Source organism: uncultured Azonexus sp. (genome assembly GCF_937982035.1).
Taxonomy (GTDB): Bacteria; Pseudomonadota; Gammaproteobacteria; order Burkholderiales; family Rhodocyclaceae; genus Azonexus.
The window spans coordinates 1-55,844 of record NZ_CALJNI010000016.1; the positions used below are offsets into that span (position 1 = coordinate 1).

Consider the following 55,844-nt stretch of genomic DNA (forward strand, 5'->3'; position numbering starts at 1 on the left):
CACGCCGCTTACAGTCACCGTCTTGTTGCCGATGCCGGCATTTTTGTCGGTGTAGGCGAAGGTGCCACCGTTGAGGCTGTCGCCGGTCATGACGCTGGTGCCTGCTGTCGCCACTGCAGTACCGGCGGCGCTGGTGGTGCCGTCGTAGGTCTTGGTGACATCGCTGGTGCTGATGATCAGGTCTGCCTTGGTCACGGTATATGTCCCCGTGGCAAATGTGATGTCGTAGCCGCGTTGGTCTGAGTACATCCCTGTGACAGACGTGTGCTGGCTCCCAGTGTTCCGACTCATCAGCGATGTGGTCGGCGTTCCCAGGATATGGCTCATGTCCGGCGCAGACGAATAGCTGTAGCCGACGCTGGTGGTCGTGGTTCCGTCATAGGTCTTGCTGCCGCTGTCGGCGGTTACAGTCAGCGGGGTCAGGAAAGTGCGCAGGAGTGGCGTAGTGCTGCCTTCGTAAATGCGCCAGACAGCGCTGGATCCGCCGGAAGTGCTGATGTCGAAGCCGGCATCGGCAAAGACGTCGGCGTGGCGATATTTGTCCCATAGCGCCGTGGCCTCCGGCGTTCCTCCGATGACTAAGGTCCCTGCCGCAGGTTGTGCTTCCAGAAAATGCTCATTGGTGCTCACGGTGTAGTCATAGTAGTAGCCCTTCCTGACACCGACGCAGCCGGTACAGGTGCCGCCATGTGAAGGGTCTTCAGCCGTTATGAACGCATAAGATCCCCCTTGTGAATATGCGGCGTTCATGCGGTCCCAGACGCCCGCGTAATAAACATGGCTGACTGTTCCCTCGTTGATGGCGGCGATGCCGCCGAAATAGTTGTTCGACCCATAGCTTTTATAGGGGATGATCGTCGCCGTGCTGTAGCTGTCGCTGATCGTGCCGGAGGGAAAGTTGTGCGCCACCAGGCCACTGACCTCATGCCCCCCCGCGACCAAGCCGGAAGCGTAGCTGGTGGAGATGCTGCCGGTGTTCTGGGAAACCAGGCCGGCGTTGGAAAGCGCATTGATATTCCCGATATCCTGGATGCCCCCCCAGGCGCTGACCGTGCCGAGCGCGTAGGAATTGGTGATGGTGCCTTGATTCCAACCCGCCAGCCCTGCGCCCTGACTGACGGCTTGGATCACGATGTCGGTGCCGCTGCGGTCGATGAGGCCGAAGTTTTTCCAGACCAACCCACCGACGGTGTTGTAGCCGGTGAGTGTGCCGCTGGCGAAAACATTACTGACGGTGCCGTAGTTGTTGCGCACGAGCGTGGCGGCGGAACCGCCGAAGTCGGCGGCGGCATCGGCATTCGTGATGCTCAGGTCGCGCACCGTGCCCCCGCTGCCGATGTCGCGGAACAAGCCGCCCGCCAATGTGCGGATATAGAGCGCGTCAATCGCGCGGTTCTGCCCGTCGAAGCTGCCGGTGAAGCGGGTAGCGCTGGTGCCAACCGGCACGAAGCTGCTCGAAAGCCAGACGTCGTTGGCACCCGCATTGGTGGCGGCGGCGTCGAGGTTGTTGGCGAGCGTGTAGCTGCCGCCGAGGTTCATGGCCATCAACTGCAACTGGTGAGTGTTTTTGATGACTGGCGACCATTCGGAAGCGAGCATCGGTAACACTGCGCCGTTGCTGCCGTTGAGGGTGCCGTCGCTGCCCACAAGCACCCAGCCGCTGCCGCCCGGCGTGCCGGTGAAGCCGAAGCCGGTGAAGTTGGCGGCGTCGCGCATCTGCGCGGTGGTCAGGCCGGTAAGGTTGGTGGGGGTTCCGCTGCCGGCATCTCCAATCCCGGTGGCACCGGCGGTGTCGGTGTTCCAGTAGGCATTGGTGACAGCGCCAAGACTTGGATTTAACCAGTAGCTCAGGATGCCGGCAACCGAATAGGACGTTCCCGCATAGGTGCCCACGGTGCCGGAAAAATAGGCGTTATTGATTGTGACCTGACCATAGCCGATCAGGCCACCGACATGGTTGCCGCCGCGCACGTTGCCGGTGGCGTAGCTGTCGTAAATCTTGCCGCCAAAGCCGCTCAGGCCACCGACGACGCCCCCGCCAAAGCCAGGACTTCCGGTTCCCGGGAGGGTGGCGGTGACATCGGCGGACGACCAGACATTCCTGAGCGTGACCGAACTGACGGGAAGAATGTCTCGCCCGAGGATGCCGCCCACGTTGTCGGAGCCGGTGACCGTGCCGGTGACGTAGCTCCTTTCTATCGTAGCGGTTAGCCCCAGTCCGAGCAGCCCTCCGACATTGGTATTGCCAACGATGGAAACGTCGCGGAGGCCGACATGGGCAATGCGCGCACCGCCCGTCGCCTTCCCGAACAGGCCAATATAGTGTTGCGAAGGACGGTTAATGGAGAGGCCGCTGATGACATGGCCGAGACCGTCGAATTGCCCGTTGTAGTAGTTCGAATTCGAATAAGTATCTTCCGCGCCTCCAATCGACTGGAACCCTGCGCCGCTGTTCCAGCCGCTGGTGGCGCTGGCGTCGATGTCCGCGCCCAGCACATAGTTGCCGGCGAGGTCGCCCTGCATGCCCTGCAAGTCGGTGCCGGTGCTGGAGCCTTCCGCGCCGAGGCTGGTGATGATGGTGTAGTTCTTCACCGTGCCGTCGGAGCCGAGTTTGGTGCTGAAGCTGCCGGTGCTGGCGAGGTTAACCGGGGCGTTGATGTTGTAGGTGCTGGCGTTGCCTGCCGCCACGTTGGCCTGGCCGTATTCGAGGGTGAGGCCGGCGGTGCCGGAGCCGTTCATTTGGGCGTTGATGTTGATGTTGTTCTGGGCGTTGAGCGTCAGCGTGTTGGCCGACCAGGAGACGGTGTCGTTCACATTGACGTCGCCAGCCGTACCTGAACCTCCCGAAACACTCTGGATGGTGACGTTGCTACTAGCCAGCGCGGAGGAAAGGGCCGTGCCAGTCATGTCGCCACCACTCGCGGCGATGGTGAAGTCCACGGGGTCGATCAGCCATAGACCGTTTTTCCCGGAGGCGGATTTTGTGGTGATTATGCTCTCGTCGGCGATCCCAACGTGGGCGGCGCTGGTTTCGATGAAACCGCCATCGCCCGAGTCGGGCGCGCTGGCATCCAGTGCGCCGCCGACGTTGACCGTGCCGCTGTCCATGTCGCCCAGCAGCAGGATCTTGCCGTTGCGATTCCCGATGCTGCGGGCGCGGACGACGCCGGTATTGTTGATGGCTGTGTCGAGCAGGGCGTCCTTCGCTTTCGCTGTCATCACGACGAGGCCGCCGTCGGCCTGGACGAGGTTGTTGTTTTCCACCAGCGCATGCAGCGCGCCTTCGTCGACTTGCACGCCGAGAATATTGTCGCCATCGAAGTCGAGGGTGACCTTGTTGCCCGCCGCCAATGCGACCGTGCCGAGGGTGGCGATGATGACGCCTTCGTTCCTCACCTGCTCGCCGAGCAGGGCAGCGTAGTTCGCGGTGATGTTGCCCTGGTTGATTACGCTACCTCCTCTGCCAGTGAAGCCGCGCTTGCCGGTGAGGAAGTCGTCATCTGACATGCCGAGGGACGAGGCGACGAGGCCGCCGACATTGACCTGCGCAGTCTTGCCGAAGAGCACGCCGTTGGGATTCAGTATCCATACCTGGCCGTTGGCATTGAGGTTGCCGAGAATTTGCGTGCCATCGGTGCCGAGCACGCGGTTGAGCGCAATGGCATTGCTGTTGGGCTGGTTGAAATTGACCGAGGCATCCTTGCCGATATTGAAGCTGTTCCAGTTGATGGCGAGGTTTTGACTCCCCTGGGCGATGGTCATGCTATTGCCGGACTGGCTGATGCTGCCGGCACCGGCACTGATCTGTCCTCCCGTGGGCAGGGCGCCGATTTCCAGGGCGTGGACCGGGGTAGCGAGAAGGGTGGCTGCCAGGAGCGCACTACCGCCACTGCGCTTGCCTCGTCCGCGCACGATTTCAGCAACGGCAACCCAGCTCTGGGTCAGTTCGTTCCAGATCAGGCGGTAGGCATGGTTCAGGGATGCGCGGCGCATAATTGGCCTCCTGGCATGAGATTTTCCCTAGTTTGCAAAATCGAAAAATTCTAAGAAATGCGGGCCACAGAACCTATGCTTAATTCCTGTCAAATGCTGTCAAAATCTGGCATTGGTCTTTGATATCGCTACACTCGGCAACCTTTGATCTAGTTCTCTTCGTCATGCAGAAGCGCGCAACTTGCCATGTCGGTGTTGTTGAAGATGATTCCGGACTCTGTTCTGATCTTGTCGAGTTCTTGCAACTCCGCGGTTTTCAGGCATCGGGTTTTGGGAGTGGAGAGGCATTTCTTGCTGGCCTGGCGGTGAGCCGCTTTGATTTGCTGATTCTGGATGTCGCGCTACCCGGCATGAGTGGGTTCGATATTGCGCAGCGAATCCGGCGTAGCGACGCTACCGGGATAGTCATGCTGACCGCGCTGGACTCGGATGAGTATCAGGTGCATGGTTTAGCGATCGGCGCCGATGCCTATCTGTCGAAGCGCAGTTCCCTGGAGCTTATCGAAGCGACTTGCGTCAGTGTGTTGCGACGACTCAACAAACTTGATCTACCGGTGTCACGACCGGTCAGTGCTCAAGCCTGGTATCTCGATTTCCGCCATTGGCGTCTGACCTGTCCGGGTGGTGTCGTACTCGAGCTGACGCAAACTGAAGTCACGCTTCTGGCAGCGCTGTTTCAACAACCCGGCGAATCGATAGCACGGGAAAATCTGCTGGCTTTGCTGGAAAAGCCGGAAAGCCTTTCCAACCTGCGGAACCTGGACAATGCGGCGAGCCGCCTGCGACGCAAGGCAAAGCAGGCCTCCGGGCTGGAGTTTCCCTTGCGCCCTTCCTATGGCAAGGGGTATACCTTTGCTGGCGAGTGCGGAATATGGAAATAGGCCACCAAAAACTTCCGGGCAGGATATTCGCCGTCCTGCTGTTGTGCTTCGCCACGTTCGCAAGCGTAAGGCTTGCGCTGGCTACTGAAATCAGTTTGGGGGGTAACACCACTCAGATTTCTCTTGAGGGACACCTCTCGCATTTCTCGGACGAGTCTGCGGCACTGTCTTTCGACGAAGCCAGCCAAAGGGCGTTTGCGCCCTTGGCTGATTTCAGAAGCCAGGGCTATGATCGGGCGGCACACTGGTATCGCTTTTCGTTGGCTCGGGAAAGCGATGCCCCTGAACGCTGGGTTCTGTCGCTGGGAAAGCCTTACCTGGAGGATGTGCAGGTATGGGTCGTACAGGAAGGGCGGTCACTCCAGCACTTTGCGCTTGATCTCCGGCGACAGGATGGCGCGCAACGCAGTTATCTGGACCCGCTTGCCATACCGATAGAGGTGTCGGCAAAAGCAGAAGTTTACGTCCGGGTGCGGACTACCGGAGCCGTCAATTTCAGTGCGCGGGTCTGGCAGGAAGAGGCTTTTCTGGCGCACAAGCTCATTGATCGTCATTACGAAGGAATGCATGCCGGCTTCCTGTTGATTGCTGTCATGCTCTACTTCATCCTGGGGGGGTGGTTGCGCGATGCGGCGCTGGCTTTTTATGCCTTGCTGATTGCATCCCAGATATTGATGATTCATCCGGAACTGTTTCCGCCGTTTTCAGCACCAGATTCGTGGTTCGGGGAAGTGGGGCCTCGCCTCGGCTGGTTGGGCAAAACCATATTCCTGGCGCTGATGTGGGACCGGTTGTTGAATCTGCGCCAGTATTTTCCGCGGATCCGGTGGTTGTTTCTGCTTGCGATTGGCTACAACCTGATCCTGCTGCCAGTCGCGCTGTTCCCCGCCTTGGTCAATCCGGCGTATCTGATTTTTGTGCCAATCGGCAACACGATCCGGATAGCGATCTCGCTGATCAGTTTGCTTTTGGTTCTGGTGCTTTGGCGACGAAACCGGAGCCCGGAGTTGCTGGTCTATTTTGTGGCCTTCGTCATTCCTGCGGTGGAAACCGTCATCGGCGTTGCGGCTAACCGGGGATGGTTGGCGGAAACCTGGGCCGTTTCCAGTCTGTATCTGACCGCGCCGCTGGTGCATGTGGCGCTAATGAGTTGTGGCCTGGCGCTTCGTCTGCGGAAAATGCAGCACGACAAGACCGTTGCCGAGCAGGAAGTCGTGATGAGCGCCGAGCGCGCACAGGAACAAAGGCGATTTGTTGCCATGTTGTCTCACGAGTTCCGTAATCCCTTGGCTGCGATTGATCGTTCGGCGCAGATGCTCCGTATCAAGCTGGGAGCGCTGCCGGAGGATGCTGATCAGCGGCTGTCGAAAATCCGTGACAACGTGACCGTGCTGTCTGGTTTTGTCGATAATTTTCTGATGACAGAGGCACTGGAGCATGGTGGGCTTGCCTTGTCGCGGGAAGCGTGTGAACTTCGTCCGATGGTGGAGGAGACGCTATTCACGCTCGGAGGCGATGCAGGCAAACGGACCGTCGTCCGGATACAACCGGAGTCGGCCTCTTTCAATCTTGATCCAACCCTGTTCAGGGTGGCCTTGGGCAACTTGTTGGGGAATGCCTTGCGTTATTCACCCAAAGGGGCAGAGGTTGAAATATCTGTGACGCAAGGCGAGCAGGGATTAAGGGTCGTGGTTGCCGATCAGGGGCCGGGGTTGAGTGAGGACGATCTGAATCATCTTGGTACTCCTTATTTTCGGGCAACCTCTTCGCTCGGCAAGAAAGGGAGCGGCCTTGGCTATTACTTCACGCGGCGGATCGTGGAGGCACACGGCGGGACTCTGACGGCTCGACCCCGAAGCCCGATGGGGTTGGAAGTTTCGATTTCCTTGCCCTTGCAACCCGAGTCGGCTGGGTAGTCGGGTCGGGCCGCTCTTTTGATCCTCTGGTTGTCAGAAATCCTGGCGAAACTGCAGGCCGAAATAACGCTGGTCATCGCGCGGAACGAATCGCGCGATACCGTCGAACTGTGCAAGCTGATGTGCGGCATAGGAGCGATTGCCGAGATTTTTCCCGAGTAACACCAAACGCCAGTTGTGCAGGCTGTCATCCAAAGTGATTGAGGCATCGAGGATGCCGTAAGCGCCCTGAACGGCGTCCGGATTCTGCGGTAGTTGGAATTGAATCCTGCTTTGCCAACGATAGTTGCCGCTGAGAATGATTGACTTGCCGTCTTTCAATGGAAGTGCATAACTGCTGCCAAGCGATAGCCGCCATTTGGGCGAAAATGGCATCTGCGTGCCCGAGGCAACACAGTCAACCTGATTTGAGGCGCAGTTGAATTGACGAACTTGTGCATGGATATTGGCCAAGGCCCCGGTGATTTCCCAGCGTGTGGCTGGTTTGAAAGCAAAATCCAGTTCCAGCCCGGAGGTGCCTACTTTGCCGGCATTGACCAGTTGCATGACGGTCATGCCGTCGATCACGCCGGGCAATGCGGTCTGGTAGTTGTCGTATCTGGCGGAGAATAAGGCCAGGTTGAAGCGTAAGCGCTTGCCGAAAGCCTCGCTCTTGAGTCCAATTTCGTAGGAATTCGAGGTTTCCGGGGCAACGACCCGTGTATCCGCTGCCCACATGTTGGCATAGACGTTGTAGGCCAGTCCCTTGTAGCCGCGAGAATAAGTGGTGTAAGCCATCAAACCCTGCGCCAGATCGAATTGCAGTCCGAGGCGTCCGGATGTTCCTTGTGCCCGGGTTTTCCCCTTGCTGGTGAAAGGGCTGTGCATCATGACGCCAAGATCAACGGGCAAGGTGGTCGTGCGGCGAAAGTGGTAGTCCACGGTATTGTGAGTCCAGCGCAAGCCGGCAATCAGGTGGCTGGAAGGCGTGAGCTTGATGCGGCTTTCCCCGAAAGTTGCGATGTTTGTTCTGCGGACGCCGAATTCCGCCTGTCCCGTGCCATCGGCAATATTTCTCAGTGTGCGGTGGTAGCTCTCGTCGCCATCTGTCGCGTGGTAGAAAACGCCCAGTACATATTCCAGCAATCCTTTACGGGGTGAAGTCAGGCGTATTTCCTGCGAAAACTGGCGCAAGGATACGCTGCCTGCGTCGCTGATCAGTGTTTGCGGGGAAAGATCGATGTCCTGCTGCTGGCGATTTTCCCAGTCGCGGTAAGCGGTAATGCTGGTCAGTGTGTGGCCTTTGGCGTCCCAATCCACCTGAGTTGATATGCCCCGGTGGCGATTATGGTTGAACATGCCGAAATTCAGGTTCGCTTGACGATTTTTCGGCGAGGCGATGACCGGGGCGATAGGTACAAGAGTGGTGTTGGGGGGCGCGATGTAAACCGGAGTGTTGCTGTGCTTGTCATCGAAATAGTCGGCGCCGAATGTGAGTTTCAGATTGCTTTCTGGTTTCAGTACCAATTTGCCACGCAGCCCGACTCTGTCGTAACCATTCAACTGTCGACCATCGAAGACGTTGGTGACATTGCCTTGGTATGTACCATAAATGCCAGTCAATGAACCCCAGGCAGCACCATCGGAAATTTCTGTGGCGATGCCGACTCGCAGACGACGTTCGTTTCCCTGGTAGTAAGCGGCGTCGATGTATCGGTACTGTTCCTGGCTGGGGTCGCGAGTGAGAACATTGAAAACGCCACCGGATGCGTTCATGCCAAAGAGTGTGCCTTGCGGGCCGCGCAATACCTCGACACGCTCCAGATCGAGCAATTCCATTGATGTCTGCCCAGGATGGGCCAGTACGACACCATCGACAACCGTGGCGACAGTCGGTTCTATGCCTCCGGAAGTGGTGATGGTGCCAACACCGCGGATGAACATCGATACGTTCTTGGTTGATGTGCCGGTTCGAAAATCGGCAGAGGGGGCCTGGCGGACGATGTCCTGGATATTGTTGAGGTTGGCCTGTTCGAGATCGCGGCCGTCAAGCACTGAAACCGCAACAGGGATGGACTGTAGTGTTTCTTCACGACGTGTTGCGGTAACGACAATGGGGCTAAGGGCCCCGATTTCGAGGCTTTTGTCAGTATTCTCCGAAGCCATCTCCTTGCATGGCGCGAGCTGGGGGGCTATGACCAAGCTGATAACAAACAGGTATTTTGCTCCGCGCATCACATTGATTCTGGGTATTAGTGGCGCCAATTGTAACCACCCGCTGCTTCATGTGTTGGGTATGCCTTTGGGATTGGCGTCGGGGGCTGTCTTGTCGGTCGCCTCAATGTATACTTGCCGCGATTATTCTTGCTCGCAGCAACCTCGTTGTTTCGTAAGCCGGCGAGTAATGGTGTGCCCACGGAAGCGTTCTTAAACGCTTATTGGGTACTCGGGTTTTATCATTGATTCAATTGCGGCGCTCTGACGCCAATTTTTTGTGTGCTTATTTTGTGCACACTTGGGAGACAGGAACATGGCTTCGGTCAACAAGGTGATTCTCGTCGGTAATCTCGGTGCCGATCCCGAAACCCGCTACACGGCCAGTGGCGATGCCGTCTGCAATATCCGCCTGGCGACGACGGAGAGCTGGAAGGACAAGAACAGCGGCGAGAAGCGCGAAATCACCGAATGGCATCGCGTGGTCTTCTACCGCAAGCTCGCCGAAATCGCCGGTCAGTACCTGCGCAAGGGCTCCCAGGTGTATCTGGAAGGCCGTATCAAGACGCGCAAGTGGCAGGACAAGGACGGCCAGGACCGTTACACCACCGAAATCGAATGTACCGAAATGCAGATGCTGGGCTCGCGCCAGGGCATGGGCGCGCCGGCTTCGCAGGGCGGTGGCGGCGGTTACGACGAGCCGACAGATTACTCTCCGGCACCGCCGAAGAACAAGCCGAAACCCTCCTTCGACGATCTGGGTGACGACATCCCGTTCTGAGTCCCGGTAACGAGGCCTTTCCATGAGCAAAGCCATCACCTTCAAGGTTCTCGAAGACATCGCCAAGGATCTGTCGGGCGACGAGATCACCTTCCCGACCTTCCTCGACATCACCTTCCAGGTGCGTACCGCACTGAAGGATCCGAACCTGAACGTCGACCAGCTGGCCAAGCTGGTCGGTGCCGAGCCGCTGATGAGTACCAAGATCATCCGCATGGCCAATTCGGTGGCGCTCAATCCGTCCGGACGGGAGATCGCCGACGTCAAGAACGGCATCATCCGGGTCGGCATGGAGGCGGTGCGTACGGTGTCGTTTGCCGTGGCCATGGAGCAGTTGCTCAAGTCCAAGCAGATGCAGCCGTTCGAGGAAATTTCGAAGCGCCTGTGGGAACACACCGCGCATGTGGCCGCGCTGTCACGGGTCCTGGCGCGCAAGATGGCCAAGATCAACGGTGACGAGGCGATGTTCACCGGCCTGGTACACGACATCGGCGTCTTTTACCTGATGTCGCGCGCCGCCGGCTTCCCGGAACTGATCGCCGACAAGGCCGAACTGCACGCCCTGCTGGTCGGCTGGCACGACAACATCGGCCATGCCCTGCTGTCGGCGCTGGGCTCGCCGGAGTCGGTGCTGCTGGCTGTGCAGGAGCACGAAAACGATCGCGAGATCAAGGACATCCGGACCTTGTCCGACGTCCTCTACGTGGCCAACAAGATCGCCAACCGGACCTCCTGCTGGCGCGATCCGGCCTACGATGCGCCGGTCGACACGTCGATGCTTGATACCCTGTTCGACGCCGAGACGCTGGCTTCCATCGTCGAGGAATCCGAAGAGGAAGTCGCTTCGCTGAAGAAGGCGCTGGGCGCCTGACGCCCTAAAGGCGGCGGATCTTTTCGAGCAGCGCCGTCGTCGATTTCTGGTGGATGAACGGGATGGAATGCACCGTCCCGCCCCAGCCACGCACTTCGTTGCCGCCGACGATCTTGTCCACCGGCCAGTCGCCGCCCTTGACCAGGATGTCGGGGCGACAGTCGAGGATGCGCTGCAAGGGCGTGTCCTCGTCGAACCAGGTGACCAGGCTGACACATTCGAGCGCCGCCATGACCGCCAGCCGGTCGGCCAGCGCATTGACCGGGCGGTCGTCGCCTTTACCCAGCCGTTTGACCGAGGCGTCGGTATTGAGCGCCACCACCATGCTTGTTCCCAGGGCTGCGGCCTGTGCCAGGTAGGTGACGTGGCCGCGGTGCAGGATGTCGAAGCAGCCGTTGGTGAATACCAGCGGCCGGGCCAGTCCGGCGCAACGCTGCGCCAGTTCGTCGGGCGGGCAGATCTTGTTTTCGAAGGCGGGGGACGAGTAGTTCATGGCGGACAATGTTCGGCTGAGGCCGGCATTGTACCCCCGCTCAGCCCCCTGGCAGCGCAACCAGGCGGGCCGGCTCCTGTTCCGGGCAGTGGCAGCCGATGCGCCGGCAGAGACGGTCGACGCCGATGATCGACAGCATGCCGTGACGGTCGCCGGCCCGGCGCATGCCTTCGACCACGCCGATGGTCAGCGCATCGCCGGCGGCGGCGACGTGGCTGACCGGCTGAATCTCCTCGCGGGCGACTTCGGGGATTTCGCCCAGTTCGTCGACCAGCAGCCCGAGGCAGCTCTTGCCGTGGGTACGGACCACGATGATCTGGCGTGCCCGCTCGGGGATGTCGGCGCCGGGCGTCAGCAGGCGTTCGAGGTGGAGGATGGAGATCAGGTTGCCGCGGTACATGCGGACGCCGGCGACGAGGTCGCTCTTGCCGCCGAAGACCGGCGTCAGTTCTTCGGTGTCGATGGCCTCGACCACATCGTTGGCCGGGATGCCGAGCCATTGCTTGCCGATGTAGAAGGTGGCGATTTCGAGCAGGTCGTTGCCGTTGCCGACGCGCCGCGTGCGGCCCTGGGTGCTGTTGCGGCTGCTCCGGGCGGCCTCGCCGACGGCCACGCTGCCGAGCGGGAAGGCCGAAATGGCCAGGATGTCGTCCACCTGTCCGTCACTGGTTTTGTACTCGCGGTAGCCGGCCGATTGGGCGGTGCCGACGGCGTAATACTGCGCGTCGATATTGACGATGTCGGCGCAGCGGCCGCCTCGGCCGAGCTTGCGCTGCATTGGGGAGAGCGGGAACAGACTGTTCGGCGGGTAGCGCGGATCGGTGCAGGAAATCACGCGTCCATCCTCGCGGACGAAGGCCGAGAACGCACCGTCGACGGTCTGGCCGCTGGCGTCGCGCGGCAGGGCGTCGTGGAGCATCGCGGAAAACTGCGGGGCGCCGTCGAAAACGATACCGATGCCGCCGACCACCTTGCTGTTGCCGGGATCGCGGATGGCGGCGGCGTAGATGTAGGTCGGCCGGTTGGCGTAAAGCGCGCTCGGCGCGAAATGCGAGAAGACGTAGGCGCGCGAATTGTCGATGGCCAGGCAACGGCCGACCCATTCCTCGTGCAGTCGGCTGCCGACCAGGGACTCGCTGTCGTCAGCCGATGTGGCGACCACCTGGCCCTGCGTGTTGAACAGGATGAGGTTGGTGTACACGGTGTACAAGCCATTGATGTAACGCAGTATCTCCGCGCATTGCGCACTCTGCGCCGGGCTCAGTGCGGGTTCTGACAGCATCTGGCGGAAGCTGGCGTTGAGCGCCCACCAGCGACAGTCGTTGGCGCGCTCGTAGAGATTGCGGTCCATCACGTCGATGGCGAAAGCCGCGCGCGACACGCCATTCTGCAGCAGCGCGGCAACCACTGTCTGGTGCAGGTTGCCGATCGATTGCTCGAAGATGGACTGGGTCTTGCGCCCGGTATTGGAGATTTCCCAGAGCAGGGTCTTGGCGAAAGCGGCATTGCCCTGGCCGGCGTCGACCTGGCGGACCGAACCGTTCCAGACCGAGCGGTTGAGGTCTTCCTGGATGCGTTCGGCGCGTGCCGGGATGGTCTGCAGGGCTTCGGAAAACAGGCTGGGGTGACGGGTGACGTTGGCCAGCGTCTGGCTGTCGATGTGCTGCAGCAATTTGGTTTCATTGCGCTCGAAGGCGAACTCCAGCGGAATCAGCGCCAGGCCCAGCCAGCCCGGGCCGGGGTAGCCCTGGTAGGCGTGCGCCGGGCGGGCGAAGGCCAGGTATTCGCGGCCGGCCAGACGGATGATTTCGCCACCGGCGTCGAGCAGGCGGTGCTCAAGGCGGGTGCCCGGCGGCAACTGGATCGGCGACGAGCTGGCGACCACTTCGCCGCCGGTGTCTACCGTCGCCAGCAAGCTCAGGTCGCCGTCGTCGAGCAGGTTGGCAAAAATGCCCTGCATTTCGTCGGCGAGGCGGAAGGCGAGGGCCAGCACGCCGAGGCAGGTGCCGCCGGCGTCCTCGACCCGGTAGGCGTAGATCAGTTGCTTGCCGGCCGGCAGGAAATCGGTCTCGCCGAAATATTCGACGTAACTGGCCGGCGTCGACCGTGCTTCGTCGATCAGCGGATGGCTGGACGACTCGCCCGGGTGCTCGTTGAGCCGGGCGCGGATACGGCCGTCGGGGGCGAACAGGACAATGTCGGCATAGACCGAGTATTTCTCGACATATTCGCGAAAGCGCGCCTGCAGCAGGGTGGGGCTGGCGTCTTCGCCGAGCAGGAAATTGCGGATGTCGTCGTCGGCCGACAGGAAGCCGATGTCGGCGGTGCGTTCGAACAGGTTGCGGACCAGGATGTCGATGCTGGTCTGAGCCTTGGCCCGTAGTTCGGCCACCGATTTGCGCAGGGTTTCGCGGCCGAGGTGGTTGAGCAGGTCGCCGGTCAGTTGCTGGAAGGCTTCGCGGGTCCCGGCCATTTCGGTGGCGGCGCCGGTCAGCTGGCCGAGCAGGCCGAGCGTGTCCCAGGTCGCCTGCAGCCCACCGAGTACCTCGCGATAGTCTTCGACCCCCTGCATGTGACGCACGCAGCCGCTCAGCGACGGGTCGATCTCGATTCCCTTGTAAAGCGTCATCCGGATTGCCTCCTCGTTTTTTGCGCCCGGGGTGGGCGCATGTTTTTACGGAAGCATGAACAAGCAAAGAATGTACCGATAATTCAATGCCTTGCCGGGTGCGGGATTCGGCGACCGAGGCAGTCTATTTGTCGGATTTTCTCCGTGGATGATGCGACAGGATGTCGGGTTTCAAACGCCCATTTGCTGCCTGCCGTGCAGGGCCTGCAGTGCGTCTTCCAGCGTGAGCAGCAGACTGACACCGGGAATGGCGGCGCTTCGCTGGACCCCGGCGCCGCCGGCCCACAGGCTGACTTCGGCGGGCAGCATGGCGCGCAGTTGTTGCAGCAACGGAGCGACCTGGCGGGCGGGAAAGGCGCTGGAGAAGGACAGGGCAACGATGTCGGCGGCGTGCGCCTCGCTGGCGCGGACGATTTCCATCAGCGGCATCTGCGTGCCCAGCGGGATGCATTCCGCGCCTTCGAGGCAGAACAGGGCCTCGGCCATCAGCAGGCCGAGCACATGCTGTTCCTCGGGCACCGTGGTCAGCAGGATGCGCGGATGGCCGCGGCCGGCCGGCAGCGCGGCGATGTTCTGGCGCAGCAGGCGTTTGCTCAGTTCGGTGAACAGGTGTTCCTCGAAGACTTCGATGCGACCGCTTTCCCAGGCCTGGCCGATCTGCCAGGACAGCGGGGCAATGGTGTCCTGGACAAAGCGCTGCAAGCCCTGGCGGGCAACGCGCTGTTGCATGGCCTGGGTGAAGCCGGTCGCGTCGTGGCGGCGGATCAGTTCGATCAGCGCGGCCAGGTCGTCGGTGTCGGCGCTGGCCGCCGGTTCGCCGGCCGGAGTCGCATGGCGCGGGGCGAGCACGGCGAGTTCCTCGGTCGGCAGCGCAATCAGCTTGCCGGGCCGGTGGCCGCGGTCCATCAGGCGTTTTATCTGGCACAGGCGGTCAACCTGCTCGGCGCTGTACTGGCGTTCGCCGGTGCTGTCGCGTTCCGGTGACGGAAAGCCATAACGGCGTTCCCAGACGCGCAGGACATCCTTGGATAGTCCGGTTTCGCGTTCGACGGCGGCAATATTGAAATTTGGGGAGTTCATTGTTTTGTCCTGAACAAATGTTAGACAAACAGTTGACATTGGTCGATTTGCTGACTATCTTACGAACAAAGATCATCTTTGTCCAGGACAAAATAGCGGCTAGCCCCAGTTTTTGTTCACCTTTGCGACCCACTTGGAGAAAACGCATGAACGCCCCGGAAAAAATCTTCCTGCCCGATGTCCAGTCCAGCCCGGACACCCGTTTGCTGGCGATCCAGAACGTCGGCGTCAAGGGGCTGCGCTACCCGATCCAGTTCCAGTCGGCCGATGGTTCGGCGCTGGCCACCGTGGCGACCATCGACATGACCGTCGGCCTGGCTGCCGACGTCAAGGGAACCCACATGTCGCGCTTCGTCGAGCTGCTCGAGGCCGGCCGTGGCGTGGTCAGCCAGGACGGCCTGTTCCGCATGCTCGAAGAAATGCTGGTGCGCCTGGAGGCCAGTAGCGGCCGGATCGAAATGCGGTTCCCCTGGTTCATCAGCAAGGCGGCACCGGTTTCCGGCGCCGAGAGCTTGCTCGACTACGACGCGGCTTTCATCGTCGACAAGCAGGAAGGGCGTTACCCGACCCTGAGCATGGAAATCACAGCGCCGGTGACCAGCCTCTGTCCTTGCTCGAAGAAAATTTCCGATTACGGTGCGCACAACCAGCGCTCGCACATCACCCTGTCGGTCAAGTTGCGCGCCCTGATGTCGCTGGAAGAGCTGGTGCGCATCGCCGAGGAAGAGGCGTCCTGCGAGGTGTTCGGCCTGCTCAAGCGGCCGGACGAGAAGTGGGTGACCGAACGCGCCTACGACAATCCGAAGTTCGTCGAGGATCTGGTGCGCGATATCGCCCTGCGCCTGATGAAGGAGCCGCGGGTCGCGGCCTGGCGGGTGATTTCCGAGAACTTCGAGTCGATCCACAACCATTCCGCTTACGCGGAACTGCACGGCAGCAATGCCTGAGGAGCGATCATGGACAGGATGAACCGTCAGCGCATCGCCGTCGTCGGCGCCGGCATTTCCGGACTGGCCAGTGCCTGGCTGCTGTCGCGCCGCTACGACGTGACCCTGTTCGAGGCCGGCAACTACCTCGGCGGTCACACCAACACCGTCGACGTCACCGTGGATGGTTTCACGCATCCGGTCGATACCGGTTTCCTAGTCTTCAACGAGCGTACCTATCCCAACCTGATCGCCATGTTTGCCCTGCTCGGGGTTGATTCGGTGGCGACCGAGATGTCGTTCGCGGTCAGCTTGCGCAAGCCGGAACTCGAATGGGCGGGCAGCAATCTGGCCACGGTCTTTGGCCAGAAGCGCAATCTGCTGCGCCCGGCCTTCTGGCGCATGCTCGGCGACATCCTGCGCTTCAACCGCGAAAGCACCGCCTGGCTGCTCACTCATCCCGGCGATTCGCGCAGCCTCGGCGAGTTTCTCGACGCCGGCGGCTATTCGCGCGAATTCGCCGACTGGTACCTGCTGCCAATGGCGGCCGCCATCTGGTCCTGCCCGACCGGGCAGATGCGCGCCATGCCGCTCGGGCCCTTCGTCCGTTTCTGCAACAACCACGGCCTGCTGCAGATTTTCGACCGGCCGGCCTGGCGCACCGTCAGCGGCGGCGCCCGGACCTATGTGCGCAAGCTTGCCGAGCAGCTCGACGACGTCCGTGTCGCCTGCCCGGTCAGCGCCGTCACCCGCGAAGCCGGTGGCCTGCGGGTGACGCATGCGCGCGGTAGCGACCATTACGACCAGGTAGTGATGGCCTGCCACAGCGACCAGTCGCTGGCGATTCTCGGCTACACCGCCAGCGACGCCCAGCGCGAGGTGCTGTCGGCGATCCGCTACCAGCCGAACCGGGCGATCCTGCATACCGACCCGGCGCTGCTGCCGCGCCAGCGTTCGCTGTGGTCGGCGTGGAACTATTTTGCCGGCGAAGGCGCGCCGGGCGAGCAGCCAGTCGGCGTTTCCTACCTGATCAACAAGCTGCAGCCGCTGCCGTTCTCGACGCCGGTGGTGGTGACCCTCAACCCGGTCAGCGAGCCGGCGCCGGACAAGATACTGGCTGAGTTCGACTATGCCCACCCGGTGTTCGACGCCGCCGCCATCGCCGCCCAGGAAAGGCTGCCCGAGGTCCAGGGCGAGAACGGCATCTGGCTGGCCGGTGCCTGGGGCAGCTACGGCTTCCACGAGGACGGCCTCAAGTCGGCCTTGCGCGTGGCCAATGCGCTCGGCGTCCAGGCGCCCTGGCAGGGCAGCGTCGCCGAACTGCTGGCCGAAACGGAGACGGCCTGAGGTCATCATGCGCGGCACGCCCGAACTCTTCCTTGGCCACGTCATGCACCGGCGCCTGCGACCGGCGGTGAACGCCTTCGTCTATCCGGTGTTCTACCTCCAGCTGCCGGTGCGCCGACTGGGCGAGTGCGACTGCGGCATCTTCTCGGTCGACCGCCGCAACATCCTTTCGCTGCGCAGCGCAGACCACGGTCCCCGCGACGGTTCGCCGCTGCTGCCGTGGATCACCGGTGTGCTACGCGAGCACGGCCTGCCCGACGACGGCGAGATCGTGCTGCAGACCTTCCCGCGCGTTTTCGGTTATGTCTTCAATCCGGTCAGTTTCTGGTTCTGCCGCGACCGCGCCGGCGCGCTGATCGCCGTGCTCGCCGAAGTGAACAACACCTTCGGCGGTCATCACAGCTACCTGCTGCACGACCACGGCCGGCCGCTGGCCGACGGTGCCGAACTGCAGGCAGCCAAGATCTTCCACGTCTCGCCCTTCTGCGAGGTGGAAGGTGCCTACCGCTTCCGTTTCCGCCTGGAGCGGGATACCCAGGTGGCCCGCATCGATTACGCCGATGCTGACGGCGACTTGCTGCTCACCTCGATTTCCGGCCGCCCGCAGGGCTGGCGTGCGGGCAGCCTGCTGCGCAACTTCCTGCGCATGCCGTTGCTCACGGCCGGCGTCATTTTCCGCATTCACTGGCAGGCGCTCAAATTGTGGCTGAAGGGTGTGCCCTTCGTCGGCGCCAACCCGGGCAACAAGGGCCCGCTACTTCAGGAGACAAGCAAATGAACGAGACCCTGACCCTGCGCGGCGGCCGCCGGCCGGCCCGCGACACGCGGACACTGTTCGAACTGCTCGCCGGTCTGCGCGGCGGCCTGCTCGAGATCCGCCTGCCGGACGGCAGCAATACCCTGTTCGGCGACGGCGACAGCGGCGTCAGCCTGCAGGTGCACGACGAAGCGATGTTCAGCCGGGTACTCGCCCGGGGCGACATCGGCCTGGCCGAAGCCTACCTCGACGGCCACTGGGACAGCCCCGACCTGAGCGGCGTGCTGGCATTGCTGGCCGGCAACCGGGAGACGCTGCGCCAGGCCGTGTACGGCTCCTGGGGTGCCTTGCTGCTGGCGCGCCTTCGCCACCTGCTCAACCGCAACAGCCGCAGCGGCAGCCGGCGCAACATCCTCGCCCACTACGACTTGGGCAACGACTTCTACCGCCTGTGGCTGGATCGCACGATGAGCTATTCGTCGGCAATTTATCGCGACGCCGACGACGGCAGCCTGGAAAGCGCCCAGCAGGCCAAGTACCGGCGCATCCTCGACCGCCTGCAGGCGCAACCGGGCCAGCAGATTCTGGAAATCGGCTGCGGCTGGGGCGGCTTCGCCCGCATGGCCTGCGACGACGGGCTGGCACTCACCGGCTTGACCTTGTCGCCGGCGCAACTGGCCTGGGCGAAGAACCGGGTGCCGGAAGCCGACCTGCGCCTGCAGGATTACCGCGATCTCAACGAGCGCTTCGATCACGTCGTCTCGATCGAGATGTTCGAGGCGGTCGGCGAGCGCTGGTGGCCGACCTATTTCGCCAAAGTGGCCGGCGCACTCAAGCCCGGCGGCAAGGCGGTGGTCCAGAGCATCACCATTGCCGACGACCTGTTCGCCGACTACCGCAAGGGGACGGACTTCATCCAGCAGTACATCTTCCCCGGCGGCATGCTGCCGTCGCGCACCGCCTTCCGTGCCGCCGCAGCGCGGCAGGGGCTGGTGGTGAACGACGAATTTGCCTTCGGTCGCGACTACGCGCGTACCCTGGCCGAGTGGCGGCAGGCTTTTGAGCACAACTGGCCGGCCATCCGCCAGCAGGGTTTCGACGAACGTTTCCGTCGTCTGTGGCGTTTCTACCTGGCCTATTGCGAGGCCGGTTTCCTGGCCGGCAACATCGACGTGGTCCAGTTCGAGCTCGCTCATGCGCCGGCGTAGCCTGCTGCTGGCCGGGCTGGCGGTACTGTGCTGGCCGCTGCTCGGCACTGCCAGCCCGATGCAGGGGCTGCGTCCGCGCGGTCAGGGCAGCTTCCGCCGCTTCGGTTTTCACGTCTACGACGCCACCTTGTGGACCGGCGAGGTTCCCGATGGCCCGCCGCTGGCGCTGCGCCTGGATTACCGGCGCAAGCTCTCCGGTCAGGCCATCGCCGACGCCAGTACGACCGAGATGCGCCGCCTGGTCGGCGACGTGGCGCAACTGGCGGCCTGGGACCAGGCCATGCGCCGCATCTTTCCCGATGTGCGCGATGGTGATCACCTGCTCGGCGTGTGGCGCGACGATGGCGCCTATTTCTATCAGAACGATGCCCTGATCGGTGCCGTGCGCGATCCGGCCTTCGCCCGAGCCTTCTTCGGCATCTGGCTCGATCCGCGCAGCAGCGCGCCGGCCCTGCGTGCCGCCTTGCTCGGCCGGGGCTGAGATGCGTCCGCTGCCGACCCTGGCCTACGGTCTGCTGGCACTGCCCCTGGCATTCGCCGCGTTGCCGCTGTATGTCCATGTGCCGGCCTTCTACGCCAACGTCACCGGTCTCGACCTCGGTCTGCTTGGCGCCATCCTGCTGCTCGCCCGCCTGCTCGACGCCGGCATCGATCCCTGGCTGGGCTGGCTGGCCGACCGGGTGTCGCGCCGGCGCATGGTGGCCGTCTCGCTGTTGCCCTTCGCTGTCGGTTTCGTTGCCCTGCTCAACCCGCCGGTAGAACACGCCGCGCCCTGGCTGCTGGCCAGCCTGCTGCTGACTTACGCCGGTTTCTCCGCCGCCACCGTCGCCTATCAGGCCTGGGGCGCGGCAGTCGGTAATGACGCGCCGGAGCGCACCCGGCTGGTCGCTTCGCGCGAGGCTTTCGGCCTGCTCGGCGTGCTCGTCGCCGCCGCCCTGCCGGCCCTGCTGGCGGTCGCGCTCAACGATGGCATCGCCCGTCTGGCCTGGGTCCTGCCGGTGCTGCTGGTGCTTGCCGGCGGCGTCACCCTGGCCCGGGTTGGCGAAGGAAACAACCGGGTTGCCGTCAGCAGCGCCCTGCTGCCGGCGCTGCGCGCGGTGCTGCGCGATACCGCCTTTCGCCGGCTGTTGCTGGTCTTCATCTGCAACGGTTTCGCCGCGGCGATTCCGGCGACGCTGTTCCTGTTCTTCGTCGCCGACATCCTGCAGGCGGAGAGCGCCAGCGGTCCGCTGCTGGCTGCCTACTTCCTGGCCGGGGCGGCGTCGCTGCCGCTGTGGCTGAAGCTGTCCGCGCGCATCGGCCGGCCGCGCGCCTGGTTGCTGGCGATGGGCGTGGCCATGCTCGCCTTTGCCGGCGCCGGCCTGCTCGGGCCGGGCGATGTTGCGCTGTTCGCCGTCGTCTGTGTGGCGTCGGGGCTGGCGTTGGGGGCCGACCTCGCGCTGCCGGCGGCGCTGGCGGCCGACCTCGGCGAGCGCCAGGGGCGTTCGGGTGCCTGTTTCGGGGTGTGGAACTTCTTCGCCAAGCTCAACCTGGCGCTGGCCGCCGGCATCGCCCTGCCGCTGCTCGGCGTCTTCGATTACCGGCCGGGCAGCGATCAGGGGCAAACCGCCCTGATCCTGGCCTATGCCTTGCTGCCGCTGCTGTTCAAGGCGCTGGCCGCCATCCTGTTGTGGCGCTGGCGCAATTCACTGGAGGTCGAATCATGAAACTACTGGCTGCTGCCTTGTTGTCGCTGGGTCTGGCCGCCTGCGCCACGCCCGGCGTCGAACATTACCGGGCCGAGCAACCGCGCCTGGTCCTCGAACAGTATTTCTCCGGCAAGCTCGACGCCTGGGGCATGTTCCAGGGCCGCGACGGCGCCGTGCAGAAGCGTTTCCATGTCGTCATCGACGCCAGTTGGCAGGGCGACACCGGTGTGCTCGACGAGCATTTCACCTGGTCCGACGGCACCACTTCGCGCCGGGTGTGGACGCTACGCCGCCAGCCCGACGGCCGCTACATCGGCACCGCCGACGATGTCGTCGGCGAGGCCATCGGCGAAGTCGCCGGCAATGCGCTGCGCTGGCGCTACGTGCTGGCATTGCCGGTCGACGGCAAGGTGTACCACGTCGATTTCGACGACTGGATGTTCCTGGTCGACGATAAGGTGATGCTCAACCGCTCGCGCATGTCGAAGTGGGGCTTCCACCTCGGCGAAGTCACGCTGAGTTTCACCAAGCGTTGAGCCGCGATATGGCGCTCAATCCGCGTATTCGCGACTGGCAGGGCAAGCGGGTCTGGCTGCTTGGCGCCTCGACCGGCATCGGCGCCGCGCTGGCGCGGGCACTGGCGGCGCGCGGCGCCCGCCTGGCACTCAGCGGCCGGCGCGCCGAGGCACTGGCGGCGCTGGCCATCCCCAGCGCCCGCTGCCTGCCCTGTGATGTCACCGACGCCGCTGCCCTGGCCGCCGCCACTGCCGAGCTTTGCCGCGAGTGGGGTGGCATCGACCTGGTCGTTTATCTGGCCGGCGATTACGTACCGATGGGCGCCGACAACTTTGATCTGGCGACGGCCGAGCGTCTGATTGAAGTCAACTTCAATGGCGCCCTGCGCCTGACCGCCGTCGTCCTGCCCGAGCTGCGCCCGGGCGGCGGCATCGCCTTCGTCGCCAGCGTTGCCGGCTACCGCGGCCTGCCCAAGGCACTGGCTTACGGTCCGGGCAAGGCGGCGCTGATCCACTTCGCCGAATGCCTGCACCTCGACCTGGCGCCGCGCGGCATCGGCGTCTGGGCGATCAATCCGGGCTTCGTTGCCACCCGCCTGACGGCACAGAACGATTTCGCCATGCCGGCGCTGCTCACGCCGGAAGCGGCGGCGCAGGCGACGCTCGATGGCCTGGCCGGCGGCGCTTTCGAAATTCACTACCCGAAGCGCTTCACCCGCGTCCTCAAACTGCTCTCGCTGCTGCCCGACCGCTGGTATTTTCCCCTCATCCGTCGTTTCACCGGAGGCTGACATGAAGCTGGATGCCCTGATCGACTTCTACCATACGCTGACCCCCGAAACCGTCGGCCGCTTCACCGAGTTCTACGCCGACGACGCCTGGTTCAAGGACCCGTTCAACGAGGTGCGCGGCCTGCCGGCCATCGAACGCATCTTCCGCCACATGTTCACCCAGGTCGGCGAACCGCGCTTCGTCGTCACCGAAACCGTTGTCGACGCCGCCAGCGCCGTGCTGATCTGGGAATTTAGCTACCGCGTCCGGCTCTGGGGCAAAGGCGAGACGCAACTGATGCGCGGCGTCTCCCACCTCAAGTTCGACGCCGCCGGTAAGGTCAGCCACCACCGCGATTACTGGGACACCGGCGAGGAGTTGTACATGAAGCTGCCGCTGATGGGCGGCCTGTGGCGTGGCCTGCGCCGGATGCTGGCGGCCTGATTCAGGCGACGGCAGGTTTGCCGCCGTCGACCACCTTGACGTGCGGGAAGGGGATCTCGATGCCCAGTCGGTCGAAAGCCAGTTTGGCCCGGCGCAGGTATTCGCGGCGCACACCCCATTGCTCGCCGGGGGCGACCCGGAAGCGACCGCGGATGACGATGGACGAAGCGGCCCATTGGTCGACGCCGGCGATTTCCAGTGGCGCCAGTATCTTGCCGGCGTAATCCGGGTCGTTGCTCAATTCCTCGCCAATCTCCCGCATGGCAGAGATGACCTGATCCACATTTTCGCCGTAGCCGACGCCAAGATCGATCACCGCATGGGCGAAGCCCTGGCACATGTTGGTGACAACGGTGATCTGTCCGTTGGGGATGAAATGCACGTTGCCGCCGTAGTCGCGCAGGCGCAGGTAACGCAGGGTCAATTCCTCGACGGCGCCGATCTTGCCGCCGGCTTCGATGACGTCACCGATGCGGATCTGGTTTTCCAGCAGCAGGAAGAAGCCGGTGAAGTAGTCCTTGACCAGGCTCTGTGCGCCGAAACCGACGGCAATGCCGGCGACCCCGGCGGCACCAAGCAGCGGCGCGACCGAGATGCCGAGTTCGCCGAGTATCAGCAGACCGGTGACCACAGTCAGGATCACCGTCAGGGCGTAACGGAGTACGCGCGATAGCGTGCGCACCCGCTGCGCACCCTCAAGGTTTTCCTGGCGGCTGGCGATCAGTTCGCGGAATTTTGGCGCTGTGCGGTTGATCAGGTATTGAAAGAACAGGGCCAGCGTGAAGATGGTGGCAATCCGCAGCGGGGTGGCGAATTGCTGGAGCAGATTGTGTAGTGACCCCGGGTCGCTGGGCAGCATGTTGTTCTCCAGTTTGCTTGGTTTATTGGTTGATTTTCAAATCAAGTTTGCGTTGTTTAAATAGTCTGTCGTGCAAATTATATTTTGAATCATATAGATGGCTTGTTACAATGTTTGACGCGGCGGCAAATTACATTGATTGTCAATGTAATTTGTTCGTGTTGCACCCTGGGGTGCGACGGTTTTTTTGCTGTTGATGTCCTGTGGTTTCGCCGCTCCGGGGGGCGTCCGGGAGTGACGCAATGCTATTGGCCACCGACCTTGACGGAACCTTTCTCGGCGGTTCGGCGGAACACCGCCAGACCCTTTATCAACTGATTGCCGGCAGCCAGGACATCCAGCTGGTGTTTGTCACCGGGCGCGGGCTGGAGGCGGTGATGCCGCTGCTCGCCGACCCGCTGGTGCCGACACCCGACTACATCATCTGCGATGTCGGCGGCACCATTGTCGAAGGCGCTTCGCTGCAGCCGGTGCAGCCGTTGCAGGCCGATATCGATCTGCGCTGGCCCGGTGAACGGGCGGTCGCCGAGGCGATGGCGCGGTTTCCCGAGCTGGAGCGCCAGGAAGTACCGCAGCAGCGGCGCTGTTCCTATTTCTGTCACCAGGATGCGGTGACGCCGCAACTGGTCGAAGCGGCGCGCGCGCTTGATTGCGAAGTCCTCTATTCGGCCAGCCGCTATCTCGACCTGTTGCCAGCCGGCGTGAACAAGGGCAGCAGCCTGCGCGCGCTGGTCGCCCAGCTTGGCGTTGCCGATGATCAGGTGCTGGTAGCCGGTGACACGCTCAACGATCTGGCAATGTACGAAGCCGGTTTCCAGGGCGTCTGCGTCGGCGATTCGGAACCGGCCCTGCTGGCGGCCACCGCCGATCTGCCGAAGACGCTGCACGCCAGCGAGCCAGGATGCGGCGGCATTCTGGAAGCGATTGTCCATTTCTCGCTGCTCCAGCCGGGCTATCTCGACGCGGCGACGGTCAGTGCTGAGCGCGGTCCGGCCGAACTGGTCATGGTCTATCACCGCCTGCCCTACGAGGAGCACCGGATCAACGGGCGCATCGTGCAGCGCCGGCCGAAATCGCCTAACGGCATCATTCCCACCCTGTTGTCCTTTTTCGGGGCGGGGCGGCGCGGTTCCTGGGTTGCCTGGAGTATCCACGACGAAGCGAACGACCCGCCGTTCGAGGTGCATACCACCGTCGATGCCAAGGCCTATCCGGGTCTGCTGGCGGCGCGGGTGGCCTTGAGCAAGGACGAGGTCGACGTCTTCTACAAGCGTTTTTCCAAGGAAGCCTTCTGGCCGACGCTGCATACCTTCTGGGAGCGGGCCGTGTTCCGCGAGGAAGACTGGCAGGTATTTCTCGCCGTAAACCGCAAGTTTGCCGAGCGGGCCGCGGCCGAAGCGGCCGAGGGGGCGACCATCTGGCTGCACGACTACAACCTGTGGATGGTGCCGGCGGTGCTGCGCGAGCTGCGCCCGGATGTGAAGATCGCTTTCTTCCACCACACCTATTTCCCGTCGGCCGATGCCTTCAACGTTCTGCCCTGGCGCCGCGAAATCGTCGGCAGCCTGCTGCAGTGTGACTACATCGGCTTTCACATTCCGCGTCAGGCGGAGAACTTCGTCGACGTTGCATCCGGCGTCGCCTCGCTGCAGATCATCGAGCGTCGGGCCTGCGCGCCGCGCTACCTGACCTATGGCTGCGCCGTCGGGCTGGAGACGATGACCACGCGGATCGAGGTGCATGGCCGGCAGATTGGCCTGGGGGCGCATCCGGTCGGGCTTGATCTCAATCGTATCCGGCAGTCGCTGCAACATCCCAAGACGCCGGGGCGGCGGGCGGCGATCCGCAACGAATTTGCCGGCAAGCGTCTGGTGCTGTCGGTCGAGCGGCTTGACTACACCAAGGGCACGCTGGAGAAGATCCGGGCGTTTGGCGACCTGCTCGAACGCAATCCGGAAATGCGTGGCAAGGTCTCGCTGGTCGTCGTCTGCGTGCCGGCGGCCAAGGAAATGACCATCTACGACGAACTACAGGTGCAGATCGAACAGGCGGTCGGCCGGGTCAACGGTCAATACGCCGAAGTCGGCTGGTCGCCGATCCGCTTCTTCTTCCGGCCGCTGCCCTTCGAGGAAGTGGTCGCCTGGTATGCGGAAAGCGACGTGATGTGGATCACCCCGCTACGCGACGGCCTCAACCTGGTGTGCAAGGAATATGTCGCCACCCAGGGCCAGACCGACGGGCGCGGTGTGCTGGTGCTGTCGGAGTTCGCCGGTGCGGCCGCCGAACTGCACGGCGCCCTGCTGACCAATCCGCACGACCCGGCCGACTTGCGCGAGCGTCTGCGCCAGGCCATCGAAATGGACCCGGTCGAACGCGATTCGCGCCTGCGCGGTCTGAACGAAATCGTCTGTCACAACGACATCGACCGCTGGGGGAAGGAGTTCCTTGAGGCGGTCGGCAGCGTTCAGTGAGCTTCCGGTTCCAGCATCTCGATGACGGCCGGCGAGGTTCGCACCATCGGCGTCATCGGCGTCTGATGTTCGACATCGGCCGGGGCCCTGGCCGATAGCCACCAGGCGGTGCCGGCCAGCAGGCACTGGGTGGCGATGAACCAGGCCGGCAGCGCCGACGGGCCGAAGTGATGCATCAGCGTCCCGGCGAGGAAGGGGCTGATGCTGGCGCCGACGCCGTGCAGCAGCAACAGGCTGGCGCAGCCGGCGATGATCTCCGGTTTTTCCAGACGGTCCATCATGCGGGCGACGGCCAGCGGGTACATGGCAAAGGCGAAGCCGCCATAGACAAAAACCGCCAGCAGTATCCAGCCCAGGCCGTGCGCCGACGCCAGTAGCAGACCACCGGCGAGCACGGCGGCGATCAGCGCGATGATGCTGATCACGTGGCCGCGATCCAGGTGGTTGGTGACGATGCCGATCGGCCATTGGAAAGCCGCGCCGCCGATGATGGCGACAGTCATGAACCAGGCGACGCCGTTGTGGCCGAGGCCGCTGGTATCGGCCCAGACCGGCGCCAGGCCCCAGAAGGCGCCTTGGGCGAAACCGGAGAGCAGGCCGGCGGCGCAGGCAACCGGCGCGCGGTCAAAGAGCGTGCGCAGGGCGATGCCATGAACTTCCTCGACCACCGGCTGGGCCAGTCGTGTTGCCGCGACCGGCATCACGGCAGCGCAGATCGACAGCGCCGCCAGCGCGAACAGCACGTGCCCGGCCGGGTCGCTCCAGTGCAGCAACTGCTGCGCCAGCGCCAGAGAACCGAGATTGACCGCCATGTAGGTGGCGAAGATGCGGCTGCGCTGGGCGGGCGCCGCATGGCTGTTGAGCCAGCTTTCGATGGTCGTGTACAGGCCGACCATCCCCATCCCGGTGATCAGGCGCAGCAGCCCCCACACCCAGGGATTGGCGACCAGTTCGTGGAGCAAGGCGGCGCAGGCGATGGCGGCGGTGAAGAAGGCGAAGGCGCGGACATGGCCGACGCGACGGATCATCATCGGCCCGAGATAAGTGCCGGCCAGGAAGCCGACGAAGTACATGGCGCCGATGCTGCCCAGCGTCTGGCTGTCGAAGCCTTCGATGCCGCCGCGCACTGCGAGCAGCGTGCCGAGCAGGCCGCTGCCGAGCAGCAGCAGGGCGACACCGAGGAGCAGGGCGGTGAGGGGGAAAATCTGGGTCATCGCGGCCGGGGGTGAGGCAAGGCCTTCATTGTGCCCCGGATCGGCGGCGAATTGCCGGATGGGTACGCATTGTTACAGTGGTAACGGCGCCGTAACATCGCCCGGCTAAGCTGCCGGGATGATCATCGCCGCCCGTTCCCTGCCGCTGACCTGCCTCTGCCTGCTGGCGGCGATTGCCCTGAGCGCCTGTTCGCCGCGCGCGCTGGTCATCAACAGTCTGGCCGACGAACTCGCCGGGCAAAGCCAGGGGGCGGAAAACGACCCCGAACTGGCGCGCGATGCTGCACCCTTTTATCTCAAGCTGTCCGAAGCCGTGCTCGCGCAACAGCCCGGCCACGCCGCGCTGGCCGAAGGCCTGGCCGCGCGCATGACCGAATACGCCTACGCTTTCGTCGCTTTCGAGGCCGACCGCGTCGAGCGCGACGATCTGGCTGCTGCCGAGCATCTGCGCCGCCGCGCCGCCGGTCTCTACCAGCGGGCCAGCCGGCACGCATTGCGCGCGCTGGAGATTCGCCATCCCGGCTTTGCTGTAGCGCTGGCCGATCCGTCGGCTAACGTGACGCTGGCGGCAAGCGATGCCGGCCTCGCCTACTGGGCTGCTGCCGCCTGGGGCAGCTGGATCGCCTTGGCCAAGGACGACCCCGAAATCGTTGCCGACCTGCCGCTGGTCGTCCGCCTCGCCGCCGTGGCCGAGGCCGCCGACCCCGACTGGGGCAACGGCGCCCTGACCAGCCTGCGGGCGACGCTGGAAGCGGCGCGTCCGGGCGGTGACCGGGCCCAAGCGGTGCGCTGGTTCGACGCCGCCATCGCGCGGGCGGCCGGTGGCAGCGCCGCCGTGTTCGTCGCCAAGGCGGAGAGCATTGCCCTGCCGGCGGGCCAGCGCGAAAACTTTGAAACCCTCTTGCGCCAGGCGCTGGCGGTGCGCGACACGGCCGGCAGTCCGCTGACGCTGCAAAACGAAGTCATGCGCCGCCGCGCGGCCTGGCTGCTCGAACAGGCGCCCGACCTGTTCTGATCCGGAGAAATCATGAAGAAACTGTTTGCCGTCCTCTGTCTGGGGAGTCTGATCTCGCTGCTGGCGCCTGTCGCTTCCGCCCAGGAACAGCAATTGCGCATCGGCACGCTGGCGCCGAAGAATTCGCTCTACCACCGCCAGTTGATGGGCCTGGGCGAAGCCTGGCGCAAGGCCCAGGGCGGCGGTCGCTACCTGGTCTATCCCGACGGTAGTCAGGGCGGCGAGACCGACATGGTGCGGCGCATGCGCATCGGCCAGTTGCAGGGAGCGCTGATGTCGGTGGTCGGCCTGCGCGAGATCGAGCCGTCGATTGCCGCGTTGCAGGCGATGCCGCTGATGTTCCGCAGCTGGGAAGAGGTCGATTACGTGCGCGAGAAGATGCGCCCGGCGATGGAGAAGAAATTCCTCGACCAGGGTTTCGTCGTGCTCGCCTGGGGCGACGCCGGCTGGGTGCGCTTCTTCTCGAAGAAGCCGGCGCGCCATCCCGACGACTACAAGTCGATGAAGTTCTTTGCCTGGGGCGGTGAATCCGAACAGCAGGAAATCATGAAGCGCCTCGGCTACACGCCGGTGCCGCTGGAAACCGCCGACATCCTGCCGGCGATCCAGACCGGGATGATCGACGCCGTCCCGTCCACGCCCTATTTCGCGCTGGCGACGCAGATCTACAACACCGCCGGCAACATGCTCGACCTCAACTGGGCGCCCATCGTCGGCGCGCTGATCGTCACCAAGAAGTCGTGGGACGCGATGAGCCCGGCTACCCAGCAGGCGGTGCGCGAAGCCGGCGCCAAGGCCGGTGCCGAAATCCGTGCCCAGGCGCGCAAGGAAGTCGACGAGGCGGTGGCGGCGATGCAGAAACGCGGGCTGACCGTGAATACCCCCGATGCCGCCCAGATGCAGGCCTGGAACGCGCTGGCCGAACGCCTCTACCCGCAGATTCGCGGTCGCCTGGTGCCGGCGGCGACTTTCGACGAGGTGGTCGGGCATCTCAAGGACTTCCGTGCCGGCAAGCGCTGAGCGATGAAGGCGCTCGCTCGTCTGGCGTCATTCGACGCCGTGCTCGCGGCGGCCGCGCTGGCGCTGATGCTGGCCCTGCCGCTGGTCGAGATCGTCCTGCGGCCGCTGTTCGGTGTCGGCATCGCCAACGCGCCGTCCTTCGTCCAGCACGCCGGGCTGGTGCTGGCCATGTTCGGCGCCCTGGTTGCCGAGCGCGGCAATCATCTGACTTCGCTCGGCGCCGGTTTCGCCGCCGCCCGCGACGCCCGCCTGCGCCGCTGGGCCGGGCGTTACGCCCGCGCTGGCTCGGCCGTGCTTTGCGGCATGCTGGCGCAGGCCAGTGCGACCTTTGTCCTGGCCGAGATGGAGATGCCGCGCGACATCGCTCACGGTATTGTCGGCTGGTGGTTCATGCTCGCCATGCCGCTGGGTTTCCTGCTGCTCGGCGCCCGTTTCGGCTGGCGCCTGGAGGCTGACCTGCCATGGCGGATCGCCGCGCTATTGGCGCTGCCGGCCCTCGGCTGGTTGTTTGCCCAGCAGTACGACGGCGAGATGCTCGCCCTGTGGCCCTTCGCCATTGGCCTGCTGCTCCTGTTGTTGTGCGGGGGGCCGGTGTTCACCGTGCTCGGTGGGCTGGCGCTGGCCCTGTTCTGGAGCGAGGGTCAGCCGCTGGCGGCGGTGCCGCTCAGTCATTACCAGATCACGGTGAATCCCTCGCTGCCGGCCTTGCCGCTGTTCACCCTGGCCGGCCTGGTGTTTGCCCGCACCGGTGCCGCTGCCCGCCTCGGCGCGCTATTTACCGCACTATTCGGCGGTGGCGTGCTCGGCACGGCGCTGGCCGCCGCTGTACTCTGTTCCTGCTTCACCGCGCTGACCGGCGGCAGCGGCGTGACCATCCTGGCGCTCGGCGGCCTGTTGCTGCCGCTGCTGATGAAAGCGGGTTTTCCGGAGCGCCGCGGCATCGGTCTGGTGACCAGTGCCAGCGCGCTGGGCGTGCTGCTGGCGCCGTCGGTGCCGCTGATCATGTACGCGATCATCGCCCGCGTGCCGATCAATACCATGTTCCTGGCCGGCATCCTGCCGGCGCTGGTGATGATCTTCTTCCTGCTGGTCGTTGGCGGCTTCCTGCGCCGTGGCGAACAGACGGTGGTGGCGCCGCCGTCGCGCCCCGACTTCGCTGCCGCCCGCCGCGCCGCCTGGGCGGCCAAGTGGGAAATCCTGGCGCCGGTGGTGGCGGTCGGTTCGCTGGTCGGCGGTTTTGCCACGCCGACCGAGAGCGCAGCACTGACGGCGGCCTATGCCTTGCTGACGCAATCGCTGCTGCACCGCGAGATCGATTTTCGCGGCGTGCTGCGCGCGCTGGTCGATTGCGCGCAGGTGATCGGCGGCATCATGCTGATCCTCGGCATGGCGCTGGGGCTGACCAATTTCCTGGTCGATGCCGGCATCCCGGACCGCGCCATCGACTGGGTGCAGTCGGTGCTGCCCAACAAATGGACCTTCCTGATCGCGCTCAACCTGTTCCTGCTGCTGGCCGGTGCGCTGATGGAAATCTACGCCGCCATCGTCGTTCTGGTGCCACTGCTGCTGCCGATCGCGCTGGCCTACGGCATCGACCCGGTGCATTTCGGCATCATCTTCCTGGCCAACCTGGAACTCGCCTACCTGACGCCGCCGTCGGGCATGAACCTCTACTTCTCGTCGGCGATGTTCGGCAAGTCGCTGCGCGAGGTGGCGGTGTCGGTGCTGCCGGCGGCGCTGGCGATCTTTCTCGGCGTGCTGACCATCTCGCTGTTGCCTTTCCTGAGCACGCTGCTGCCGGAACTCGTGCTCGGGTTTCAGGCCAGATAAACGTAGAGCGCGGGAATGGGGCGCTCCTGGTCGTAGCGCAAGGGGTGGATGCTCAGGTCCTGGACGCGGAAGCCGTGTTTTTCGGCCAGCCGGCGGATGTAGGTCTCGCTATGGTGATAGCGCAGACAGGGTTGCAAGGCGAAACCGTCGGCCGCGGCCAGTTGCTCGACGGTGAAGGCAAAACAGCCGCCCGGCTTGAGCAGCCGACGGATGGCCGCGAAGCTGCCGTCGAGGTCGCCCACGTAACTGAAGACATCGGCCGCGATGAACAGGTCGGCCGCTTCCTGCCTGGCAGCGAGAAATGCGTTCAGTTCACTTTGCTCGAGTCGGCGGTAGATGTTGCGGGCACGCGCCTGTTCGAGCATGGCGCCGGACAGGTCCACGCCGTCGATGTGATCGACCAGCGGCAGCAGTTGTTCGCCGCACAGGCCGGTGCCGCAGCCGAGATCTACGGCCACCGGGTAGCGCTTGCCGGCGCGCAGCAGCGGCTCGGTCAGCGTGCGGTGGCCCTGGTAACGCAGGCTGCCCAGCAGATGTTGCTGGAAATCGTCGGCGTAGTCGTCGAACAGCGCCTGTACATAGCTTGCCGGTGGTGTTGTCGGTTGCGCTGCCGTGCTGACCGAAGCCAGGTAGTAGCGGTTGAGTTCGTTGTCGCCGCCATGGGCGATGGCCTTGCGAAATGCTTCGGCCGCTTCCTCGTAACGGCCGATTTCCCGCAACAAACTTCCGCGCGTACTCCAGGCTTCGGCGTGTCCGGGGGCGGCGGCCAGACACTTGTCTACGGCGGTCAGAGCGCCGGCATGATTCCCGGAGCGCCCGAAACACTGGCTGCACAGCAACCACAGATCGGGGGGCTGTCCGGTCGCCAGCCCTTTTTCCAGAGCCCTGGCGGCAGCGTCCCAGTGCCCCAGGGCCTCCTCGCAAATGCCGAGTTGAACGAGTGCCTCAAGGTTTTCGGGCTCCTGGCCGACGATGGCCTGCAACAGTTCGCGGGCGGCGGCGAATTCGCCCAGGCGGAAATGGGTGGCGGCCAGATTGACCATGACGGAAAGCCTGCCCGGTGCGAGTTCAAGCGCAGCGAGAAAGGCGTTGCGGGCGCTTATGTCCCGGCCGGCTTCAAACTCGGCAATGCCGTGCAGGAAGTGCTCGCGGGCTTGTGACAAGGTGTCGTTCATGGCGGGGCGTGCTGGTGGCGAAAGTTATCGGATGCCGGCGATCTTTTCCCACAACCAGCTGCCCGAATGGGTCTTGCCGTCGAGTACGTAGTCGATCTCGTTGGCGTTCTGCAGCGTCAGCTTGAGGCGGTTGAGGGTGGTCAGCGAACTGGCGAACAGCAACTGGTCGCCGGCGGCCAGCTCGAAATCGCCGTCCGGCAGCAGGTGAATCCGGTCGCTGCGCTCGACCAGCAGCGGGATGGCGGGCAATTGCCGGCTGCGGTCGCTGTCGTCGCGCAGGATTTCGGCCAGGGTAAAGGCCCGGCCGCGCATCAGCGACAATCGGGCGGCTGGGGCTTCCGAGGCGTTCAGGCGGATGCTCCAGACGGTCGGGGTCAAGCCGTTGCACAGGGTTTGCAGGCGTTCGACCAGGGCGTGGCACCAGCTTTCGTCGCGCCTGCCCAGTTCGTCGAGGAAGCGGGCGAGCAGGGGCGTGGTCAGGATGGCGATGCACTCGTGGGCGACGATGTGGCTCGGCACCATCGCGAACTCCGGGCCGTAGGCCTGGAACAGCGCGCTGTTGGCCACCTGGTTCTGGCGGGTGACGACGAACAGATCGGGCTTGAGTTCGGTCGCGGTGACGGCGATCGACAGGTTATTCACGTCGTTGTCGCTGCCGGCGATGATGCCGGAGGCGTCGGCAATGCCGGCGGCGATCAGCGTTCCGGCTTCGGTGCCGTCGCCGACGATGCGTTCGTCGCCGCCGGGTGCGGTCGGGTCGATGATGCTCAGGCGGATGCCGGCGGCCTGCAGGCGTTGGGCGACGGCCTGGCCGAAGCGGCCGTAGCCGCACAGGATCCAGTGACCGCGTGGTGGACGGTGCGGGGCCGGGATCGGCGAGTCCGGCAGGCTGGTCAGCAGTTCGATCAGGCGGAAGCGTTCCGGCGCGGCGACCGCCAGTGCTAGGTGATCGGCGAAGCGCTCGAAGGGATTGATGATGTGGTCGGTGTTGAATGACGCCATGTTGGCGGTCACCGACGGGCTGCGCGCGCGGGCGATGATCGGCAGTTTGGGCGCGAGCAGGTGGACGGCGATGGCAATGGCCAGGTTGGCCTGTTCGTCGTTGGTGACCGCCAGCACGCCACGGCATTTCGGGTGCTGCAGGCCGGCCAGCAACAGGTTGTCGGGCAGACTGGCGTCGGCGGCCAGCGCCGGGGTGTCGGTCTTGAAATCGAGCAGGTCGAGCTCCTCGACGCGCAGTTCGTCCTTTTCCAGCACCACGAAGGCCTGGCCGAGGCGGTCGAAGTTGCGGCAGATCAGCCCGCCGGTCTCGCCGCAACCGCAGACCAGGTAGAAGGGTTCCTTGAGCCGGCGGACGCGGCGCTGGAAGCGGCTGGCGGTCAGCGTGTTCTGGAAGCCCTTGTCCTGAAGCAGGGCGATCAGTGTGATCAGCGCATACGACCAGCCGACCACCGACAGGTAGATGCAAACGATGACCCACAGTCGCTGGGCGTCGGAGAAGGCATTCGGGATTTCACCGAAACCGATGGTCGTCGCCGTGTAGCTGATGAAGTAGAAGGCGTGGAAGAAGGACAGCGGTGGCGCCGGGTTGCCGTCGCCGTCGACGCCGGGGACCAGCGTCAGGCCGAAGACCGAGATCGCGTAGAGAACGATCAGCAGGATGATCGGCGCACGCATGCGCCGCAGGACCAGGAAGAAGGTGCTGTTGACCACCGTCGGCTCCGCGTCAGCGGCGCAGCATCACGGTTTCGACAATCAGCAGGATGACCGACACGACGTTGGCGAACAGCGCGCCGCCGGACAGCGAGACGACGCTGGACGTGACCGAGGCGGTCATGCCCTCGCCGGTGACATGCACGGCAACCGCCCAGGTGACGGCGGCGGCGATCAGTTGCAGGTCGGCGACCAGGCTGGTGGCCAGGTGGATGGCGCCGATCTGCGTGCGATCGCCGAACTTGAGCGCGGTGGCGATCAGGCTGACGACCAGTGCGGCCGCCAGTTCATAGACGTGATGCAGTTCCGGGCGGTCGATGTCGCCGAGGAAAAAACCGAAGTTCAGGGTCGCCGCGAGGACGATGAAAAAACCGAAAACGACCTTTTCCAGATTCATTTTGACCTTCCCTTGTCGTCGGTGGCGAAAGAATCAGCGTTTTTCGACCGGTGCCGCCTGGTTCGGCGGCGCCTGGCGGGCGCCCAGGGCTTGGGCGTCGAGGCGGCGGATTTCGTCGTCGGCGAGCACTTCCAGGATGTTGACCACCTTGCGCACGCCGGCCGTGGTGCGGGCGACCGAAATCGCCACCTTGGCCTCGCGCTCGTTGACCACGCCCATCAGGTAGGTGGCACCACGTTCGGTGACGACCTTGATGTGGTTGGCCGAAACCTGGTTGCTGTCGACCAGGCGGGCCTTGACCTTGGAGTCGATGAAGGAATCATTGCTGCGCTGGGGCAGCGTCGATGCCGGGGCGATCACCAGTTCGTTGTACACCTCGCGGACGCCGTCGAGCTTGCGGGCTTCCGCTTCGATGGCCGACTTCGCATCCTCGTTGGGGACTTCGCCGGTGATCAGCAGGCGACGGTTGTACGACGTGAAATTGACCCGCGACTGTGCCTTGTACTGTTCGGGAATGCGGCCACGAGCCCGCCATTCGGTGGTTTCGTCGTCGGCCTGGGTGCCGGTGGTGCGCCGGTCGTGGATGCTCATCACGCCCACGGCGGCGCCGGCGACGACGGCCGGGAAGCAGCCCTGCAGGGTCGGGACGGCCAGGGCAAGGAGGATCAGGGAAAGGCTGAGGCGGTTTTTCATGTCATTCGACTCCAAGTAGCAGTGCGTCGATACCGTCGCACAGGCAGTGGATGATCAGAAGATGCGTTTCCTGGATGCGCGCGGTGCGGTCGGCGGGGACGCACAGATGGATGTCGTCGTCGCGCAGCATGTCGCCGATCTCGCCGCCGCCCTTGCCGGTCAGCGCGATGATGCGCATGTCGTGTTCGTGGGCGGCCTTGATCGCTTCGATGACGTTGCCGGAATTGCCGGAGGTCGAGATGGCCAGCAGCACGTCGCCGGCGTGGCCGAGGGCGCGGACCTGGCGGGAAAAGACGTGGGCGAAGCCGTAATCGTTGCCGACCGCGGTCAGGATGGACGAGTCTGTGGTCAGGGCGATGGCCGCCAGTTCCTGGCGCTCGGCCTCGAAACGGCCGACCAGTTCGGCGGCAAAATGCTGGGCGTCGGCGGCCGAGCCGCCATTGCCGCACGCCAGGATCTTGCTGCCGTTGAGCAGGCAGCCGGTCATCGTTTCGATGGCGGCGGCAATCGGTGCCGACATCGCATCGACGGCATTGAGCTTGGTCTGGGCGCTGTCTTCGAAATGCTGGGCGACGCGGGCAATCAAATCCATGGAACGGGGTCTTCGTGGAGGGGAGTGCATGATTCTACATCACAGCTCGAGATAGACCTCGACGATGACGCGCCGCCATGGGTCGGGGTGTTCGGTCAGGCCCGCGACGCGCCCGCGCAGGCGCTCGCCCTTGTCCATCGCTGCCGACAGCGCCCGGTTCTGGACCCGGGGGAGATAGCCAAGCTGGTGGCCCTGCCAGTCGACGCGGATGGCGCGGGCATCGTGGCGGTTGTCGGCTTCGCGGACCAGGTCCAGTTCGTCGCCGACGCGGATCTGCGACCAGAAGGCGCCGAGCGCGTAGTACTGACTGCCGGCCAGCGGCGAGGCCTGAATCAGCAGGCGGATGGACTGTGCTTCGGCGCTGACCAGCCAGAGTGCGAGACTAAGCGTCGCCAGTAAACGCATCGCGTAGCCATTCCAGACGTTCGCCATCGATCAGCACGCAGTCGAAGCGGCAGGCGCAATCGCCCCGCCAGGCCAGCCAGTGGCGGGCGGCGAGCACGATGCGGCGCTGCTTGGCGGCGGTGATGCTGGCGCCGGCGCCGCCGAAATCGCTGCGGCTGCGCTGGCGGACTTCGACGAAGACCAGGGTTGCGCGGTCGCGCATGATCAGGTCGATCTCGCCGCCGCGCACCCGGAAATTGCGCGCGACGAGGCGCAGGCCGCAGCCTTCGAGATACGTCGCGGCCTGCGTTTCGGCTTCGCGACCGCGCGCCACGGTGGTATCGTTGGTTTTTGTCCGCATCGCTGAAAATGACAAATGAATTGATTGCGGCATTGTACGTCGTGCCGACGCCGCTGGGAAATCTCGCCGACCTGACCCGCCGGGCCGAGGACGTCCTGCGCGCCGTGCCCTGGGTCGCCTGCGAGGACACCCGGCATAGTGCACCGCTGCTCAAGCAGCTCGGCGCCCGCGCCAGAACCCTGCCGGCGCACCAGCACAACGAACACGAAGCGGCCGCCCGCATCGTCGACAAGCTGCAGGCCGGCGAAGCCGTTGCGCTGATCTCCGACGCCGGTACGCCGGGCATCTCCGACCCCGGCGCGCGCATCGTCGCCGCCGTCCGTGCTGCCGGTTGCCAGGTCGTGCCTTTGCCCGGCGCCTGCGCGGCAACCACTGCGCTGTCCGCTGCCGGCCTGACCGACGAGCACTTCCTGTTCTACGGCTTCCTGCCGAGCAAGGCCGGGCAGCGCCGGCAGGCGCTTGAAGCGCTGGCGGGGCATCCCTACGCGTTGGTGTTTTACGAGGCGCCGCACCGCGTGCTCGACACCGTCGCCGAGATGGCGGAAGTATTTGGCGAACGCACGCTGGTGGTCGCCCGCGAACTGACCAAGCTGTTTGAAAACATCGATGCCCTGCCGCTGAACGGCGCGCTCGAATGGTTCAAGGCCGACCCCAACCGCCAGCGCGGCGAGTTCGTCCTGATCGTTTCCGGCGCGCCCGCCGATGCCGCCAGCGGCGAGGGCGAGCGCGTACTCAAGCTGCTGCTCGACGAAGGCCTGGGCACCAAGCAGGCGGCCAAGCTGGCGGCAGCGATCAGCGGTGAGGCGAAGAATGCGCTGTACGAGCGCGCCCTGGCGCTGAAAAGCTAGAATTGCGGAAATTCACGAGAGAGACCCCATGCAAATCACCATCACCCGCCCCGACGACTGGCACCTCCACCTGCGCGACGGCGAAGCGCTGGCCGCCGTGCTGCCCCATACCGCCCGCCAGTTCGGCCGGGCCATCGTCATGCCCAACCTCAAGCCGCCGGTGACGACGGTCGAGTTGGCAGCCGCCTACCGTGACCGCATCCTGGCCGCACTGCCGGCCGGCATGGCTTTCGAGCCGCTGATGACGCTTTACCTCACCGACAACATGCAGCCGGCGGAAATCGCCAAGGCGGCGGCGTCCGGTTTCGTCAAGGCGGTCAAGCTGTATCCGGCCGGTGCGACGACCAATTCCGATGCCGGTCTGACCGACATCCGCAAGGCCGATGCGACGCTCGCCGAAATGGAGCGCGTCGGTCTGCCGCTACTGGTGCATGGCGAAGTCACCGATCCGGCGGTCGACCTGTTCGACCGCGAGAAGGTCTTCATCGACACCGTGCTGTTGCCGCTGACGCAGCGTTTTCCGAAGCTGAAGGTGGTGATGGAGCACATCACCACCAAGGACGCCGCCGAATTCGTGGCCTCGTCCGCGGCCAACGTCGCGGCGACGATCACCGCCCACCACCTGCTCTACAACCGCAACGCCATCTTCCAGGGCGGCGTGCGCCCGCACTGGTACTGCCTGCCGGTACTCAAGCGCGAGACGCATCGCGAGGCACTGGTGGCGGCGGCGATTTCCGGCAATCCGAAATTCTTCCTCGGTACCGATTCGGCGCCGCACGCCAAGGGTGCCAAGGAAGCCGCCTGCGGCTGTGCCGGCTGCTACACGGCCTACGCCGCCATCGAACTGTATGCCGAGGCCTTCGAGAATGCCGGGGCGCTCGACAAGCTGGAAGCTTTTGCCAGCTTCAACGGTCCGGACTGGTACGGCCTGCCGCGCAATACCGACACCGTCACCTTGATGAAGGAGACATGGACGGTGCCGGCGAGCTATCCTTATGTCTCGACCGACGACATCGTCCCGCTGCGTGCGGGTGAGTCGCTGACCTGGAAAATGCGCTGAGGAAAAAGATCATGCGTCTGCGTGCCCTGCTCACCCTGCTGCTGGCCATCCCCCTGCTGAGTGCCTGTGTGGATGACCGCGCGGCGATGGACATCGACGGCACGCGTGAGCATTACCTGGCGCTGGTCCGTGAGCAGCCGCTGTTCTGGGACAAGAAGGTCAATCTCTGGCTGGTCGTCTCGCGCATGCCGGCCTGCCTGCGCCGGCACAGCCTGGGGGCCGGGACCGAGAACACGCGCGTGGAAATCTGGCAGGTGCCGTCGGGGGCTTTCATCGCCAAGGTCGGCAAGCGCATGTATGCGACCGAGTCGCAGACCTGTACGGCCTGGGCGCGACTCGACGAGGAGCCGGCAGAGGGGATGGGCGAGTTGCGCGGTGTTTTCCGTGTGCGCAACGGCGAACTCGTCTTTGCTGCCGAAACGCCCGAGGCGTCGGCCGGCAACGACGAGTAATCCCGCTCAGTGACGGCGGCGCGGGGGCGGCGGCGTGCTGCCGCTGCGCGTTTCCAGGTGACGGAAGGTGATCCGGCCCTTGGTCAGGTCGTAGGGTGACAGCTCCAGACTGACCTTGTCGCCGAGCAGGATGCGGATGTGGTGCTTCTTCATCTTGCCGGCGGTGTAGGCGACCATCTTGTGGCCGTTATCCAGCAGCACGCGATAGCGCCCGTCGGGCAGGACGTCTTCGACGACGCCCATCATTTCGAGTAGTTCTTCCTTGGCCATATGTGCTGCTCCTTCAGTGATTGATCGGGGAATTTGCTTGCCAGTCGACCGTGGCATCGGTGGACAGGGCGTCGGAACGGCGGCGCGGCATTTCCCACGGGCGTCCGTTTTCGGTGATGGCGCTGACCGAGATCAGCGGTGGCGGCGAGCTGACGCTGCCGAAAATGGTGGCGTAGGACACGTCGGCGGCATCGCGGCCGGTGCCGATGCGGACGAAACCCATCGGAATCGCGGTCCCTGACGGGTCGAAGATGTACCAGCGGTTGTCGAGGAAGACCTCGACGTAGGCGTGGAAGTCGGTCGGCCCAAGCGCCGGGTCGGCACCGTAGTCGATGCCGGTGGTGAAACGTGCCGGGATGCTCAGCGCCCGGCAGATCGCGATCATCAGATGGGCGAAGTCGCGGCAGACGCCGACGCGGTCTACCAGGGTGTCGACAGCCGAGGTCGTCGAACTGCTGGTGGCCGAGCGGAAGGCGACATGGCGGTTGACCCAGTTGCAGATGGCCTCGACCCGGCGATAACCCTTGGGCAGGTGGCCGAATTCGGTCATGGCCAGCGTTGCCAGTCGATCCGACTGGCAATAGCGGCTGGGGTAGATGTAGGTCAGGGCCGACAGCGGCAGGCGGTCGATGGGCGTTTCGGGAATTTCGTCCGGATTGCCGATGTGCTGGTCGATGTCGAGGATGGCCCGGTAGGCGACGTGCAGCGGGCCGGCGGCCACGTTGAGGCGCATGAAGCGCGCGCAGGTCTGCGGCTCGGTCTGGATCGCCGGGATGATCTGCGGATTGATCTGCAGGGTTTCGCTGACGATGTGCTGACTGGCGGTCTGGGCGGCGTGGATGTTGAAAACGAAATCGGCGCCGGGGGAGTTCAGTGCGTAGTTGAGGTCGATCGCAAACTGTATGCGAACCATGCAATTCCAGGGTGAGCGGCGCGTCGCGCAGGCCGGGTCAGGCTACGGAAACGGGCGGTGGGACGGCGCTATGCAACGGAGAAATGTGCGGTTCGGCTTGCCGGGATCGCGGTGGGCGAGGGCGGCATGGGGGACGGCATCTGGCGCGGCAGAACGATGGCGGTGACGCCTGGATGGCGTCGATAAGAGGCTGCATCTTACGCCGTGAACCGGGTGTTGGCAAGAAAAACCCGGAAATTCAGGCGCTTGCCGAAAATCCGGCAAGCGCCCGGGCGATCAGGCGGCGGCGTCGAGGGCGTTGACGCCGAGCCGGTTGATGCCGCTGATCAGGGCCTTGATCGAGGCGGTGACGATGTTGCCGTCGATGCCGGCGCCGTAACATTCGCCGCGGCCGCTGGCGGCCATTTCGATGAAGGCGCAGGCGCGGGCGTTGCCGTCCTCGCCCATCGGCACCATCGAGCGCTCCTCGTAGCTGCGCACCTGGGCCTGGATGCCAGCGCTTGCCAGGGCGTGCATTGCCGCGTTGATCGGGCCGTTGCCCTCGCCGCTGAGCACGTGCGTGGTGCCGCCGATGTCGACAGTGAGGCGGATGCCCTGTTGCGAGCCGTGCTCGAACAGGTGGTGCTCGCGGTAGCGGATGCTGTCACCGGCGTCGAGGTAGGTCCGGGCGAAGAGTTGCCAGATGTCGTCGGCGCTCACTTCGCCGCCATGCGTGTCGGTGTGCTTCTGGACGACGCCGGAGAACTCGACCTGGAGGCGGCGTGGCATGACGATGCCGTGCTCGGTTTCCATCAGGTAGGCGATGCCGCCCTTGCCCGACTGGCTGTTGACGCGGATGACCGAGTCGTAGGAACGGCCGACGTCTGCCGGGTCGATCGGGAGATAGGGCACTGACCAGGTCTCATCCGCCTTTTGAGCGGCAAACCCCTTCTTGATGGCATCCTGGTGGGAGCCGGAGAAGGCCGTGAAAACGAGATCCCCGACGTATGGGTGGCGCGGATGGATCGGGAGCTGGGTGCAGTGTTCGTAAGTGCGGGCGACGGCGTTGATGTCGGAAAAGTCGAGCTGCGGATCGACGCCCTGGGTGTGCATGTTGAGTGCGAGCGTCACGAGATCGACGTTGCCGGTGCGCTCGCCATTGCCGAAGAGGCAGCCCTCGACGCGGTCGGCGCCGGCCATGAGCCCCAATTCGGCGGCGGCGACGGCGGTGCCGCGGTCGTTGTGCGGATGCAGGCTGATGATCACGCTGTCGCGGCGTTCGAGGTTGCGGTGCATCCACTCGATCTGGTCGGCGTAGATGTTCGGCGTGGCGATTTCGACCGTGGTCGGGAGATTGAGGATGACCTTGTTGTCCGGCGTCGCGCCCCAGGCGGCGGTGACCGCGTCGCAGACTTCCTTGGCGAAGTCGAGTTCGGTGGCGGTGAACAATTCCGGGCTGTATTCGAGGGTGATCTTCGTTTCCGGCATCTCGGCAGCGAGCGACTTGATCAACTTGACCGCATCGACCGCCATGGTCACCACTTCGGCCTTGCTCATGCCGAAGACGAAGTCGCGGAAGCTCGGGCAGGTGGCGTTGTAGACATGGACGATGGCCTGCTTGGCCCCCTTCAAGGATTCGAAGGTGCGGCGGATGAGGTGCTCGCGCGCCTGGGTGAGGACTTCGATGGTGACGTTGTCGGGGATGTGCTTTTCCTCGATGAGCCGGCGGACGAAGCCGAATTCGGTCTCGGAGGCCGACGGGAAGGCGATCTCGATCTGCTTGAAGCCGATCCGGCAGAGCGTCTTGAACATCTGCATCTTCTTGTCGGCGTTCATCGGCTCGAACAAGGCCTGGTTACCGTCGCGCAGGTCGGTGCTCATCCACACCGGCGCCTTGTCGATGACGCGGTTCGGCCACTGGCGGTCGGTGAGTCCGACCGGCGGGAAAGCGGTGTACTTGGACGATTTTTGCTGCGACATGGGGCGGCTCCGGAAAACTGTTGCGATGGCGAAATATTAAGCAAAAGCGCCCGGCAGGTGCTTGCGTTTTGTGGCATGATTTGCAGCTAATTTGGCAGAAAATTGCGTATATATAAAATCATGAGCAATTCATTAACGATTGATCGCTACGATCGGCAAATTCTCGGCGTTCTGCAGCAGGATGGTCGGATCAGCAACCAGGAACTGGCCGACCGCATCGGCCTGTCGCCGTCGCCCTGCCTGCGTCGGGTGCGCACGCTGGAGGAGGCCGGGTTGATCGCCGGCTACCGCGCCCTGCTCGACGCAAAGAAGCTCGGCCTGACGCTGATGGCGCTGATCGGCATCTCGATGGATCAGCACACGCCGGAGCGCTTCGCCAACCTTGAGGCGACCATCTCGGACATTCCCGAAGTGCTCGAATGCCTGCTGATCACCGGCCAGCAGTCGGATTACCAGCTCAAGGTCGTTGTCCGCGACATGGACGCCTACCAGGACCTGCTGCTCAACAAGATCACGCGCATCCAGGGCGTCACCGGCGTGCACACCAGTTTCGTCTTGCGCAAGGTGGTCGACCGCACCGCGCTGCCGCTCGATTTCGCCTGATCGGGCCGGGGTGGCCTGGGAAACGGTGTTAGTCTCGGGGTTTCCCGTCAAGGAAGCGCCATGAGCAGCCCCGACAACGAACTCTGGCAGCAATCCTGGCGCGATGGCCGGATGGCCTTCCACCAGGCGGAAGTCAATCCGCTGCTCGCGCATTACTGGTCCAGCCTCGGCCTGTCGCCAGGGGGTACGGTCTTTGTGCCCCTGTGCGGGCGCAGCCTCGATCTCGTTTGGCTGGCCGAACAGGGGCACCAGGTAGTCGGTTGCGAACTGAGCCCGGTCGCCGTCCGCGATTTTTTCCGCCGGCAGCGCCTGACGCCGAAACGCACCGCGCTGGGGCCGCTGACGCTGTGGCAGCACGGCGCGATCCGCATCTATTGCGGCGATTTCTTTGCGCTGACGCCGGAACATCTCGGCACCATCGCCGCCGTCTATGACCGCGCCGCGCTGACTGCACTGCCGGAAAGCGCGCGCAGCGGCTATGTCGAACACCTGCGCCGGCTGACGCCGGAAAATTGCCCGGTTTTCCTGCTGACCGCAGAAGACCCGGAAGAAGGCGAAACCGACGACCGCTTTCCCGAAATCTCCGGCGAGATCACTCAGTTGTACCGCGCCCGCTTCGCCATCGATCTGGCGCATTCGGAGCGCCGTCTGGAAACCCGGCGCGAGGCCGACGGCAATCCGCCGCAATGCATCGAATTGCGTCTTTATCGCCTGCTGCCGTATTGAGTGCCCGACGGCGCGTATAATCCGCGACGGAAAGTCGGCCAGGCAATCGCTGGACACGCAAGTGTCGGGAGGAAAGTCCGGGCTCCATTGGGCAGGATGCCAGCTAACGGCTGGGTGCTATAAGTCGCAAGACGAAGGCAACGGAAAGTGCAACAGAGAGTAGACCGCCGATGGCGTCGCAAGACGCACAGGTAAGGGTGAAACGGCGAGGTAAGAGCTCACCGCGTCCACGGTAACGGCGGACGGCTTGGTAAACCCCATCCGGAGCAAGACCAAATAGGGAAGCATTAGGCGTGGCCCGCGCTGCTTCCGGGTAGGTTGCTTGAGCCTGTCGGTGACGGCAGGCCTAGAGGAATGATTGCCGAACCTCGCGAGAGGGGAACAGAACCCGGCTTATCGGCCGGCTTTCCACCACTTACAATGCTATCCATGAGTCCCTTCATCGAATGGTCGGAGAACGGCCAGACCCGCCGCGCCCGTTGGCGCTCCGAAGCCGGCCTGGCGGCGCCGCAGTCGCTGGAAGTCGTCGACGACAGCCTGACCGCCGATGCGGCGTTTGCTGCCCTGCGCGACGGTTGTGCCTTGCTCTGGCGCGGCGACTGGATGAATGGCCGGCGACTGATGCAGGAACTGACCCGCCGCGCCGACCGCCATTTCGCTTTCAAGGCGGGTGAGGAGCGCAGTTTTGCTGCGCACCGCCAGCGCCAGGGGCAGCGTGCCGCCTTGCTGTCGCGCCTGCTGGTGCCGCTCGGCCCCGACTACAAGCTGTCGCTGCGTCGTGCCCAGGATGTCCGCACGGCGTGTCGCGAAGCCTGGGGCAAGCCCGACGGCTGCAACAGCGTGCTTGCGCTGCGCGAACTGCTGGCGGTGATCAGCGCCCATGAGTGGCGCAAGAAAGGCGTGCCGGTGGCCGCCGTCGGCGGCAGCATCCACCCGCATTACGGCGTCTTCTCGCCGGTGCGCGGCGAATACGTCGATCTGGTCGCGCAGGCGCCGCTGCCGCCGGGTTGCGATCTGGCTTTCGACATCGGTACCGGTTCCGGTGTGCTCGCCGCCGTGCTCGCCCGTCGTGGCCTGAATGTCGTCGCCACCGACATGGCGCCGCGGGCGCTGGCCTGCGCCACGGAAAATCTCGAAAGACTCGGCCTGGCTGAGAAAGTCAGCGTCGTCGAAGCCGATCTCTTTCCCGATGGCCGGGCGCCGCTGGTCGTCTGCAATCCGCCGTGGCTGCCGGCACAGCCGACTTCGCCGGTCGAATATGCGGTCTACGATCCCGATTCGCGCATGCTGCGCGGCTTCCTCGACGGCCTGGTGGCGCACCTGGCGCCGGGAGGTGAGGGCTGGCTGATCATGTCGGATCTTGCCGAACACCTCGGACTGCGCAGTCGCGCCGACTTGCTGCAATGGGTCGAGAATGCCGGCCTGGGCGTGCTCGGCCGCATCGATACCCGACCGACGCATGGCAAGGCGCAGGATCGCAGCGATCCGCTGCATGTCGCGCGGGCGCAGGAAATCACGTCCCTGTGGCGGCTCGCCGCACAATGAAAAAACGGCCGACTGAGCAGTCGGCCGTTCGCTTCGGGCAAGCAGCCGGTCAGCTGCGGATCAGGTGATCGAAAGCACTCAGCGAAGCCGTTGCACCGGCGCCCATGGCGATGATGATCTGCTTGTACGGCACCGTCGTGCAGTCGCCGGCGGCAAAGACGCCGGGCACCGAGGTGTGGCCCTTGGCGTCAATGACGATCTCGCCGAACTTCGACAACTCGACCGTGCCCTTCAACCAGTCGGTATTCGGCAAGAGGCCGATCTGAACGAAGATGCCTTCGAGTTCGAGATGGCGCTCCTCGCCGGAAACGCGGTCCTTGTAGTTCAGGCCATTGACCTTCTGGCCGTCGCCGGTGACTTCGGTGGTCTGCGCCGACTTGATCACGGTGACATTCGGCAGGCTGAACAGCTTCTTCTGCAGCACCGCGTCGGCGCGCAGCGTGTCGGCGAATTCGAGCAGGGTCACGTGGCCGACGATGCCGGCCAGATCGATGGCCGCTTCAACGCCGGAGTTGCCGCCGCCGATCACCGCCACCCGCTTGCCCTTGAACAGAGGGCCATCGCAGTGCGGGCAGAAACACACGCCCTTGGCCTTGTACTCCTTCTCGCCGGGCACGTTCATTTCGCGCCAGCGGGCGCCGGTCGCCAGGATCACCGACTTCGACTTGAGCGAAGCGCCGTTCTCCAGTTGTACCTCGACCAGACCGCCTTCTTCGGCCGCCGGAATCAACTTGGCGGCGCGTTGCAGGTTCATCACGTCGACCTCGTAGGCCTTGACGTGCTGTTCGAGTGCGGCGACCAGCTTCGGCCCTTCGGTTTCCTTGACCGAGATGAAGTTCTCGATGCCCAGCGTATCCATCACCTGACCGCCGAAACGCTCGGCCAGCACGCCGGTGCGGATGCCTTTACGCGCCGCGTAGATGGCGGCGGCGGCACCGGCCGGCCCACCGCCGACGACGAGCACGTCGAAGGCGGCCTTGGCGGCCAGTTCCTCGGCGGCGCGGGCGGCGGCACCGGTATCGACCTTGGCCAGGATTTCCTCGATCAGCATGCGCCCGGCGCCGAACTCCTCGCCATTCAGGTAGGTCGTCGGCACGGCCATGATCTGCAGTTCGTTGACCCGGTCCTGGAACAGCGCGCCGTCGATCATCGTGCTGGTCACGTTCGGGTTGAGCACGGCCATCAGGTTCAGCGCCTGCACCACGTCGGGGCAGTTGTGGCAGGACAGCGAGATGAAGGTTTCGAAATTGAAACGGCCTTCCAGGCCCTTGATCTGGTCGATGACAACCTGCTCGACCTTGGGCGGATGGCCGCCGGTCTGCAGCAGGGCCAGCACCAGCGAGGTGAATTCGTGGCCCATCGGCAGGCCGGCAAAGCGGATGCGCGGCGCTTCGCCGGGAATGCCGACGGCGAAGGACGGGCACAACGGGTTGCCGTTGTCTTCGCGCAGGCTGACCTTGTCCGAGCAGTCGAGAATGTCGTTGAGCAGGGCGCGCATTTCCGCGCTCTTGGCGCTGCCGTCGAGTGTGGCGACCAGTTCGACCGGACGTTGCAGGCGTTCGAGATAGGCCTTCAACTGGCCCTTGATGGCGGCGTCGAGCATGGTGTTCTCCCTGATTGATTTTATTGGACTGCACTGGAAAGCGGCCGGGCGGCCGCTTTGCGGTGAAATCCGCGCCGCGCCCGAAAGCGCGGCGGGTTTTCGTGGAGCTTAGATCTTGCCGACCAGGTCCAGGGACGGAGCCAGGGTCTTCTCGCCTTCCTTCCACTTGGCCGGGCAGACTTCAGCCGGATGGGCGGCGACGTACTGGGCAGCCTTCAGCTTGCGCAGGGTCTCGGAAACGTCGCGGGCGATGGCGTTGTCGTGCACTTCCATGGTCTTGATCACGCCTTCCGGGTTGATCACGAAGGTGCCGCGCAGCGCCAGGCCGGCTTCCGGAATATGTACGCCGAAAGCGTTGGTCAGCTGGTGCGTCGGATCGCCGATCAGCGGGAACTGGGCCTTGCCGACGGCCGGCGAGGTCTCGTGCCAGACCTTGTGCGAGAAATGGGTGTCGGTGGTGACGATGTAAACTTCGGCGCCGGCCTTCTGGAACTCGGCGTAGTTGTTGGCGGCGTCTTCGATTTCGGTCGGGCAGTTGAAGGTGAACGCAGCCGGCATGAAGATCAAGACGGACCACTTGCCCTGCAGGTTGGCTTCGGTGATTTCGACAAACTTGCCGTTGTGGAAAGCCTGGGCCTTGAACGGTTGAACCTGGGTATTGATGAGGGACATTGGGTTTCTCCTGTGTGGGTTGGGTTTTGCAACGGAAGCAATATTAGGATGGCGAACCTTATTGATCCAATTGATTGCTTAAATATGGTACATAGCTGAGCGCTATTTTTGTCAATCGTTATGGCATCTACCCGGTGCCGGGGATGCAAAAAAACCCGCTGAATGGCGCGGATAGGGGCAGAAGGGGTAACACGAACCGGGAAAGGTGTGCTACTTTTATCCCGCTGCCGTTAGAACGGCCAGTTTTCTTAACTTGATTGAAGTAACAGGAGGCACTTAGATGAATAAATCCGAGCTGGTCGAAGTTGCTGCACAAGAAGCTGGTATTACCAAGGCCGCCGCAGACAAGGCGCTGTCGGCCATCATCGGCGCGGTCGTTAAAGCCGTGTCCAAGGGCGAGTCGGTGACGCTCGTCGGTTTCGGTACTTTCAAGTCCGCGCCGCGCGCTGCACGTACCGGCAAGAATCCGAAGACGGGCGCAACGTTGAAGATTCCGGCCACGACGGTGCCGAAGTTTACGGCGGGGACGGCATTCAAGGCTGCTGTTGCACCCAAGAAAAGCGCTGCCAAGAAGAAATAATCGTGGTTTCAACCAATGCGGGGGCCGTCATCGACGGGCTCCGCTTTTTACTTTGCAATGAACAATCCGAACAGCGACATCCAGATCGAAGACACGCCGGCTGAGGCCGAATCGACCGAAAACCCGACCGTCGAGGTCCAGCAGCCGGAATTCCAGCCGCTCGACATGCGCCGCCGGCTCCGCGAACTGCTGTCGGTTCCGGAACGGGACCGCAGCGACGAAGTGTGGGACGAAATCATCGAGCTGGAAATCCAGCTGGCTCCGGGGAACCGCATTTCCGGCGGTGAATCGCCGTCCGGCGGCGGGCAGCAGCGTCACAACCAGCCCCGGCATGGCAACAAGCCCGGTGGCGGCCATCCGGGTGGCGGCAATGCCGGTCCGGCAGCCGGTGCGCAACAGAAGAAACATCGTCCGCGGACCAAGAACAATCGTCGTCCGCGTCAGGGTGGCAAGCCCGGTGGCGGTGCCGGCGAAGCGGCCTGAGCCGCGAAAACGCCTCGGCCGGGTACGGCATGCAACACTTTGATCTGATCATCGTCGGTGGTGGTCTGGCCGGTGCCAGCCTCGCCGTCGCCTTGCGCAACAGCCGCCTGCGCATTGCCCTGGTCGAGACGCGGCCGCCGCAGCGTCCGGACGGCTGGGATGCACGGATTTATGCAATCAGCCCGGCCAATGCCGAATTCCTGGATGGAATCGGCGTCTGGAAACACCTCGATCCGGCGCGCGTGGCGCCGATCAGCGCCATGCAGGTACGCGGGGATGCCGGTGGCTCGCTCGAGTTTTCGGCATTCCAGACCGGGGTTCCCGATCTCGGCACCATCCTCGAATCCTCGCTGATGGCCTGCGAGCTGTGGGAGAGCCTCAAGCGCCAGGCCAATCTGCAATTGTTCGTCGGGCAGCGTCCGGCGGCGCTCGAATTTCGCGAGGAAGCGGCGCTGCTGCGCCTTGAAGACGGCCAGGTTCTCGCCGCGCCGCTGCTCGTCGGCGCCGATGGTCGCGATTCCTGGGTGCGTGAAAGCGCCGGGTTGTCGGCGATCAACAGTCATTACGGCGAAAAAGGCGTGGTCGCCAATTTTTCGACCGAAAAAAATCACCGGAACATCGCCTGGCAGTGGTTCCGGGACGACGGCGTGCTGGCCTGGCTGCCCCTGCCCGGGAACCGTATTTCCATTGTCTGGTCTACCCCGGACGAAGCGGCGGATGCCTTGTGCGCCCTGCCTGCCGAAGCTTTTGCGCAGCGTGTTGCCGAGGCCGGCGGTCATGTGCTCGGGGCGCTGGAACTGATCACGCCGCCGGCAGCTTTCCCGTTACGCCTGATGCGGGTTCCGGAAATCGTCGCGCCGCGGCTGGCTCTGGTCGGCGACGCCGGGCACGGAATTCACCCCTTGTCCGGCCACGGCATCAACCTGGGCTTCCAGGATGCCCGCGAACTGGCTGATCGGTTGCTGGCTGCGGGGCCCTGGGAAGATATCGGTCAGTTGCGTTTCCTGCAGGGATATCAGCGCGCCCGGCGCGAGGAAATCCATCTGTTGCAGACGACAACCGACACTTTGCGCCGGCTGTTTGCCAGTCCGTCGCCGTTGCTGCGCCCCTTGCGCAACCTGGGCCTGGGATTGACCGACCGTCTGCCCGTGGTCAAGAGTTTTCTGGTCCGTTATGCCCTTGGGGCCATTTAGGAGAATCGAATGCTGGTCAAAACCCTGTCTGCCTTCCTCTTGTCGTTGCTGGCCATCGGCTGCTCGGCGAATGCCAACGAAGCCGAAATCCGCAAGACGGTGGAGGCCAAACTGGGAATCAAGGTCGACAGCGTGACCCGTTCCGGCTATTTCGGCCTGTACGAGATCTACGCCGACGGTAACCTGTTCTATACCGACGACAAGGTGACGGCGATGCTGGTCGGCGGAGACGTGATCCGTTCGCCGCATGCGATGAACCTGATCGATCTGAAGAACAATCGCAATGTGACCGATGAGCGTTTACGTCAACTGACCGCGATCAAGTTCTCCGATCTGCCGCTGGAGCAGGCGATCAAGCAGGTCAAGGGCGACGGCAAACGCGTGCTGGCCACCTTCGAGGACCCGAACTGCGGTTACTGCAAGCGTCTGGCCAAGGATCTGCAGAAGCTTGATAACGTGACCATTTACACCTTCCTGCTGCCCATCCTGTCCGAGGATTCGCTGAAGAAGTCGCGTCAGATCTGGTGTTCCGCCGATCGCCTCAAGGCCTGGAATGACTGGATTCTTGACGGCAAGACGCCGGGCGGCCGGGATAATTGCGATACCACGGCGATCACGCGTAACCAGGAGTACGCACGGCGTCTGAACATCACCGGTACGCCGACCCTGTTCTTCGCCGACGGCGAGCGGGTACCCGGCGCGGTGCCGCTCAATGTGCTGGAGCAGAAGCTGAAGCAGCAGAAGTAAGTTTTTTCCGACCCTTCGGGGGTCGCGTCGGCGGCATGTGTCCGTTCCTCGAGAACGGCGCATGCCGTTTCTTTTTCCCCACAAAAAACCACTGGCCGGCATGTCATGCGGGTTGTGTTTGTGCGCGCAAAACTCCTGATGTTTCACTTTAACTAGCGTTTTCCTTGTATTGATTTTTAAGGGTTTTTTGCCTCTAAAAATTTCTCTGCAAAGCCCGCTAAGTCATTGTTGCGTAAGAAAAAATTCCCTGTTTTTCTATTGACGCGCCTGCTTTGTTGTTCTAAAGTGGGTAAACGTGTTGAAAAGTGGGTAAACGGGGATGTTCGAGGGGGCTGCGGCACTCAATCTGGATGCGAAAGGACGGCTTGCCATACCGGCAAGGCATCGTGACGTCCTGCTCGCGGCCGGTGAGGGCTCGCTGGTGCTCACCGCGCATCCGCATCGCTGCCTGTTGCTTTACCCGGCGCCCGCCTGGCAGCCGATCCGCGACCAAATCCTGAAGGCATCCAGCCTCGATCCGCGGGCAGCGGCGATCAAGCGCGTGATGGTCGGCAATGCCCGTACCGAAGCGCCCGATTCGGCCGGCCGCCTGCTGATTGCGCCGGAGTTGCGCACCTATGCCCAGTTCGAGAAGACCGTTTATCTGGTCGGTATGGGCAGCCATTTCGAAATCTGGAGCGAGGCGGGCTGGCAGCAGCAGAACGACCTTGCGGCCGAGGCGCTTACGGGCGACCTGCCGGCCGGTCTCGGGGATCTTGTGCTGTGAGTTCCGGCGGCGCCCATGTCACGGTGCTGCTCGACGAGGCGGTGGATTCCCTGGCAATCAAACAAGACGGTGTTTACGTGGACGCCACCTTCGGGCGGGGCGGCCACAGCCGGCGCATTCTGTCGGCACTTGGCGATAGCGGTCGTCTGGTTGCGCTCGATCGCGATCCGCAGGCGATTGCTGCCGGGGCGGCCATGGCTGATCGGCGCTTTCAACTGGTGCACCGGGCCTTCGGCGAATTGGCCGAGGCGGCGGCCGAGGCCGGCGTGGCGTCGGTCGACGGAATTCTGTTTGACGTAGGGGTGTCGTCGCCGCAAATCGACGACGGGGAGCGCGGCTTCAGCTTCCGCTATGACGCGCCGCTCGACATGCGTATGGATACGACGCAGGGCGAGACGGCGGCCGAATGGCTGGCGCGGGCCGAATTGAGGGAAATTACGGAGGTCATCAAAAATTATGGCGAAGAACGGTTTGCTTTCCAGATTGCAAAGAAGGTTGTGGCTGCTCGGGTCGAACAACCAATTGTCACAACAGCTCAGTTCGCGGCCCTCGTACGCGAGGCCGTGCGCACCCGTGAGCCAGGGCAGGACCCGGCGACGCGCAGCTTTCAAGCTCTACGGATTCATATCAATCAAGAGCTCCGCCAGCTGGAGGTAGTCCTGCCGCAGGCGCTTGAGCTGCTCAAGCCCGGTGGCCGGCTGGTCGTCATTTCCTTCCATTCGCTCGAAGACCGCATCGTGAAGAACTTCATGCGCGCCCAGTCGACCGCAGATTCCCTGCCCAAGGGTTTGCCGTTGCGCGCCGACCAGTTGCCGCAGCCCAAGCTGCGCCTGATCGGCAAGGCGATCAAGCCGGGTGCCGCCGAGGTCGCGGCAAACCCGCGCGCGCGTAGCGCGGTGATGCGGGTCGCGGAGAAGGTCTGATGTTCCGTCTCAATCTCTTTCTCCTGTTGATCGTCGTGTTCTGTGCGCTGGCCGTGGTCACCTCGCAGCATCGCGGTCGCAAGCTGTTCCAGGCTCTCGAGGCGGAGCAGGAGAAGGTGCGCCAGCTCGATATCGAGTTTGGCCAGCTGCAGATCGAGATGTCGACCTGGGCGACGCATCCGCGGGTCGAGAAGATCGCCCGCGAGCGGCTGCGCATGGTGGTGCCCCCGCTGCAGCAGGTGTCGCGGCCGGTGCCGGTCGGGGAGGTGCGCTGATGGTCGTGCGCCGTCGTCCGCAGCGCGGGCATCGCTACACGGAAAGCCCGATCCTGGAGCTGGCCCTGCAGGGCTGGCGTTCGCGCATGGTCGGCCTGTTGCTGATGGCGGCCTTCCTGGTGCTGCTGATGCGCGCCTTCTATCTGCAGGTGATCAACAACGATTTCCTTCAGGAAAAGGGTGATTCCCGTTATCTGCGCGACATCGAGATTTCCGCTTCGCGCGGCAAGGTGACCGACCGCAATGGCGACATGCTCGCGGTGTCTACGCCGATGCGCTCGATCTGGGCGATTCCGTCTGACGCGCGGACCATGAGCGGCGAGCAGAAGCGCCAGCTGGCCGAACTGGTCGAACTGAAACCGCGCGAACTTGATGCGCGCCTGGCTTCGGAAAAGAATTTCGTCTTCGTCAAACGCCAGGTGCCGCCGCAGGTTGCCGAGCAGATCGCGGCGCTGAAGTTGCCCGGCATCCACCAGGAAAAGGAATACCGCCGCTTCTATCCGGCCGGCGAGATGACCGCCCATCTGGTCGGCTTTACCGGCGTGGACGACAAGGGTCTGGAAGGCGTCGAACTGGCCTTCCAGCAGGCCTTGCTGGGCCGTGCCGGGGCGCGCACGGTGATTCGCGACCGGCGCGGCAACATCATCGAGGATGTCGGCGCGACCCGCCCGCCGCGCGATGGCAGCGATGTCGTGCTGGCCATCGATTCCAAGATCCAGTATCTGGCCTACAGCCACCTGAAGGCGACGGTGACCGAGAGCAAGGCCAAGGGCGGCGGGGTCGTGGTGCTCGATACCCGCACCGGCGAAATCCTGGCGCTGGTCAATTGGCCGACCTACAACCCGAACAACCGTGCCCGCCTGTCCGGCGAGCAACTGCGCAACCGCGCGGTGACCGATACTTTCGAGCCGGGGTCGACGCTGAAGCCGTTCACCGTGGCCCTCGGCCTGGAAAAGGGCAAATACCGCTACGACACCGTGGTCGACGTCTCGCCGGGGCGGATCAACATCGGTCGTGCAGTGATCAGCGACGTGCATCCGCACAAGGAACTGACGGTGGCGCAGATCGTCCAGAAGTCATCGAACGTCGGCACCACCAAGATGGCCCTGAGCATGCCGCCCGAGGCGATGTGGGAGATGTTCGATAATCTTGGCTTCGGCAAGTCGCCGCAACTGGGTTTTCCGGGCGAGGTTGGCGGCCGGCTGCGGGCGTGGAAGAACTGGCGGCCGATCGAGCAGGCGACCATGTCCTACGGTCACGGTATCTCGATGAGCCTGATCCAGTTGGCGCGTGCCTACACCGTGTTTGCGCGCGACGGCGACATCGTGCCGGCTTCGCTGCTGCGCGTCGATGCGCCGGCGGTTCGCGGTCAGCCGGTGTTTTCCGCGCAGACCGCACGCGAACTGCGGGCCATGCTGGAACTGGTCGTGATGCCCGGCGGTACCGCCCTGAAGGCGGCCGTGCCGGGTTACCGGGTCGGCGGCAAGACCGGCACCGCACACAAGCTCGAAGGTGGCGTGTACGCCAACAAGTACATCGCCTCGTTTGTCGGCATCGCGCCGATATCCAATCCCCGCCTGGTGGTCGCCGTGATGATCGACGAGCCGTCGGCGGGGCAGTACTACGGCGGCCAGATTGCCGGTCCGGTGTTTTCCGGCGTGATGGGTGGGGCGCTGCGCACGCTCGGCGTACCCCCCGACGCGCCGGTTCAGGTGGCTGCATTGAATGAAGACAAGGGGCGGATGTGATGACGCCGCGTGAAATTCTCGATCGTCTCGAAAGTCTCGGCATCGAGCCGAGCGGTATCGCCGACGACAGCCGGCAAGTGCGTCCGGGCGACGTGTTTCTGGCCTATCCCGGCGATCTGGCCGACGGTCGTGTCTATATCGCCGACGCGCTGGCGCGCGGAGCGCGGGCCGTGGTCTGGCAGCCGGGCGGCGACTTCGTCTGGAATCCGGCGTGGGCAGTACCCAACTTCGCCGCCGATGCCCTGCGGCCGCTGGCCGGTCCGCTGGCGCACGCGATCTACGCGCATCCGAGCGAGGGCATGTCGTTGATCGCAATCACCGGCACCAATGGCAAGACCACGGTCAGCCAGTGCATTGGCCGGGTTTATCCGCGTCCCTGCGCGGTCATCGGTACGCTGGGCGCGGGTTTCCCGGACGAATTGACGACGACCGGTTTCACCACCCCGGAAGCGACGACGCTGATGCGTTACCTGGCCGATTTCCGCGTCCGCAAAGCCGCAGCTTGTGCGCTCGAGGCGAGTTCGATCGGCATCGAGGAAGGGCGGATGAACGGCCTGCGTGTCGATGTCGCGGTGTTCACCAACCTGACCCGCGATCACCTCGATTACCACGGCAGCATGGAAGCCTACGCCGCCGCCAAGGAAAAGCTCTTCCTGTGGCCGCGTCTGCGTACTGCTGTGATCAACCTGGACGACGATTTCGGTGTGCACCTGATGCGCGAGACGACGGCCATGCGCGCCATCGGTTATTCGGCGCAACCGCCGCGGCGCGATTTCCCGGCGCTGGTGCGGGCTGAAAACCTGGTCGATACGCCTTTCGGTCAGCGTTTCGAGATCGTGCTGCCGAACGGTCGGGCCATGGTCGATACGGCGCTGGTCGGTCGCTACAACGTCTCCAACCTGCTCGCCTGCGCCGCCGTGCTGCACGACGCCGGCGTGATGCCGGCGGAAATCGGCCGCCGCCTGTCCGAACTGACGCCGCCGCCGGGGCGCATGGAGCGTCTGGGCGGTGTCGGTGAGCCGTTGGTGGTCGTCGATTACGCGCACACGCCGGATGCCCTGGCCAACGCGCTGGGCGCACTGCGGCCGCTGGCTGACGTGCGCGGTGGCAAGCTGGCGGTGGTTTTCGGTTGCGGTGGCGACCGCGACAAGGGCAAGCGCCCGCAGATGGGCGGTGTCGCCGAAGCCGGCGCCGACCGCGTCTTGGTCACCAGCGACAACCCGCGCAGCGAATCGCCGGCAGAAATCATCGAAGCCATCCTGGGCGGCATGGTACACGCCGAGGTCGAGCCCGACCGCGCGCAGGCGATCCGCCGCGCCATCGGCGAAGCTGCCGATGCCGACGTGATCCTGCTGGCCGGTAAAGGGCACGAGGACTACCAGGAGGTTGGCGGTCAGCGCCTGCCATTCTCCGACATGGCCGAAGCGCAGGCGGCATTGAACCTGCGTCGCCAAGGAACTGAGGTGGCCGCATGATCGCCTGGCAACTATCGCAAGTCGCCGCTGCCGTCGGCGGCCGTCTGCTCGGTGCCGATTGCCGGATCGCCGGCGTATCCACCGACACCCGGGCGGTGACAGCCGGTCAGCTGTTCATCGCTTTGCGCGGCGAGCGTTTCGACGCCCACGATTTTCTGGAGACAGCTGTGACTGCGGGCGCCGCCGCGCTGCTCGTGGCCGACGCAGCCCGTGTTCCTGCCGGCGCATCGGCCGTGCTTGTCGACGACACCCGGCTGGCGCTCGGTCGCCTGGCGGCTGCCTGGCGCCGCCAGTTCTCGCTGCCGGTGATCGCCGTCACCGGTTCCAACGGCAAGACGACGACCAAGGAAATGATCGCCGCCGTCCTCAAGGTGGCATTCGGTGAGGCGGTGCTGGCCACGCGCGGCAATTTCAACAACGACATCGGTTTGCCGCTGACCTTGCTTGGTCTGGACGCCACGCATCGCGCCGCGGTGATCGAGATGGGCATGAACCATCCCGGCGAGATCGGCTATCTGACGCGCATCGGTGCGCCGACGGTGGCGTTGGTGACCAACGCCCAGCGTGCCCACCTCGAAGGTATGGGCGGCCTTGACGAGGTGGCCCGCGAGAAGGGTACGATCTTCGCCGGCCTGCCGGCCGACGGTGTTGCCGTGATCAACGCCGACGACGCCTACGCCGGTTTCTGGCGCGAGCAGGTCGGTGCGCAGCCGGTGCGCAGCTTCGGCATCGACCAGTCGGCCGACGTCCGCGCGAACTTGCGCCAGCATGGCCTGGAAACCTTGG

At 64.1% G+C, this 55,844-nt stretch carries 52 protein-coding genes and 1 other RNA gene (1 of these 53 running past the window's edge); 34 read left to right on the plus strand and 19 right to left on the minus strand.

Translation table 11 applies throughout. From position 1 onward, the window contains the following. Nucleotides 1–3,993 (minus strand): filamentous hemagglutinin N-terminal domain-containing protein (locus tag Q0799_RS11165; RefSeq protein ID WP_298398334.1); only part of this gene is annotated, 3,993 nt, incomplete at its 3' end. A 164-nt stretch (nucleotides 3,994–4,157) separates the two neighbouring features. Here Q0799_RS11165 and Q0799_RS11170 point away from each other — a divergent pair. Then, complete coding sequence (locus tag Q0799_RS11170; RefSeq protein WP_298398336.1) at nucleotides 4,158–4,874, plus strand: response regulator transcription factor; 717 nt, start codon at nucleotides 4,158–4,160, stop codon at nucleotides 4,872–4,874. Further along, a complete protein-coding gene (locus Q0799_RS11175; RefSeq protein ID WP_298398338.1) occupies nucleotides 4,865–6,790 on the plus strand; it encodes a sensor histidine kinase in 1,926 nt (641 codons plus the stop codon). Before Q0799_RS11170 ends, Q0799_RS11175 begins: the two co-directional genes overlap by 10 nt. Nucleotides 6,791–6,823: 33 nt before the next feature. Here Q0799_RS11175 and Q0799_RS11180 read toward each other — a convergent pair whose 3' ends face one another. Further along, nucleotides 6,824–9,004, minus strand: coding sequence for a TonB-dependent receptor (locus Q0799_RS11180; protein WP_298398340.1), 2,181 nt, complete (start codon nucleotides 9,002–9,004; stop codon nucleotides 6,824–6,826). 295 nt (nucleotides 9,005–9,299) lie between these two features. Here Q0799_RS11180 and ssb point away from each other — a divergent pair, with 295 nt between their 5' ends. Both ssb and Q0799_RS11190 read left to right on the plus strand, forming a co-directional pair. After that, nucleotides 9,300–9,764: a single-stranded DNA-binding protein gene (ssb, locus tag Q0799_RS11185; RefSeq protein ID WP_028994292.1), complete on the plus strand. Its 465-nt coding sequence runs from the start codon at nucleotides 9,300–9,302 to the stop codon at nucleotides 9,762–9,764. A gap of 22 nt (nucleotides 9,765–9,786) precedes the next feature. Then, nucleotides 9,787–10,635, plus strand: coding sequence for an HDOD domain-containing protein (locus tag Q0799_RS11190; RefSeq protein ID WP_028994293.1), 849 nt, complete (start codon nucleotides 9,787–9,789; stop codon nucleotides 10,633–10,635). A 4-nt stretch (nucleotides 10,636–10,639) separates the two neighbouring features. Here the strand turns inward: Q0799_RS11190 and Q0799_RS11195 are convergent, their stop codons facing one another. The 3 genes from Q0799_RS11195 to Q0799_RS11205 form a co-directional block, all read right to left on the minus strand. Further along, nucleotides 10,640–11,128, minus strand: coding sequence for an adenylyltransferase/cytidyltransferase family protein (locus Q0799_RS11195; protein WP_298398343.1), 489 nt, complete (start codon nucleotides 11,126–11,128; stop codon nucleotides 10,640–10,642). A gap of 40 nt (nucleotides 11,129–11,168) precedes the next feature. Beyond that, entirely contained in the window at nucleotides 11,169–13,757 is a 2,589-nt protein-coding gene (locus Q0799_RS11200) for a chemotaxis protein CheW (RefSeq protein ID WP_298398345.1), read from the minus strand. A gap of 171 nt (nucleotides 13,758–13,928) precedes the next feature. Further along, nucleotides 13,929–14,837, minus strand: coding sequence for a MerR family transcriptional regulator (locus Q0799_RS11205; protein WP_298398347.1), 909 nt, complete (start codon nucleotides 14,835–14,837; stop codon nucleotides 13,929–13,931). Between the two features lie 146 nt (nucleotides 14,838–14,983). Between Q0799_RS11205 and folE2 the strand changes: the two genes are divergently transcribed. From folE2 to Q0799_RS11250, 9 genes are read left to right on the plus strand one after another with little or no spacing between them, the layout of a single operon-like run. Then, entirely contained in the window at nucleotides 14,984–15,784 is an 801-nt protein-coding gene (gene folE2 / locus Q0799_RS11210) for a GTP cyclohydrolase FolE2 (RefSeq protein ID WP_298398349.1), read from the plus strand. A 9-nt stretch (nucleotides 15,785–15,793) separates the two neighbouring features. Further along, a complete protein-coding gene (locus Q0799_RS11215) occupies nucleotides 15,794–17,110 on the plus strand; it encodes an FAD-dependent oxidoreductase (RefSeq protein WP_366940780.1) in 1,317 nt (438 codons plus the stop codon). Between the two features lie 7 nt (nucleotides 17,111–17,117). After that, entirely contained in the window at nucleotides 17,118–17,888 is a 771-nt protein-coding gene (locus tag Q0799_RS11220; RefSeq protein WP_298398351.1) for a DUF1365 domain-containing protein, read from the plus strand. Then, nucleotides 17,885–19,075 (plus strand): cyclopropane-fatty-acyl-phospholipid synthase family protein, encoded by a 1,191-nt coding sequence (locus Q0799_RS11225; RefSeq protein WP_298398353.1) that lies wholly within the window; start codon nucleotides 17,885–17,887, stop codon nucleotides 19,073–19,075. Before Q0799_RS11220 ends, Q0799_RS11225 begins: the two co-directional genes overlap by 4 nt. Continuing rightward, nucleotides 19,062–19,556, plus strand: a complete 495-nt coding sequence (locus Q0799_RS11230) for a chalcone isomerase family protein (RefSeq protein ID WP_298398355.1) — start codon at nucleotides 19,062–19,064, stop codon at nucleotides 19,554–19,556. The genes Q0799_RS11225 and Q0799_RS11230 overlap by 14 nt, the downstream gene beginning before the upstream one ends. Continuing rightward, complete coding sequence (locus tag Q0799_RS11235; RefSeq protein WP_366940781.1) at nucleotides 19,531–20,781, plus strand: MFS transporter; 1,251 nt, start codon at nucleotides 19,531–19,533, stop codon at nucleotides 20,779–20,781. The genes Q0799_RS11230 and Q0799_RS11235 overlap by 26 nt, the downstream gene beginning before the upstream one ends. Continuing rightward, nucleotides 20,778–21,299, plus strand: coding sequence for a DUF3833 domain-containing protein (locus tag Q0799_RS11240; RefSeq protein ID WP_298398359.1), 522 nt, complete (start codon nucleotides 20,778–20,780; stop codon nucleotides 21,297–21,299). The genes Q0799_RS11235 and Q0799_RS11240 overlap by 4 nt, the downstream gene beginning before the upstream one ends. An 8-nt stretch (nucleotides 21,300–21,307) precedes the next feature. Then, complete coding sequence (locus tag Q0799_RS11245) at nucleotides 21,308–22,069, plus strand: SDR family NAD(P)-dependent oxidoreductase (RefSeq protein ID WP_298398361.1); 762 nt, start codon at nucleotides 21,308–21,310, stop codon at nucleotides 22,067–22,069. Nucleotide 22,070: 1 nt separating this feature from the next. Then, a complete protein-coding gene (locus tag Q0799_RS11250; RefSeq protein WP_298398362.1) occupies nucleotides 22,071–22,493 on the plus strand; it encodes a nuclear transport factor 2 family protein in 423 nt (140 codons plus the stop codon). 1 nt (nucleotide 22,494) lies between these two features. Here Q0799_RS11250 and Q0799_RS11255 read toward each other — a convergent pair whose 3' ends face one another. After that, entirely contained in the window at nucleotides 22,495–23,352 is an 858-nt protein-coding gene (locus Q0799_RS11255; protein WP_298398363.1) for a mechanosensitive ion channel family protein, read from the minus strand. A 242-nt stretch (nucleotides 23,353–23,594) separates the two neighbouring features. Between Q0799_RS11255 and ggpS the strand changes: the two genes are divergently transcribed. Then, nucleotides 23,595–25,823: a glucosylglycerol-phosphate synthase gene (gene ggpS, locus Q0799_RS11260; RefSeq protein ID WP_298398364.1), complete on the plus strand. Its 2,229-nt coding sequence runs from the start codon at nucleotides 23,595–23,597 to the stop codon at nucleotides 25,821–25,823. Here ggpS and Q0799_RS11265 read toward each other — a convergent pair. Continuing rightward, nucleotides 25,817–27,037, minus strand: a complete 1,221-nt coding sequence (locus Q0799_RS11265; RefSeq protein WP_298398366.1) for an MFS transporter — start codon at nucleotides 27,035–27,037, stop codon at nucleotides 25,817–25,819. The genes ggpS and Q0799_RS11265 overlap by 7 nt on opposite strands. A 118-nt stretch (nucleotides 27,038–27,155) precedes the next feature. Between Q0799_RS11265 and Q0799_RS11270 the strand changes: the two genes are divergently transcribed. From Q0799_RS11270 to Q0799_RS11280, 3 genes are read left to right on the plus strand one after another with little or no spacing between them, the layout of a single operon-like run. Then, the gene (locus Q0799_RS11270) at nucleotides 27,156–28,052 is read left to right on the plus strand and encodes a TRAP transporter TatT component family protein (RefSeq protein ID WP_298398368.1); all 897 of its coding nucleotides are present in this window, start codon (nucleotides 27,156–27,158) and stop codon (nucleotides 28,050–28,052) included. Nucleotides 28,053–28,064: 12 nt separating this feature from the next. Further along, nucleotides 28,065–29,072, plus strand: a complete 1,008-nt coding sequence (gene dctP, locus Q0799_RS11275; protein WP_298398370.1) for a TRAP transporter substrate-binding protein DctP — start codon at nucleotides 28,065–28,067, stop codon at nucleotides 29,070–29,072. Nucleotides 29,073–29,075: 3 nt separating this feature from the next. Next, on the plus strand, nucleotides 29,076–30,902 hold the full coding sequence (locus Q0799_RS11280; protein ID WP_298398372.1) for a TRAP transporter large permease subunit: 1,827 nt from the start codon (nucleotides 29,076–29,078) through the stop codon (nucleotides 30,900–30,902). Here Q0799_RS11280 and Q0799_RS11285 read toward each other — a convergent pair. From Q0799_RS11285 to Q0799_RS11315, 7 genes are read right to left on the minus strand one after another with little or no spacing between them, the layout of a single operon-like run. Next, nucleotides 30,890–32,077 (minus strand): tetratricopeptide repeat protein, encoded by a 1,188-nt coding sequence (locus tag Q0799_RS11285; RefSeq protein ID WP_298398374.1) that lies wholly within the window; start codon nucleotides 32,075–32,077, stop codon nucleotides 30,890–30,892. The genes Q0799_RS11280 and Q0799_RS11285 overlap by 13 nt on opposite strands. A 24-nt stretch (nucleotides 32,078–32,101) precedes the next feature. Next, nucleotides 32,102–33,790 (minus strand): NAD-binding protein, encoded by a 1,689-nt coding sequence (locus Q0799_RS11290; RefSeq protein WP_366940782.1) that lies wholly within the window; start codon nucleotides 33,788–33,790, stop codon nucleotides 32,102–32,104. A 13-nt stretch (nucleotides 33,791–33,803) separates the two neighbouring features. Further along, nucleotides 33,804–34,187 carry a DUF6394 family protein gene (locus Q0799_RS11295; protein WP_298398376.1) on the minus strand — a complete coding sequence of 128 codons (384 nt, stop codon included), beginning with the start codon at nucleotides 34,185–34,187 and terminating at the stop codon, nucleotides 33,804–33,806. 33 nt (nucleotides 34,188–34,220) lie between these two features. Further along, nucleotides 34,221–34,880 carry a BON domain-containing protein gene (locus Q0799_RS11300; protein ID WP_298398378.1) on the minus strand — a complete coding sequence of 220 codons (660 nt, stop codon included), beginning with the start codon at nucleotides 34,878–34,880 and terminating at the stop codon, nucleotides 34,221–34,223. Between the two features lies 1 nt (nucleotide 34,881). Next, on the minus strand, nucleotides 34,882–35,472 hold the full coding sequence (locus Q0799_RS11305) for a phosphoheptose isomerase (protein WP_298398380.1): 591 nt from the start codon (nucleotides 35,470–35,472) through the stop codon (nucleotides 34,882–34,884). 39 nt (nucleotides 35,473–35,511) lie between these two features. Then, the gene (locus Q0799_RS11310; protein ID WP_298398382.1) at nucleotides 35,512–35,877 is read right to left on the minus strand and encodes an HIRAN domain-containing protein; all 366 of its coding nucleotides are present in this window, start codon (nucleotides 35,875–35,877) and stop codon (nucleotides 35,512–35,514) included. Then, on the minus strand, nucleotides 35,855–36,217 hold the full coding sequence (locus Q0799_RS11315; protein WP_298398384.1) for a YraN family protein: 363 nt from the start codon (nucleotides 36,215–36,217) through the stop codon (nucleotides 35,855–35,857). Before Q0799_RS11315 ends, Q0799_RS11310 begins: the two co-directional genes overlap by 23 nt. Nucleotides 36,218–36,225: 8 nt before the next feature. On the opposite strand from Q0799_RS11315, the gene rsmI reads away from it, so the two are divergent. From rsmI to Q0799_RS11330, 3 genes are read left to right on the plus strand one after another with little or no spacing between them, the layout of a single operon-like run. Continuing rightward, nucleotides 36,226–37,065 (plus strand): 16S rRNA (cytidine(1402)-2'-O)-methyltransferase, encoded by an 840-nt coding sequence (gene rsmI / locus Q0799_RS11320; RefSeq protein WP_298398386.1) that lies wholly within the window; start codon nucleotides 36,226–36,228, stop codon nucleotides 37,063–37,065. 28 nt (nucleotides 37,066–37,093) lie between these two features. Then, complete coding sequence (pyrC, locus tag Q0799_RS11325; RefSeq protein WP_298398388.1) at nucleotides 37,094–38,125, plus strand: dihydroorotase; 1,032 nt, start codon at nucleotides 37,094–37,096, stop codon at nucleotides 38,123–38,125. Nucleotides 38,126–38,136: 11 nt separating this feature from the next. After that, nucleotides 38,137–38,577, plus strand: a complete 441-nt coding sequence (locus Q0799_RS11330) for a hypothetical protein (RefSeq protein ID WP_298398390.1) — start codon at nucleotides 38,137–38,139, stop codon at nucleotides 38,575–38,577. 6 nt (nucleotides 38,578–38,583) lie between these two features. Here the strand turns inward: Q0799_RS11330 and infA are convergent, their stop codons facing one another. The 3 genes from infA to leuA all read right to left on the minus strand — a co-directional run bounded on the left by infA (nucleotide 38,584) and on the right by leuA (nucleotide 41,719). Continuing rightward, nucleotides 38,584–38,847: a translation initiation factor IF-1 gene (gene infA, locus Q0799_RS11335; RefSeq protein WP_298398392.1), complete on the minus strand. Its 264-nt coding sequence runs from the start codon at nucleotides 38,845–38,847 to the stop codon at nucleotides 38,584–38,586. Nucleotides 38,848–38,860: 13 nt separating this feature from the next. After that, on the minus strand, nucleotides 38,861–39,760 hold the full coding sequence (locus tag Q0799_RS11340) for a transglutaminase family protein (protein WP_298398394.1): 900 nt from the start codon (nucleotides 39,758–39,760) through the stop codon (nucleotides 38,861–38,863). Nucleotides 39,761–40,036: 276 nt separating this feature from the next. Further along, complete coding sequence (gene leuA, locus Q0799_RS11345) at nucleotides 40,037–41,719, minus strand: 2-isopropylmalate synthase (RefSeq protein ID WP_298398396.1); 1,683 nt, start codon at nucleotides 41,717–41,719, stop codon at nucleotides 40,037–40,039. 120 nt (nucleotides 41,720–41,839) lie between these two features. On the opposite strand from leuA, the gene Q0799_RS11350 reads away from it, so the two are divergent. The 4 genes from Q0799_RS11350 (at nucleotide 41,840) to Q0799_RS11365 (ending at nucleotide 44,593) form a co-directional block, all read left to right on the plus strand. Next, nucleotides 41,840–42,322: an Lrp/AsnC family transcriptional regulator gene (locus Q0799_RS11350; RefSeq protein ID WP_298398398.1), complete on the plus strand. Its 483-nt coding sequence runs from the start codon at nucleotides 41,840–41,842 to the stop codon at nucleotides 42,320–42,322. Nucleotides 42,323–42,382: 60 nt separating this feature from the next. Then, complete coding sequence (locus Q0799_RS11355; RefSeq protein WP_298398400.1) at nucleotides 42,383–43,048, plus strand: thiopurine S-methyltransferase; 666 nt, start codon at nucleotides 42,383–42,385, stop codon at nucleotides 43,046–43,048. A 30-nt stretch (nucleotides 43,049–43,078) separates the two neighbouring features. Further along, nucleotides 43,079–43,460: RNase P RNA component class A (rnpB, locus tag Q0799_RS11360), an RNA gene on the plus strand. Nucleotides 43,461–43,477: 17 nt separating this feature from the next. Continuing rightward, complete coding sequence (locus Q0799_RS11365; protein ID WP_298398402.1) at nucleotides 43,478–44,593, plus strand: class I SAM-dependent methyltransferase; 1,116 nt, start codon at nucleotides 43,478–43,480, stop codon at nucleotides 44,591–44,593. A 49-nt stretch (nucleotides 44,594–44,642) separates the two neighbouring features. On the opposite strand, the gene ahpF is transcribed toward Q0799_RS11365, so the two are convergent. Next, entirely contained in the window at nucleotides 44,643–46,196 is a 1,554-nt protein-coding gene (gene ahpF / locus Q0799_RS11370) for an alkyl hydroperoxide reductase subunit F (RefSeq protein WP_298398404.1), read from the minus strand. Nucleotides 46,197–46,304: 108 nt separating this feature from the next. After that, complete coding sequence (gene ahpC, locus Q0799_RS11375; protein ID WP_298398406.1) at nucleotides 46,305–46,868, minus strand: alkyl hydroperoxide reductase subunit C; 564 nt, start codon at nucleotides 46,866–46,868, stop codon at nucleotides 46,305–46,307. A gap of 280 nt (nucleotides 46,869–47,148) precedes the next feature. On the opposite strand from ahpC, the gene Q0799_RS11380 reads away from it, so the two are divergent. The 10 genes from Q0799_RS11380 to murF all read left to right on the plus strand — a co-directional run. Beyond that, nucleotides 47,149–47,448 (plus strand): HU family DNA-binding protein, encoded by a 300-nt coding sequence (locus Q0799_RS11380; RefSeq protein WP_028994327.1) that lies wholly within the window; start codon nucleotides 47,149–47,151, stop codon nucleotides 47,446–47,448. 57 nt (nucleotides 47,449–47,505) lie between these two features. Continuing rightward, on the plus strand, nucleotides 47,506–47,931 hold the full coding sequence (locus Q0799_RS11385; RefSeq protein ID WP_298398408.1) for a hypothetical protein: 426 nt from the start codon (nucleotides 47,506–47,508) through the stop codon (nucleotides 47,929–47,931). A 29-nt stretch (nucleotides 47,932–47,960) separates the two neighbouring features. Further along, a complete protein-coding gene (locus Q0799_RS11390; RefSeq protein ID WP_298398410.1) occupies nucleotides 47,961–49,124 on the plus strand; it encodes a UbiH/UbiF family hydroxylase in 1,164 nt (387 codons plus the stop codon). Between the two features lie 9 nt (nucleotides 49,125–49,133). After that, nucleotides 49,134–49,871, plus strand: a complete 738-nt coding sequence (locus Q0799_RS11395; RefSeq protein ID WP_298398412.1) for a DsbC family protein — start codon at nucleotides 49,134–49,136, stop codon at nucleotides 49,869–49,871. Nucleotides 49,872–50,190: 319 nt separating this feature from the next. Beyond that, nucleotides 50,191–50,637: a division/cell wall cluster transcriptional repressor MraZ gene (gene mraZ, locus Q0799_RS11400; RefSeq protein WP_298398414.1), complete on the plus strand. Its 447-nt coding sequence runs from the start codon at nucleotides 50,191–50,193 to the stop codon at nucleotides 50,635–50,637. Then, nucleotides 50,634–51,560: a 16S rRNA (cytosine(1402)-N(4))-methyltransferase RsmH gene (gene rsmH, locus Q0799_RS11405; RefSeq protein WP_298398416.1), complete on the plus strand. Its 927-nt coding sequence runs from the start codon at nucleotides 50,634–50,636 to the stop codon at nucleotides 51,558–51,560. Before mraZ ends, rsmH begins: the two co-directional genes overlap by 4 nt. Further along, nucleotides 51,560–51,835: a cell division protein FtsL gene (gene ftsL / locus Q0799_RS11410; protein WP_298398418.1), complete on the plus strand. Its 276-nt coding sequence runs from the start codon at nucleotides 51,560–51,562 to the stop codon at nucleotides 51,833–51,835. The genes rsmH and ftsL overlap by 1 nt, the downstream gene beginning before the upstream one ends. After that, nucleotides 51,835–53,583, plus strand: a complete 1,749-nt coding sequence (locus Q0799_RS11415) for a penicillin-binding protein 2 (RefSeq protein WP_298398421.1) — start codon at nucleotides 51,835–51,837, stop codon at nucleotides 53,581–53,583. Before ftsL ends, Q0799_RS11415 begins: the two co-directional genes overlap by 1 nt. Further along, nucleotides 53,583–55,058: a UDP-N-acetylmuramoyl-L-alanyl-D-glutamate--2,6-diaminopimelate ligase gene (locus Q0799_RS11420; protein ID WP_298398423.1), complete on the plus strand. Its 1,476-nt coding sequence runs from the start codon at nucleotides 53,583–53,585 to the stop codon at nucleotides 55,056–55,058. The genes Q0799_RS11415 and Q0799_RS11420 overlap by 1 nt, the downstream gene beginning before the upstream one ends. Then, a protein-coding gene (gene murF, locus Q0799_RS11425) for a UDP-N-acetylmuramoyl-tripeptide--D-alanyl-D-alanine ligase (RefSeq protein ID WP_298398424.1) crosses the window boundary here: on the plus strand, nucleotides 55,055–55,844 show its 5' portion. 578 nt of this gene lie beyond the right edge of the window; only the first 790 of its 1,368 coding nucleotides appear in the window; it begins with the start codon at nucleotides 55,055–55,057; its stop codon lies beyond the right edge, outside the window. Before Q0799_RS11420 ends, murF begins: the two co-directional genes overlap by 4 nt.

Excerpts from the sequence above, each read along its gene's own strand:
- Q0799_RS11415 (WP_298398421.1), top strand. The coding sequence starts at position 51,835 with ATGGTCGTGCGCCGTCGTCCGCAGCGCGGGCATCGCTACACGGAAAGC.
- leuA (WP_298398396.1), bottom strand. The coding sequence starts at position 41,719 with ATGTCGCAGCAAAAATCGTCCAAGTACACCGCTTTCCCGCCGGTCGGA.
- rsmI (WP_298398386.1), top strand. The coding sequence starts at position 36,226 with ATGACAAATGAATTGATTGCGGCATTGTACGTCGTGCCGACGCCGCTG.
- Q0799_RS11420 (WP_298398423.1), top strand. The coding sequence starts at position 53,583 with ATGACGCCGCGTGAAATTCTCGATCGTCTCGAAAGTCTCGGCATCGAG.
- Q0799_RS11200 (WP_298398345.1), bottom strand. The coding sequence starts at position 13,757 with ATGACGCTTTACAAGGGAATCGAGATCGACCCGTCGCTGAGCGGCTGC.
- Q0799_RS11265 (WP_298398366.1), bottom strand. The coding sequence starts at position 27,037 with ATGACCCAGATTTTCCCCCTCACCGCCCTGCTCCTCGGTGTCGCCCTG.
- ssb (WP_028994292.1), top strand. The coding sequence starts at position 9,300 with ATGGCTTCGGTCAACAAGGTGATTCTCGTCGGTAATCTCGGTGCCGAT.
- Q0799_RS11285 (WP_298398374.1), bottom strand. The coding sequence starts at position 32,077 with ATGAACGACACCTTGTCACAAGCCCGCGAGCACTTCCTGCACGGCATT.
- Q0799_RS11315 (WP_298398384.1), bottom strand. The coding sequence starts at position 36,217 with ATGCGGACAAAAACCAACGATACCACCGTGGCGCGCGGTCGCGAAGCC.
- Q0799_RS11215 (WP_366940780.1), top strand. The coding sequence starts at position 15,794 with ATGGACAGGATGAACCGTCAGCGCATCGCCGTCGTCGGCGCCGGCATT.
- Q0799_RS11280 (WP_298398372.1), top strand. The coding sequence starts at position 29,076 with ATGAAGGCGCTCGCTCGTCTGGCGTCATTCGACGCCGTGCTCGCGGCG.
- Q0799_RS11330 (WP_298398390.1), top strand. The coding sequence starts at position 38,137 with ATGCGTCTGCGTGCCCTGCTCACCCTGCTGCTGGCCATCCCCCTGCTG.
- Q0799_RS11305 (WP_298398380.1), bottom strand. The coding sequence starts at position 35,472 with ATGGATTTGATTGCCCGCGTCGCCCAGCATTTCGAAGACAGCGCCCAG.
- Q0799_RS11385 (WP_298398408.1), top strand. The coding sequence starts at position 47,506 with ATGAACAATCCGAACAGCGACATCCAGATCGAAGACACGCCGGCTGAG.
- Q0799_RS11250 (WP_298398362.1), top strand. The coding sequence starts at position 22,071 with ATGAAGCTGGATGCCCTGATCGACTTCTACCATACGCTGACCCCCGAA.
- infA (WP_298398392.1), bottom strand. The coding sequence starts at position 38,847 with ATGGCCAAGGAAGAACTACTCGAAATGATGGGCGTCGTCGAAGACGTC.
- Q0799_RS11270 (WP_298398368.1), top strand. The coding sequence starts at position 27,156 with ATGATCATCGCCGCCCGTTCCCTGCCGCTGACCTGCCTCTGCCTGCTG.
- pyrC (WP_298398388.1), top strand. The coding sequence starts at position 37,094 with ATGCAAATCACCATCACCCGCCCCGACGACTGGCACCTCCACCTGCGC.
- Q0799_RS11230 (WP_298398355.1), top strand. The coding sequence starts at position 19,062 with ATGCGCCGGCGTAGCCTGCTGCTGGCCGGGCTGGCGGTACTGTGCTGG.
- Q0799_RS11380 (WP_028994327.1), top strand. The coding sequence starts at position 47,149 with ATGAATAAATCCGAGCTGGTCGAAGTTGCTGCACAAGAAGCTGGTATT.
- ahpF (WP_298398404.1), bottom strand. The coding sequence starts at position 46,196 with ATGCTCGACGCCGCCATCAAGGGCCAGTTGAAGGCCTATCTCGAACGC.
- Q0799_RS11390 (WP_298398410.1), top strand. The coding sequence starts at position 47,961 with ATGCAACACTTTGATCTGATCATCGTCGGTGGTGGTCTGGCCGGTGCC.
- Q0799_RS11245 (WP_298398361.1), top strand. The coding sequence starts at position 21,308 with ATGGCGCTCAATCCGCGTATTCGCGACTGGCAGGGCAAGCGGGTCTGG.
- dctP (WP_298398370.1), top strand. The coding sequence starts at position 28,065 with ATGAAGAAACTGTTTGCCGTCCTCTGTCTGGGGAGTCTGATCTCGCTG.
- Q0799_RS11225 (WP_298398353.1), top strand. The coding sequence starts at position 17,885 with ATGAACGAGACCCTGACCCTGCGCGGCGGCCGCCGGCCGGCCCGCGAC.
- Q0799_RS11350 (WP_298398398.1), top strand. The coding sequence starts at position 41,840 with ATGAGCAATTCATTAACGATTGATCGCTACGATCGGCAAATTCTCGGC.
- Q0799_RS11300 (WP_298398378.1), bottom strand. The coding sequence starts at position 34,880 with ATGAAAAACCGCCTCAGCCTTTCCCTGATCCTCCTTGCCCTGGCCGTC.
- Q0799_RS11220 (WP_298398351.1), top strand. The coding sequence starts at position 17,118 with ATGCGCGGCACGCCCGAACTCTTCCTTGGCCACGTCATGCACCGGCGC.
- Q0799_RS11355 (WP_298398400.1), top strand. The coding sequence starts at position 42,383 with ATGAGCAGCCCCGACAACGAACTCTGGCAGCAATCCTGGCGCGATGGC.
- Q0799_RS11170 (WP_298398336.1), top strand. The coding sequence starts at position 4,158 with ATGCAGAAGCGCGCAACTTGCCATGTCGGTGTTGTTGAAGATGATTCC.
- Q0799_RS11310 (WP_298398382.1), bottom strand. The coding sequence starts at position 35,877 with ATGCGTTTACTGGCGACGCTTAGTCTCGCACTCTGGCTGGTCAGCGCC.
- Q0799_RS11195 (WP_298398343.1), bottom strand. The coding sequence starts at position 11,128 with ATGAACTACTCGTCCCCCGCCTTCGAAAACAAGATCTGCCCGCCCGAC.
- Q0799_RS11295 (WP_298398376.1), bottom strand. The coding sequence starts at position 34,187 with ATGAATCTGGAAAAGGTCGTTTTCGGTTTTTTCATCGTCCTCGCGGCG.
- Q0799_RS11205 (WP_298398347.1), bottom strand. The coding sequence starts at position 14,837 with ATGAACTCCCCAAATTTCAATATTGCCGCCGTCGAACGCGAAACCGGA.
- Q0799_RS11180 (WP_298398340.1), bottom strand. The coding sequence starts at position 9,004 with ATGCGCGGAGCAAAATACCTGTTTGTTATCAGCTTGGTCATAGCCCCC.
- Q0799_RS11255 (WP_298398363.1), bottom strand. The coding sequence starts at position 23,352 with ATGCTGCCCAGCGACCCGGGGTCACTACACAATCTGCTCCAGCAATTC.
- Q0799_RS11365 (WP_298398402.1), top strand. The coding sequence starts at position 43,478 with ATGAGTCCCTTCATCGAATGGTCGGAGAACGGCCAGACCCGCCGCGCC.
- Q0799_RS11340 (WP_298398394.1), bottom strand. The coding sequence starts at position 39,760 with ATGGTTCGCATACAGTTTGCGATCGACCTCAACTACGCACTGAACTCC.
- Q0799_RS11175 (WP_298398338.1), top strand. The coding sequence starts at position 4,865 with ATGGAAATAGGCCACCAAAAACTTCCGGGCAGGATATTCGCCGTCCTG.
- Q0799_RS11240 (WP_298398359.1), top strand. The coding sequence starts at position 20,778 with ATGAAACTACTGGCTGCTGCCTTGTTGTCGCTGGGTCTGGCCGCCTGC.
- Q0799_RS11395 (WP_298398412.1), top strand. The coding sequence starts at position 49,134 with ATGCTGGTCAAAACCCTGTCTGCCTTCCTCTTGTCGTTGCTGGCCATC.
- ahpC (WP_298398406.1), bottom strand. The coding sequence starts at position 46,868 with ATGTCCCTCATCAATACCCAGGTTCAACCGTTCAAGGCCCAGGCTTTC.
- Q0799_RS11190 (WP_028994293.1), top strand. The coding sequence starts at position 9,787 with ATGAGCAAAGCCATCACCTTCAAGGTTCTCGAAGACATCGCCAAGGAT.
- folE2 (WP_298398349.1), top strand. The coding sequence starts at position 14,984 with ATGAACGCCCCGGAAAAAATCTTCCTGCCCGATGTCCAGTCCAGCCCG.
- ggpS (WP_298398364.1), top strand. The coding sequence starts at position 23,595 with ATGCTATTGGCCACCGACCTTGACGGAACCTTTCTCGGCGGTTCGGCG.
- ftsL (WP_298398418.1), top strand. The coding sequence starts at position 51,560 with ATGTTCCGTCTCAATCTCTTTCTCCTGTTGATCGTCGTGTTCTGTGCG.
- mraZ (WP_298398414.1), top strand. The coding sequence starts at position 50,191 with ATGTTCGAGGGGGCTGCGGCACTCAATCTGGATGCGAAAGGACGGCTT.